The 53,589-nt window shown below is 60.0% G+C and carries 58 protein-coding genes and 1 tRNA gene (1 of these 59 cut by a window edge); 33 read left to right on the plus strand and 26 right to left on the minus strand.

The annotated features are described in order from the left end of the window. Positions 1-10 precede the first annotated feature (10 nt). The 7 genes from ACZ1HH_RS14740 (at position 11) to ACZ1HH_RS14770 (ending at position 7,394) form a co-directional block, all read left to right on the plus strand. The gene (locus ACZ1HH_RS14740; RefSeq protein WP_487320487.1) at positions 11-706 is read left to right on the plus strand and encodes a glutamine amidotransferase-related protein; all 696 of its coding nucleotides are present in this window, start codon (positions 11-13) and stop codon (positions 704-706) included. After that, entirely contained in the window at positions 703-1,494 is a 792-nt protein-coding gene (locus ACZ1HH_RS14745) for a creatininase family protein (protein ID WP_472635172.1), read from the plus strand. The genes ACZ1HH_RS14740 and ACZ1HH_RS14745 overlap by 4 nt, the downstream gene beginning before the upstream one ends. After that, positions 1,491-2,762 (plus strand): amidohydrolase family protein, encoded by a 1,272-nt coding sequence (locus ACZ1HH_RS14750; RefSeq protein WP_472635173.1) that lies wholly within the window; start codon positions 1,491-1,493, stop codon positions 2,760-2,762. Before ACZ1HH_RS14745 ends, ACZ1HH_RS14750 begins: the two co-directional genes overlap by 4 nt. Further along, the gene (locus ACZ1HH_RS14755) at positions 2,759-4,168 is read left to right on the plus strand and encodes an FAD-binding oxidoreductase (protein WP_472635174.1); all 1,410 of its coding nucleotides are present in this window, start codon (positions 2,759-2,761) and stop codon (positions 4,166-4,168) included. Before ACZ1HH_RS14750 ends, ACZ1HH_RS14755 begins: the two co-directional genes overlap by 4 nt. A gap of 11 nt (positions 4,169-4,179) precedes the next feature. Further along, a complete protein-coding gene (locus tag ACZ1HH_RS14760; protein WP_472635175.1) occupies positions 4,180-5,064 on the plus strand; it encodes a TauD/TfdA dioxygenase family protein in 885 nt (294 codons plus the stop codon). A gap of 95 nt (positions 5,065-5,159) precedes the next feature. Further along, positions 5,160-6,824: an ABC transporter substrate-binding protein gene (locus ACZ1HH_RS14765; RefSeq protein WP_011536669.1), complete on the plus strand. Its 1,665-nt coding sequence runs from the start codon at positions 5,160-5,162 to the stop codon at positions 6,822-6,824. 60 nt (positions 6,825-6,884) lie between these two features. Next, positions 6,885-7,394, plus strand: a complete 510-nt coding sequence (locus ACZ1HH_RS14770; RefSeq protein ID WP_011536668.1) for a DUF2165 domain-containing protein — start codon at positions 6,885-6,887, stop codon at positions 7,392-7,394. A gap of 61 nt (positions 7,395-7,455) precedes the next feature. Here ACZ1HH_RS14770 and ACZ1HH_RS14775 read toward each other — a convergent pair whose 3' ends face one another. From ACZ1HH_RS14775 to ACZ1HH_RS14795, 5 genes are all read right to left on the minus strand, one after another. Next, a complete protein-coding gene (locus tag ACZ1HH_RS14775; RefSeq protein WP_044026426.1) occupies positions 7,456-8,364 on the minus strand; it encodes a hypothetical protein in 909 nt (302 codons plus the stop codon). A 76-nt stretch (positions 8,365-8,440) separates the two neighbouring features. Then, the gene (locus ACZ1HH_RS14780; protein ID WP_011536666.1) at positions 8,441-9,259 is read right to left on the minus strand and encodes a hypothetical protein; all 819 of its coding nucleotides are present in this window, start codon (positions 9,257-9,259) and stop codon (positions 8,441-8,443) included. Positions 9,260-9,270: 11 nt separating this feature from the next. Further along, positions 9,271-9,738, minus strand: coding sequence for a hypothetical protein (locus ACZ1HH_RS14785; RefSeq protein WP_472635179.1), 468 nt, complete (start codon positions 9,736-9,738; stop codon positions 9,271-9,273). 30 nt (positions 9,739-9,768) lie between these two features. Next, positions 9,769-10,950, minus strand: a complete 1,182-nt coding sequence (locus ACZ1HH_RS14790; protein WP_472635180.1) for a TMEM43 family protein — start codon at positions 10,948-10,950, stop codon at positions 9,769-9,771. Between the two features lie 34 nt (positions 10,951-10,984). Then, positions 10,985-11,554, minus strand: coding sequence for a hypothetical protein (locus ACZ1HH_RS14795; protein WP_472635181.1), 570 nt, complete (start codon positions 11,552-11,554; stop codon positions 10,985-10,987). A gap of 650 nt (positions 11,555-12,204) precedes the next feature. On the opposite strand from ACZ1HH_RS14795, the gene ACZ1HH_RS14800 reads away from it, so the two are divergent. After that, a complete protein-coding gene (locus ACZ1HH_RS14800) occupies positions 12,205-13,131 on the plus strand; it encodes a carbohydrate kinase family protein (protein WP_472635182.1) in 927 nt (308 codons plus the stop codon). Positions 13,132-13,169: 38 nt separating this feature from the next. Here ACZ1HH_RS14800 and ACZ1HH_RS14805 read toward each other — a convergent pair whose 3' ends face one another. The 4 genes from ACZ1HH_RS14805 to ACZ1HH_RS14820 all read right to left on the minus strand — a co-directional run bounded on the left by ACZ1HH_RS14805 (position 13,170) and on the right by ACZ1HH_RS14820 (position 18,952). Next, on the minus strand, positions 13,170-16,301 hold the full coding sequence (locus ACZ1HH_RS14805) for a Hint domain-containing protein (RefSeq protein WP_472635183.1): 3,132 nt from the start codon (positions 16,299-16,301) through the stop codon (positions 13,170-13,172). Between the two features lie 476 nt (positions 16,302-16,777). Next, the gene (locus ACZ1HH_RS14810) at positions 16,778-17,524 is read right to left on the minus strand and encodes an amino acid ABC transporter ATP-binding protein (protein WP_472635184.1); all 747 of its coding nucleotides are present in this window, start codon (positions 17,522-17,524) and stop codon (positions 16,778-16,780) included. Further along, a complete protein-coding gene (locus ACZ1HH_RS14815) occupies positions 17,521-18,195 on the minus strand; it encodes an amino acid ABC transporter permease (protein WP_044026424.1) in 675 nt (224 codons plus the stop codon). Before ACZ1HH_RS14815 ends, ACZ1HH_RS14810 begins: the two co-directional genes overlap by 4 nt. A gap of 4 nt (positions 18,196-18,199) precedes the next feature. After that, positions 18,200-18,952 carry an amino acid ABC transporter substrate-binding protein gene (locus ACZ1HH_RS14820; RefSeq protein WP_011536658.1) on the minus strand — a complete coding sequence of 251 codons (753 nt, stop codon included), beginning with the start codon at positions 18,950-18,952 and terminating at the stop codon, positions 18,200-18,202. A gap of 261 nt (positions 18,953-19,213) precedes the next feature. Here ACZ1HH_RS14820 and ACZ1HH_RS14825 point away from each other — a divergent pair, with 261 nt between their 5' ends. From ACZ1HH_RS14825 to ACZ1HH_RS14840, 4 genes are read left to right on the plus strand one after another with little or no spacing between them, the layout of a single operon-like run. Then, positions 19,214-19,879: a GntR family transcriptional regulator gene (locus tag ACZ1HH_RS14825; RefSeq protein WP_472635185.1), complete on the plus strand. Its 666-nt coding sequence runs from the start codon at positions 19,214-19,216 to the stop codon at positions 19,877-19,879. A 54-nt stretch (positions 19,880-19,933) separates the two neighbouring features. Then, complete coding sequence (locus ACZ1HH_RS14830; protein WP_472635186.1) at positions 19,934-20,950, plus strand: ABC transporter substrate-binding protein; 1,017 nt, start codon at positions 19,934-19,936, stop codon at positions 20,948-20,950. A 54-nt stretch (positions 20,951-21,004) separates the two neighbouring features. Further along, positions 21,005-21,772: an ABC transporter ATP-binding protein gene (locus ACZ1HH_RS14835; protein WP_472635187.1), complete on the plus strand. Its 768-nt coding sequence runs from the start codon at positions 21,005-21,007 to the stop codon at positions 21,770-21,772. Further along, entirely contained in the window at positions 21,765-22,574 is an 810-nt protein-coding gene (locus tag ACZ1HH_RS14840; RefSeq protein WP_011536654.1) for an ABC transporter permease, read from the plus strand. Before ACZ1HH_RS14835 ends, ACZ1HH_RS14840 begins: the two co-directional genes overlap by 8 nt. Positions 22,575-22,589: 15 nt before the next feature. Here ACZ1HH_RS14840 and ACZ1HH_RS14845 read toward each other — a convergent pair whose 3' ends face one another. From ACZ1HH_RS14845 to ACZ1HH_RS14860, 4 genes are read right to left on the minus strand one after another with little or no spacing between them, the layout of a single operon-like run. Continuing rightward, entirely contained in the window at positions 22,590-23,477 is an 888-nt protein-coding gene (locus tag ACZ1HH_RS14845) for a substrate-binding domain-containing protein (protein ID WP_472635188.1), read from the minus strand. A gap of 55 nt (positions 23,478-23,532) precedes the next feature. Then, positions 23,533-24,354, minus strand: a complete 822-nt coding sequence (locus ACZ1HH_RS14850; RefSeq protein ID WP_487320488.1) for an ABC transporter substrate-binding protein — start codon at positions 24,352-24,354, stop codon at positions 23,533-23,535. Positions 24,355-24,377: 23 nt separating this feature from the next. Continuing rightward, the gene (locus tag ACZ1HH_RS14855; protein ID WP_472635189.1) at positions 24,378-25,136 is read right to left on the minus strand and encodes an ATP-binding cassette domain-containing protein; all 759 of its coding nucleotides are present in this window, start codon (positions 25,134-25,136) and stop codon (positions 24,378-24,380) included. After that, positions 25,129-25,836, minus strand: a complete 708-nt coding sequence (locus tag ACZ1HH_RS14860) for an ABC transporter permease (protein ID WP_044026594.1) — start codon at positions 25,834-25,836, stop codon at positions 25,129-25,131. Before ACZ1HH_RS14860 ends, ACZ1HH_RS14855 begins: the two co-directional genes overlap by 8 nt. A 492-nt stretch (positions 25,837-26,328) precedes the next feature. Here ACZ1HH_RS14860 and ACZ1HH_RS14865 point away from each other — a divergent pair, with 492 nt between their 5' ends. From ACZ1HH_RS14865 to ACZ1HH_RS14895, 7 genes are all read left to right on the plus strand, one after another. After that, on the plus strand, positions 26,329-27,159 hold the full coding sequence (locus tag ACZ1HH_RS14865) for a hypothetical protein (protein ID WP_011537369.1): 831 nt from the start codon (positions 26,329-26,331) through the stop codon (positions 27,157-27,159). Then, a complete protein-coding gene (locus ACZ1HH_RS14870; RefSeq protein ID WP_472635190.1) occupies positions 27,156-28,181 on the plus strand; it encodes an endonuclease/exonuclease/phosphatase family protein in 1,026 nt (341 codons plus the stop codon). Before ACZ1HH_RS14865 ends, ACZ1HH_RS14870 begins: the two co-directional genes overlap by 4 nt. 95 nt (positions 28,182-28,276) lie before the next feature. Further along, the gene (gene leuB, locus ACZ1HH_RS14875) at positions 28,277-29,380 is read left to right on the plus strand and encodes a 3-isopropylmalate dehydrogenase (RefSeq protein WP_416370093.1); all 1,104 of its coding nucleotides are present in this window, start codon (positions 28,277-28,279) and stop codon (positions 29,378-29,380) included. 173 nt (positions 29,381-29,553) lie between these two features. Continuing rightward, on the plus strand, positions 29,554-30,510 hold the full coding sequence (locus ACZ1HH_RS14880) for a DMT family transporter (RefSeq protein WP_416370094.1): 957 nt from the start codon (positions 29,554-29,556) through the stop codon (positions 30,508-30,510). 44 nt (positions 30,511-30,554) lie between these two features. After that, positions 30,555-30,631: transfer RNA gene (locus ACZ1HH_RS14885), tRNA-Pro, on the plus strand. Between the two features lie 180 nt (positions 30,632-30,811). After that, on the plus strand, positions 30,812-30,946 hold the full coding sequence (locus ACZ1HH_RS14890) for an aa3-type cytochrome c oxidase subunit IV (RefSeq protein ID WP_011537365.1): 135 nt from the start codon (positions 30,812-30,814) through the stop codon (positions 30,944-30,946). A gap of 29 nt (positions 30,947-30,975) precedes the next feature. Further along, positions 30,976-31,599, plus strand: a complete 624-nt coding sequence (locus tag ACZ1HH_RS14895; protein WP_472635191.1) for a hypothetical protein — start codon at positions 30,976-30,978, stop codon at positions 31,597-31,599. A 128-nt stretch (positions 31,600-31,727) separates the two neighbouring features. Here the strand turns inward: ACZ1HH_RS14895 and ACZ1HH_RS14900 are convergent, their stop codons facing one another. Together ACZ1HH_RS14900 and ACZ1HH_RS14905 are read right to left on the minus strand one after the other, a co-directional pair. Then, positions 31,728-32,072, minus strand: a complete 345-nt coding sequence (locus ACZ1HH_RS14900) for an AzlD domain-containing protein (protein ID WP_472635192.1) — start codon at positions 32,070-32,072, stop codon at positions 31,728-31,730. Continuing rightward, positions 32,069-32,797 carry an AzlC family ABC transporter permease gene (locus ACZ1HH_RS14905; protein ID WP_472635193.1) on the minus strand — a complete coding sequence of 243 codons (729 nt, stop codon included), beginning with the start codon at positions 32,795-32,797 and terminating at the stop codon, positions 32,069-32,071. Before ACZ1HH_RS14905 ends, ACZ1HH_RS14900 begins: the two co-directional genes overlap by 4 nt. A 55-nt stretch (positions 32,798-32,852) precedes the next feature. Here ACZ1HH_RS14905 and ACZ1HH_RS14910 point away from each other — a divergent pair, with 55 nt between their 5' ends. The 6 genes from ACZ1HH_RS14910 (at position 32,853) to ACZ1HH_RS14935 (ending at position 37,502) form a co-directional block, all read left to right on the plus strand. Further along, positions 32,853-33,734 carry a formate dehydrogenase accessory sulfurtransferase FdhD gene (locus ACZ1HH_RS14910; RefSeq protein WP_472635194.1) on the plus strand — a complete coding sequence of 294 codons (882 nt, stop codon included), beginning with the start codon at positions 32,853-32,855 and terminating at the stop codon, positions 33,732-33,734. 97 nt (positions 33,735-33,831) lie between these two features. Beyond that, complete coding sequence (locus ACZ1HH_RS14915; RefSeq protein WP_472635195.1) at positions 33,832-34,290, plus strand: hypothetical protein; 459 nt, start codon at positions 33,832-33,834, stop codon at positions 34,288-34,290. Next, positions 34,287-34,922, plus strand: coding sequence for a molybdenum cofactor guanylyltransferase MobA (gene mobA / locus ACZ1HH_RS14920; RefSeq protein WP_472635196.1), 636 nt, complete (start codon positions 34,287-34,289; stop codon positions 34,920-34,922). Before ACZ1HH_RS14915 ends, mobA begins: the two co-directional genes overlap by 4 nt. After that, positions 34,922-35,413: a molybdopterin-guanine dinucleotide biosynthesis protein B gene (mobB, locus tag ACZ1HH_RS14925; RefSeq protein ID WP_472635197.1), complete on the plus strand. Its 492-nt coding sequence runs from the start codon at positions 34,922-34,924 to the stop codon at positions 35,411-35,413. The genes mobA and mobB overlap by 1 nt, the downstream gene beginning before the upstream one ends. Positions 35,414-35,433: 20 nt before the next feature. Next, a complete protein-coding gene (locus ACZ1HH_RS14930) occupies positions 35,434-36,246 on the plus strand; it encodes a molybdopterin guanine dinucleotide synthesis (protein ID WP_472635198.1) in 813 nt (270 codons plus the stop codon). Next, a complete protein-coding gene (locus ACZ1HH_RS14935) occupies positions 36,243-37,502 on the plus strand; it encodes a molybdopterin-binding protein (protein WP_472635199.1) in 1,260 nt (419 codons plus the stop codon). Before ACZ1HH_RS14930 ends, ACZ1HH_RS14935 begins: the two co-directional genes overlap by 4 nt. A 230-nt stretch (positions 37,503-37,732) precedes the next feature. Here the strand turns inward: ACZ1HH_RS14935 and ACZ1HH_RS14940 are convergent, their stop codons facing one another. From ACZ1HH_RS14940 to ACZ1HH_RS14960, 5 genes are all read right to left on the minus strand, one after another. Continuing rightward, on the minus strand, positions 37,733-38,245 hold the full coding sequence (locus ACZ1HH_RS14940; RefSeq protein WP_472635619.1) for a GNAT family N-acetyltransferase: 513 nt from the start codon (positions 38,243-38,245) through the stop codon (positions 37,733-37,735). A gap of 24 nt (positions 38,246-38,269) precedes the next feature. Further along, positions 38,270-39,301 carry a hypothetical protein gene (locus tag ACZ1HH_RS14945; protein WP_487320489.1) on the minus strand — a complete coding sequence of 344 codons (1,032 nt, stop codon included), beginning with the start codon at positions 39,299-39,301 and terminating at the stop codon, positions 38,270-38,272. 36 nt (positions 39,302-39,337) lie between these two features. Then, complete coding sequence (gene greA / locus ACZ1HH_RS14950) at positions 39,338-39,808, minus strand: transcription elongation factor GreA (protein ID WP_011537353.1); 471 nt, start codon at positions 39,806-39,808, stop codon at positions 39,338-39,340. 178 nt (positions 39,809-39,986) lie between these two features. Further along, positions 39,987-40,142 carry a hypothetical protein gene (locus ACZ1HH_RS14955; protein WP_472635200.1) on the minus strand — a complete coding sequence of 52 codons (156 nt, stop codon included), beginning with the start codon at positions 40,140-40,142 and terminating at the stop codon, positions 39,987-39,989. Further along, positions 40,120-40,500, minus strand: a complete 381-nt coding sequence (locus ACZ1HH_RS14960; RefSeq protein WP_011537352.1) for a VOC family protein — start codon at positions 40,498-40,500, stop codon at positions 40,120-40,122. The genes ACZ1HH_RS14955 and ACZ1HH_RS14960 overlap by 23 nt, the downstream gene beginning before the upstream one ends. Before the next feature lie 145 nt (positions 40,501-40,645). On the opposite strand from ACZ1HH_RS14960, the gene soxR reads away from it, so the two are divergent. The 4 genes from soxR (at position 40,646) to ACZ1HH_RS14980 (ending at position 45,640) form a co-directional block, all read left to right on the plus strand. Beyond that, the gene (gene soxR, locus ACZ1HH_RS14965) at positions 40,646-41,101 is read left to right on the plus strand and encodes a redox-sensitive transcriptional activator SoxR (protein WP_416370103.1); all 456 of its coding nucleotides are present in this window, start codon (positions 40,646-40,648) and stop codon (positions 41,099-41,101) included. 235 nt (positions 41,102-41,336) lie between these two features. Further along, positions 41,337-42,986, plus strand: a complete 1,650-nt coding sequence (locus ACZ1HH_RS14970; protein ID WP_472635202.1) for an electron transfer flavoprotein-ubiquinone oxidoreductase — start codon at positions 41,337-41,339, stop codon at positions 42,984-42,986. Between the two features lie 124 nt (positions 42,987-43,110). Beyond that, the gene (locus tag ACZ1HH_RS14975) at positions 43,111-44,829 is read left to right on the plus strand and encodes a tetratricopeptide repeat protein (RefSeq protein ID WP_416370105.1); all 1,719 of its coding nucleotides are present in this window, start codon (positions 43,111-43,113) and stop codon (positions 44,827-44,829) included. After that, positions 44,816-45,640, plus strand: coding sequence for a 4-(cytidine 5'-diphospho)-2-C-methyl-D-erythritol kinase (locus tag ACZ1HH_RS14980; RefSeq protein ID WP_472635203.1), 825 nt, complete (start codon positions 44,816-44,818; stop codon positions 45,638-45,640). The genes ACZ1HH_RS14975 and ACZ1HH_RS14980 overlap by 14 nt, the downstream gene beginning before the upstream one ends. Positions 45,641-45,701: 61 nt before the next feature. On the opposite strand, the gene ACZ1HH_RS14985 is transcribed toward ACZ1HH_RS14980, so the two are convergent. Continuing rightward, complete coding sequence (locus ACZ1HH_RS14985; RefSeq protein ID WP_472635620.1) at positions 45,702-46,712, minus strand: polyprenyl synthetase family protein; 1,011 nt, start codon at positions 46,710-46,712, stop codon at positions 45,702-45,704. Between the two features lie 57 nt (positions 46,713-46,769). Here ACZ1HH_RS14985 and ACZ1HH_RS14990 point away from each other — a divergent pair, with 57 nt between their 5' ends. From ACZ1HH_RS14990 to ACZ1HH_RS15000, 3 genes are all read left to right on the plus strand, one after another. Then, positions 46,770-46,991, plus strand: coding sequence for a putative signal transducing protein (locus ACZ1HH_RS14990; RefSeq protein ID WP_472635204.1), 222 nt, complete (start codon positions 46,770-46,772; stop codon positions 46,989-46,991). Then, positions 46,963-47,772: a tRNA1(Val) (adenine(37)-N6)-methyltransferase gene (locus tag ACZ1HH_RS14995; RefSeq protein WP_472635205.1), complete on the plus strand. Its 810-nt coding sequence runs from the start codon at positions 46,963-46,965 to the stop codon at positions 47,770-47,772. The genes ACZ1HH_RS14990 and ACZ1HH_RS14995 overlap by 29 nt, the downstream gene beginning before the upstream one ends. Positions 47,773-48,004: 232 nt before the next feature. Beyond that, positions 48,005-48,172 carry a YdcH family protein gene (locus tag ACZ1HH_RS15000; RefSeq protein ID WP_011537344.1) on the plus strand — a complete coding sequence of 56 codons (168 nt, stop codon included), beginning with the start codon at positions 48,005-48,007 and terminating at the stop codon, positions 48,170-48,172. A 124-nt stretch (positions 48,173-48,296) separates the two neighbouring features. Here ACZ1HH_RS15000 and yddG read toward each other — a convergent pair whose 3' ends face one another. Both yddG and ACZ1HH_RS15010 read right to left on the minus strand, forming a co-directional pair. After that, on the minus strand, positions 48,297-49,208 hold the full coding sequence (gene yddG / locus ACZ1HH_RS15005) for an aromatic amino acid exporter YddG (RefSeq protein WP_487320490.1): 912 nt from the start codon (positions 49,206-49,208) through the stop codon (positions 48,297-48,299). 6 nt (positions 49,209-49,214) lie between these two features. Further along, positions 49,215-50,153, minus strand: a complete 939-nt coding sequence (locus ACZ1HH_RS15010; protein ID WP_011537342.1) for a transcriptional regulator GcvA — start codon at positions 50,151-50,153, stop codon at positions 49,215-49,217. 112 nt (positions 50,154-50,265) lie between these two features. Between ACZ1HH_RS15010 and ACZ1HH_RS15015 the strand changes: the two genes are divergently transcribed. Further along, the gene (locus ACZ1HH_RS15015) at positions 50,266-50,430 is read left to right on the plus strand and encodes a hypothetical protein (protein ID WP_472635206.1); all 165 of its coding nucleotides are present in this window, start codon (positions 50,266-50,268) and stop codon (positions 50,428-50,430) included. Positions 50,431-50,514: 84 nt separating this feature from the next. Here ACZ1HH_RS15015 and phbB read toward each other — a convergent pair whose 3' ends face one another. The 3 genes from phbB to ACZ1HH_RS15030 all read right to left on the minus strand — a co-directional run. Beyond that, entirely contained in the window at positions 50,515-51,237 is a 723-nt protein-coding gene (phbB, locus tag ACZ1HH_RS15020) for an acetoacetyl-CoA reductase (RefSeq protein ID WP_011537341.1), read from the minus strand. A gap of 221 nt (positions 51,238-51,458) precedes the next feature. Continuing rightward, a complete protein-coding gene (locus ACZ1HH_RS15025) occupies positions 51,459-52,634 on the minus strand; it encodes an acetyl-CoA C-acetyltransferase (protein ID WP_168610840.1) in 1,176 nt (391 codons plus the stop codon). Positions 52,635-53,162: 528 nt separating this feature from the next. Beyond that, a protein-coding gene (locus tag ACZ1HH_RS15030) for an EAL domain-containing protein (RefSeq protein WP_011537339.1) crosses the window boundary here: on the minus strand, positions 53,163-53,589 show its 3' portion. The gene runs 413 nt beyond the window's last position; the window shows 427 of its 840 coding nt (coding positions 414-840); its start codon lies beyond the right edge, outside the window; it ends in the stop codon at positions 53,163-53,165.

Here is a 53,589-nt window from a genome sequence, read left to right on the forward strand (position 1 = left end):
GGAGGAGAATATGGCACAGCGTGTGCTTTTGATACGTCATGGCGATGAGCCTGAAGATGATCGCGTTGCCACCTGGCTGGCGGCAAATGGCTATGAGGCCGTGACGCGCAAGCCCTTTGCCGGGGACAGCCTTGAGGATATCGGAGAGGTCGCCGCGTCAATCGTCTATGGCGGATTGTTCGACGTTTTTGAAACGGGGAAATATCCATTTCTGCGCGATGAAGACCGCTGGATCGCACAGTGCCTCGAACGGGATGTGCCGCTCCTTGGGATTTGTCAGGGATGCCAGCAGATCGCACGCCATCTTGGTGCTTGGGCTGGCGCACCGGAGCGGGAATTCTTTGAATTTGGCTATTATCCCATTCTGCCCACAGAGGCGGCGGGCGCCTTTCTCGATGCGCCCTTGACCGTTGCGCAGGCGCATTATCACACGTTTGATCTGCCGCATGGTGCGGTGCGGCTCGCCGGAAATGAGGCCTACCCGAACCAGGCGTTTCGCTATGGCGACAAGGTCTATGGGTTTCAGTTTCATGCCGAAGTGACCCCCGCAGGATTTCGCCGCTGGCAGTCCAGCAAGGTGAATGTCTACGGGCGTCCTGGCGTGCAGGATATTCAGACGCAAAACCGATTGATGGCGGCACATGACGCAGCCCAGGCGCAATGGTTCAACGGGTTTCTCGACAGATTTCTGGGGCAGGCGGCATGAGCATTCAGGGATATTGGGCGGAGCTGAAAACGACGGAATTTCAGACGCTGTCACAGGATTGCATCGCGGTGCTGCCGCTTGGGGCCACCGAGCAGCACGGGCCGCATTTGCCGCTCTCGGTCGATACGGATTTGGTGCATGAGACCGCCGCGCGGATGCTCGCACACCTCGACCCCGCGCAATCGGTGCTGGTCTTGCCAGCCCTCGCCATCACCAAAAGCAATGAACATAACCGGTTCTCCGGGACGCTGAGTCTTTCGCCCGAGACGCTTTTGGCGGTGCTGCGCGAGATCGGGGCCTCGGTAGCGCGCGCTGGGATTGAGCGTCTGGTGCTGTTCAACGGTCACAGAGGCAATACCGCGATATTACAGGTGGCCGCGCGGGAGCTTCGCATCAGCCATGATCTGATCGTGGTGGTGTGTTCCTGGTCCGGCTTTGCCGAGACAGACGGGCTTTTTGATCCGGCGGCCTATGCGGTTGATCTGCATGCCGGGGACAGCGAGACCTCGGCCATGTTGGCGAGCCATCCGGGTCTGGTGGATATGTCCAGAGCCAAGACCTTTGGCACCGCTATGGAAGTCTGGGCCGGAGAATTCCGTTTTATCGGACTGACCGGAGAGCCCGCCACCCCCGGCTGGATTGCTGACGACCTCAACCCCGATGGTGTCTGCGGGGATGCCGCCGCCGCCACGGCGGAAAAGGGTGAGGCGATGTTGGCGTCCGCGGGACGTAATTTTGCGCGCTTTCTGGCGGAGTTTGCCCGTTTTGATCACAGGAGAGCGCCATGAGCCATGCTCCTGGGGCGCAATCCCGCCTGTCTGCCTCCCGTTTGACCGAGGCCCGTCTGCCCGGCGTCGCCGTTCCCGCCGCTCTCGTTGCCGCCGCCGACCGCTTTGGGGGTCAGCCGCAGGGGGAGCACCTGGTGGGCGACCTTGTGCTGCGAAACGGGCGTGCTGAGCGGCTCGAGGCCGCGACAGTGCCGCCCCGGAGATTGGTGCTGCCAAAACTCACAGAGCCGCATGTGCATCTCGACAAGTGCCACACGATCTACCGAATGGACGGGGTCGGCGGCGGTCTGGAAGATGCGATTTCGGCGCAGGCCCTGGACCGGGAAACCTGGACTGCTGATGACATTCGCGCGCGGGCGGGGCGGGGACTGGGAGAGCTCCTGGCCGCGGGCTGTTCTGCTGTGCGTTCCCATGTGGATTGGGGCAGCGGGCGCGACCCAGCGCAGGCCCCACTGGCCTGGGATATCCTGAGGGAGCTGGCCCAAGACGCCTCGGATGCGGTGATCGTGCAGCGTGCGGCGCTGACAGGAGCCGACAGGATGGCCGACATCGGCTATGCGCGGGCTTGCGCTGCGCGCGTGGCCCAGAGCGGCGGCGTGCTTGGATCCTTTGTGCTGAACCAGCCGGGTCGCAAAGAGGGCATCGCCAATATCTTTCGCGTTGCAGAGGATATGGGGCTGGCTCTTGATTTTCACGTCGACGAAGGCCTCGCGCCGGGGCTCGACGGCTTGGAGATGATCGCCGACGCCGCTCTCGCCACCCGGTTCGGCGGACCGGTTCTCTGCGGTCATGCCTGCAGCCTGATGAACCGCTCCGATAAGGACGTGCGGCGAATTGCCGAAAAGCTCGCCCGCGCTGAAATCTCCGTGGTCGCGCTTCCGACCACCAATCTGTACTTGCAGGGGCGCAACAACGGCACGCCGGACCGCCGGGGGCTGACGCGGATTCACGAGCTTGCTGCAGCAGGCGTAAACGTGGTGCTCGGCGCGGACAATGTGCGCGATGCCTTCTGCCCGCTCGGCAGTCACGACCCGCTGGCGACGCTTTCGCTGGCGGTGCTTGCCGGGCATCTCGATCCGCCTTTTGGCGACCATCTACCCATGATCACCACCGGCGCACGCCGCGCGCTTGGCCTTGCCCCCGTGACCGTCGACGGGGCTGCAATCGGGGATCTGCAGCTGTTCGACGCGCTTTCGGTCACGGACATTTTGGGCAGCCGATCTGCGCCGCGTCCCCTGACCGACGATTTGCCAGGAGCCTCCGTATGACCGATACGCCGACTGACCACCCCTCCTTCGATTGGGCCAATTTTGCCGCCAGCCTTTCGCCGGTCGAGGTGATTGAAGAACCTGTCCTGATCAAGAAACGCTCGCGGGATTTCTTTTGGTACAGCCCGGTTCTGAACGCCCAGCTGAAAAAGTGCTTTGGCGATCTGGTGGCGGTGCCCCACACGAAGGATGAGATGCGCCATTGTCTGCAGCGCGCCTATGAGGCCGATGTGCCTGTGACATTGCGTGGCGGCGGCACCGGGAACTACGGGCAGGCGGTGCCACTGCAAGGAGGGTTGATCCTCGAAACCACCAAGATGAACCGCATTCTGGAGATTGGTGACGGCTATGTGCGCGCTGAAGCGGGGGCCTTGATGGCGGATGTCAATGCGGCGCTGATCGCGCAAGGCTGGGAAATGGCGATGTTCCCATCGACACAGGACATTGCCACCATTGGCGGGTTTGTGGCCGGCGGCTCTGCCGGGATCGGGTCGATCGCAAATGGCGCCCTGCGTGAAAAAGGAAACATCATGCAGCTCAAGGCGTTTTCGCTTGAGGCAGAGCCGCAAGAGCATGTCTTTGACGCTGAAGACGCCCTGCAGCTGCACCATGCCTGGGGATTAAACGGGGTCATCACCGAAGTGACGCTGCGCACTGTGCCGCATCGCCACTGGATTGGGTGCATGGCCACCTTCGACAGCTATGAAGCGTGCTATGCTGCTGGCTATGCGCTTGCTACCTCAACGCAGATTGGCCGCAAGCTGGCCAGTACGGTCGAAGCCCGCATTGTCGCCTATTTCCCGCGCCTCAAGGATCATTTGCGTGAAGGCAAACACCTGCTGGTGTCACTGGTTCCCGCCGAGGACATGGAGGCCCTGCGGGCACTGATAAAGGCGCAGGGCGGCCATCTGGATCTGGCGATGAGTGATGCCGAGCGGCAGGCGGCAAAGCTGCCGCATGTTTTTGAATTCGCCTACAACCACACCACGCTGCAGGTCCTGAAGGCCGATCGCTCGGCCACCTATCAGCAAATCGGGGTCCCGGATCCTGCGGATGCGCGAGCGGTTGCGGCCGTGGGTGCGGCCTTGGGCAATGATGTCTGGCAGCACCATGAGTTCGCGCGGGTGGATGGCAAGATTGTCGCCTTTGACCTGCCGATCATCTGGTTCACCGATGAGGCACGGCTGCGCGAGATCGACAAGACCTATGAGGCGCACGGCCACAGCGTCGCCGATGCGCATACCTATTTCGTCGAGGGGGGCGGGCTGAAGAATGCCGATTATCGCCACCTGGCGTGGAAGAAACGCATGGACCCCAAGGGACTGCTGAATCCTGGCAAGTCACGGGCCTGGGAGGAGGTAAAACACCTCCCCGCTGAGGAAATCGAAGCAAAGGCAAAGGGCTGAGGAGACCCAGAATGACGACTATTGAATCAAAACCGCTGACACCGTGCTTTGGGGTCGAAGTGAGCGGAATGACGCTTTCGGAGGTCAGCAAAGGGCATGATTTCGCTCGGCTGCGAGACCTGTTTGAAGAGCATTCCGCGCTCTTGTTTCGCGCGCAGGAGATCAGCAACGAGGAGCACATGGCGCTGGCGCAGCTCTTTGGCCCGATCGAGGATCGCAAGGCTGACGAGCGCAAACCGGGTGAGGCGTTTGAAGTGCCCGAAGTGTCGAACGTACAAAGGGACGGCACCACCTCCGGCGAAATGGATCTTCATACTCTGAACCTCAAATCCAACTTTCTTTGGCATTCGGACAGCACGTTTCTGCCCACGCCTGCGCTGACCAACATCCTGATCGGTCGCGTTGTCACCACAGAGGGCGGCGCAACCGAACTTGCCAGCACCCGAGCGGCCTGGGCGGCGATGCCAGAAGAGCTGAAATCGAGGATCCGCGGACGCGGCATCTGGCACAGATACAGCCATTCGCGTCGCAAGATCTCGCCGGAGCTGGCCAAACTGCCGATGTTCAACAAATGGCCCGACCAGCATTGGAGCGCGGTCTGGCCCAATCCGGTGAACGGGCGCGAAGGGCTCTATATCGCCAGCCATGCCTTCAAGGTTGACGGCTATGACGAAGCCGAAAGCCAGGAATTGCTCGATGAGTTGATGGCGTTCTGCACACAGCCAGAATTCACCTATGCGCATCAATGGAATGTCGGGGACGTGCTGATCTGGGACCAGCGCGCAGTGCTGCATCGTGGGACGCCTTGGCCCTACGAGCAGCCACGCACCCTGTCGAGCATCTGCGTTTCAGTGACCGAAGCAGACGGGATCGGCTCCATCCGCATGCCCGCCTGAATCACGCTAGGCCGGGCGGTTGCCCGGCCTGCACATAACTCGGCCGTACAAACAAAGCGGCAGCCAGCCTCACGGCGCAACAGAGAGGGAAACCTATGACTCATTTCACCAGAACAGGACAACCGTTGCCGGCCTCGCTGACACGTCAGGCACCCGAGATGGCTGCTGATCCCGTCAGCCGCCGAGAGTTCCTGGCGACGGCCTGCTCTTTTGGCGCCACCGCCGCCACGGCCTATGCGATGATGGGTCTGAACGCCCCGGCACAGGCTGCGGCCAATGCCCAGATGGGGGGCACCGTGCGCATCCAGCAGCAACTTGTGGCCATGCGTGACCCTCGAAAGTTTGACTTCAATTCGCTTGCCACCTTTACGCGCGGATGGCTGGAATACCTTGTCCAATACAACTCTGATGGCAGCTTCACCCCGATCCTGCTGGACAGCTGGGAAATCAGCGAGGACGCCACCGAATATTCGCTCAATGTGCGCAAAGGTGTCACCTGGAACAACGGCGAGCCTTTCACTGCCGATGATGTGGCCAACAATATTGCCCGGTTCTGTGATGGCACCGTCGAAGGCAACGCCATGGCGGGCAAAATGCAGGTGATGATTGATCCCGAAACCAATCAAATACTGCCGGGTGTGGTCGAAGTCACTGACAGCCACTCGCTGAAGCTAAAGCTGCCGAAACCGGACATTTCGCTGATCGCGAGCTTTGCCGACTATCCCGCTGCCGTTGTGCATCCGTCGTTTGAGGAATTCTCGATGCTGGATAACCCGATCGGAACCGGGCCCTACCTGCCCGAGTTCTACAGTGTCGGTGACAGTGCGGCGCTTGTGCGCAATCCCGATCACACATGGTGGAACGCGGGCAATGGCGGCTATATGGACCGGGTCGAGTTCATCGATTTCGGCGCGGACCCTGCGGCCTTTTTTGCGGGGGCGGACGCGGATGAATACGACGTCAATTACGACACCGAAGGCGACTATATGGACGCCTATGACTCGCTTGATGGCTGGACCAAGCATGAGGTGACAACCGCCGCCACGGTACTTGCGCGTTGCAACCAACTGGCCGAGGTGAATGGCAAAGCTGTCTATGCCGATGCCCGCGTCCGCCGTGCGCTTGCGATGGCCGTGGACAACGAAGTGGTGCTGGAAATCGCCTATGGCGGGCAGGGCCGTGCAGCGGAAAACCACCATGTGTCTCCCGTGCATCCCGATTATGCCGACATCGGTGCCCCTGTGCGCGATCCTGAGGTGGCAATGCAATTGCTGGAGGATGCCGGCATGTCGGACTTCGAGCACGAGCTGGTCTCGCTCGATGCGGCGTTCTGGAAGGCCACGGGCGACGCCATTGCCGCGCAGCTGCGTGACGCTGGAATCAAGGTCAAACGCACGGTGTTTCCGACCTCTACCTTCTGGAACAACTGGGCGAAATACCCGTTCTCGGTGACGAACTGGAACCACCGCCCCCTCGGCATTCAGACACTCGCCTTGGCCTATCGCAGTGGTCAGGGATGGAACGAGTCCGGTTTTGCCAATGCGGAGTTTGACGCGCTGGTCGAAGAGGCGCTGGCAACTGCCGATCCAGAGGCGCGCAGCAAAATCATGGCCAAGCTTGAACAGATCATGATCGATGAAGGTGTCATCATCCAACCCTATTGGCGTTCGCTCTACAACCATTCCAAGAGCAATCTGAAGGGCGCTGAAATCCACATCTCCAACGAGCTTTATCCGCAGTACATGTATTGGGAAGCTTGATTTTTCAATGGTTTGCCCGCCGCTGACCCCGGCGGGCGAACAGCAACGGAGAGCCGAGCATTGCTGGACACCATATTATTGGCCGCGCAGGCCTTCAGCCTGGCCTTTATGGCTGGGTGGCTGACGATTGGCGCGATGGAAAATTTGCTGCATCCTTTCTTGAACGAAACCTACACCGCGGAGGTCATGGATATGGCCCGCATGCGCGAGGACTATCCGGAGGCCTATCATTTTGTCGCCTATCGGCGGGTCACCAGCCCAGGGCTGCGTCGCGCGCTCTTTCGATGCATCGTTGTCTGGGAGTTTGCGGCGACGTTTGCGCTCTGGATCGGGGTAGGGGGGCTGGGTCTGGCCGCTGCGGGATCTCTGGCACCAGACGTGGCAGTTGCAATCGCGCTGGTGGCGACCATGATGTTTATCGCAACCTGGTGTGGGTTCTTGATCGCGGGAAATTGGTTCTGCTATTGGTTCGGACATGAAGGCGGGCAGAACACCCATTTCCAGATGACCCTGTGGGGCATGCTCAATGCCGTATTGCTTGTCGCTGGCGCGGCTAGTCTCGGGGTATGATCGTACGCCCAGCTTGGCGCACAATCATACCCATCAGGCGGTGGGTCGAACGGGATAGGTCTCAGCCCTCAAAGCCCGCGACATTGCTCTCTTTCACCCAAGCGCTGGAACAGGTGCCCCAATAGGCCAGATTTGGCGGCCACGCCTCGGGCGTCAATGCGCAGGCTGCCATGCGCGCCTCGAAATCGAGCGCCGCCACATAGCCGCCACGTCCGTCGCCCTTCTCGGGATCACTCCAGATGAGACCGGAATAGCCGTTCTCATAGGCGCATTCAAACGCGGCCCCCAGATCTGACGGGAACACGTAGCCGAGGATCGCGGCTTTGGCGTGCGGGGCCGCGTAAAGCGCAATCTGCCCGTTCTCGGTGCCTTCGTTGCTGAGGATGCCCGCAACCTCGCGACAATCTGCGCTTCCGTAGGGGGCTGCGCCCACAATCGGCTGATGTGGTTGATAGTAGCCCGCACTTTCGGCGCTCGGACCGGTGCGCAGCATATTCACCGAGATCCCGCGTAGCGACAGTAGCGTGTCTAATTCCGCTCGTAGCGCCGGTTGCATGCAGTGCAGGCTCCGGTCAGGTGCAGTGCCGCGGCCAAAGAAATCAAGCCAGATCTCGGCCTCAGATGTTTCGCGCGAGTCGATCGGTGTTTTCAGGCTCAAAACCGCGCGGCCCCCGTCATGCACAAAGCTGAACTCGTGTATGTCCCATGGAACCCCCCCGGTTCCTAGTGTCATGCCAAAGGGGATGTCTTGGGCGAGGCGTGTGATCGGGGCGTTTGAGACTGAAGGGCTGAGATGCAGGCTGAGGACGGGCGTGCCCATCTCGGGGTGCTGGCTTGCGCAGACTTTGATCTCTTCTGCCTCTTCAGTGAGGCAGAGCACCTGCGTTGCAAGGATGTCGTCGCAAAAGGCCTGTGCAATGCCCGCAGAGCAGAGCCATCCAAGCACGAATGTTGCGAGGCATGATTTCATGATGCGTTTCCTCTCAAATGTCGGTGGGCGCGCCGACTGGCGCACGGTCAATAATGGCAGGATTGTTCGTGTCATGTTATTGAACCCGCTCCAGCAGGGCTGCATCGACCCATCCCGTCGCGCAGGGACCGGCATAGGGCTGCCCGAGGCGCTCCGGGCGCAGGGTGCAGTCGCTCATTCCATTGGTTGGCAAGGCAACCGCGACGAAATCGCCGACGCGGTCCAAGAGGTCGACCGTCTCGCCCGGTTGTAGCATCCACCAGACCGGCGTTGCGGCCGAGGGGCGCGCGGCCGCATAAACGGGTACACCCTCACGGCCCCCCTTGGTGGAGAGGACGCGCGCGCGTCCCGCAGTTTCAACGCGGGGGATGATAGCATCCTTGGAAAAGAACGCCCCAATTGGGCCACGCATTTCTTGTGCGGGCCAGAGTGCGTCGGTATCGGCGTAAATCGTGGCCGGCGCACAGAGCGTTTGATCGACTTCCGCGCGCCAATGCGGTGACTGTAGCCACATGGAATACTCGCCCGTATCTGCGATGGTTTCGTTTGCATCATCCCAAGGCAGCTGCGCATGCAAGGTCACAGGCTCTGCAAGATCAGTGCTCCAGAACCCGATCTCCAGTTGGACCTGATCCTCTTCGGACCAGAGAAACCAGGTCGTGTTGGCATCTGCGATCAGAGGCGTGTCGTAATACATCTCGCCGGTCGACAAGGCATGCCGGGTCAGGCTGTAGCTTTGATCCTTGGCGCAGACGGTGATTTGCTCGCGCAGCTCGGCGGCCTCTGTTGCGCATTGAAAGACAACTGCGCCCTCGCAGACCGATTGCGCTGCGGCGGCGTAGCCCCAGCTGATCGCGACAAAGACGCAGGTCAGCCATTGTGAGGTTCGAGACATGTAACCAGCCTCTATTCTGCGGCTTCAATGATCTCGATGAGACCGGAGAGGTCACTTTGGACGGTGCCTGTGTCGCAGCTTAGATCCGCGATCAACGCCCCGTCGCGCAGAACATTGATCCCGCCGATCTGTGTCGCATCCGCCGCGCGTTCACTGCCCGACCAGACCTCATAGGAATAGCCGCCTCCGCCATCAAAGGTCACGGATTCACTCATGAAGGCGCCCAGTCCATTCCACGGAGCAGCCTCCAGTGTTGCCATGTCCTGAAGGATTTCTTTCTCGACCGTACCGTCGGATTTGAAGAAGCCATAGGCGACCTTTGATCCCTCTGCCCAGATAGCGTTGCACACTTCGACCCCGCGTGTGGCATCTTTGAAGGTGCAGGAGAATACTTCGGTGCCATCAAGCTCGCAAAACCGGCCAGCCTGCGCGGCGCCAGCTGTGATCAGTAGGGCAATTGAGAGGGTGAGGTGTTTCATAAGGTGTCCTGTCAAAAAGAGGTTTGAAAATCACGTGGTTCCGGGGGGATGAGGTGCATGTTTTGCGGATGAGCGCAGCCAGAGCGCGCCAACGAGACCAACAGCCAAGGCAACTGCGATCAGCGCCAGTGACAAGATCGGGCGATAATAGAACCAGGCCGTTGCCATCGTGAGACCACCAAGGCAGAACGCCGATGCAACGCTGATCAGCGAGGTGACCGACGACGAGACCCAGCCCAGAACGGGCAGAATGCTTGCAAGCACATCCACAACGCCAAAGAGCGCTTTGAAGCCTAGAAAGAGCAGAACCAGCAAGCCGATGCGCAGCATCCATGTCTTGGCCGTGTTGGCGCGCTGCGCGGTCTCAAACATCTCTTCGGCGGTTTTTATTCCTTCCGTGAGCAAGTGGATCTTGCGACCGTTCTGCGCGGTATATGGAACCAAAGCATTGCCATGTTGCAGGCCAATGACGCTGGCGCTGTCAATTCTGGCCGCTTGGTAGCGCAGGCGGATGTCCCCAAGTGCCGGGCGCGCGACGGTCTCACCAAACACCACTTGCCCGGCAACCAGCTTGGCCGGTTGAGAAAGCGGCAGAGCCTGTGCGATCTCAGCAGCCTGTGTTTCGGTCAATATCACCGGTGTCGCGCCGCCCAGATCAGAGATCTCTTCTGACACGCGGTAAGCGCCGACCGTTGCGTCTTGCTGGCGCAGGATTTTGGAACGGATCGGCATCGGAGGGTTCATGTGACCTTCGGACACTCGAAACGCGGCCCCGCTCGCGGGGGTTTCGGTCCAATCCATCCGATAGGTGTATGTGGTCGTTTTGTCCTGCCCTCCTCCGAGTTTGGTGTCGGTCCGGGTTTGCGTTTCTTCGATCCAGGCAAATTGCTCCACGATACGTTCGAGGCGCACCGTTTGCGCCGGGGCCTCCACTCCAAGCGCGGCGTCAACAAGCGCTTCTTTAAGCTTTACAGGGCCACTGATATGGACGAGACGAGCTTCGAACGTTGGGTCCAATGTTGCGCTGTCCAACGACACAACTTGCCCCGCGCCCTCGTCCAGCGCCCGCGCTGTGCGCACGGCATTGCCTTCGTTCCAGAACAGAAAATAGAGAGCAATGCCGATAAAGCTGATCCCGAGGCCGATGCCTTTGAACGCGTTCTTTAATCGGGCCGACAGGCTGACCTGCGTTGTTTCCGTAAACTGAGACATGATTCAAGCTTTTGAAAAGAATTGACAAATGGTCTTAGGCAGATTTTCGAAGCCCGAGTGTTTGCATCACTTCAGCGATGTCCGCCATGCTCAGCCCCCGGGCGATCGGTGCATTGGGTACGCCCAGCCAGTCATTGATTTCCTGCGCCGTTAGCAACGAGCGTTTGCTCGTGGTGTAGCCATGAGACAGCGGTACACGATGCCGGTGCGTTGCCGCGCGGGTGATAACACAGAGCCGATAGGTGTAGCTGGCATGCAGCCTGTTGTTGCTGCGTTCATTGCGCCTCAGGTCGACATCCGCTTGCAACACGGTGTCCAGGGGAATGGTGTCGACACGGGTGCCATGCAGCATGGTTTTGCGCAGGGTCAGGGTATTATGTGTGCGGTCGAAAACCACCTCGGTTTGGTGATAGACCAGCCACAAGGTCCCGCCCCCAACGACCACAACTGCGAGGGCTATCGCCCATCCCGCAATTGCACCCGAGATGGCAGCAGTCAGGGCGAGCCCAAGCGCGACCAGCAAGGCAAGCCCCAGAACACTGGAAATGACGCGGGTTGTCCCTTGCAGAACAAGGCAATCGGATTGGTTCAGGTCGATCTTCATCGGCGGGTGCTCAAATTTCTTGGACGTTTATGACGTTGGCTGATGGCTCCAGCGGTCTGGCTCCGGGACGGGAGCCTGAGCGGCGCGAACGAGGTGATGAACCGCGCGTTTCAGGCCCCCGACCGGGAGGCGACAGAGATCCATGAGCGAGGCCACCGGCTGCCCATAGCGAGCAGGTGGGTAGACGCCCGTTATGGGCGTTGCGCCCTCTTGGCGGGCGCCCGCGGCATGTAGACCTCATGGTGTTCCCCTCTGACACGTCACAGTCGGGGTGATAGGCCGTTGTCCATGGACGATACATATGGGGATTTCCCCATATTTTGCGATGCGCACCGGTCCCGATGGCGAGCTGGTCCAAGCACCGAATGCCGCGCGGGACGTGTCCATTTGCCCTGGGTATTCCAGCGCCCCCGTGGCGAGGTCGCACATATACACTTCGATTTTTGCGTGTGCGCCAGACAGCATATTACTATCTAAGGTATTGATATAGCAGTGATTTAAGTGGGGTTTGGTCGTGCAGATATGGTGTGTGAGATTTATTAATCAGAGAAGTTGAAAAATGTTAGCGCTTTCAGGTTCGGCGCGGTAGGATGCGCCGAATTGGCATGATCCACGGGGTGGGTCGCAGATAGGGATACGGGACGACCAGCATGATCCTTTGTTGTGGTGAAGCGCTCATTGACATGATTCCGGGAACGACCGAGACGGGGCAAGCGGCATTTGTGCCCCACACGGGTGGGGCCGTCTTCAACACGGCCATTGCGCTTGGCCGTCTTGGGCGGCGCGTGAGCCTCCTGAGCGGTGTTTCGCGGGATCTGATGGGGCGCAAGCTTGAGGCAGCGCTTCGCGAGAGCGGCGTAAGCGAGGACCACTTGATCCGCTCAGACCGCCCGACCACGCTCGCCTTTGTCGAGTTGCAGAACGGGCATGCGAAATACGCGTTCTACGACGAGAACACTGCGGGGCGCCTGATCACGGTAGCGGACCTGCCGAAGCTCGGCACTGAGGTCGAGGCCCTGTTTTTTGGCGGCATCAGCCTTGCGTGTGAGCCCTGCGCAGACACCTATGCCAGCATGCTCAAGCGATATGGGGCAGAGCATGCCGTGGTGCTCGACCCCAATATCCGCCCCGGCTTTGTCCCGGACGAGGCACGCTATCGTGCCCGCCTCAAGGAGATGCTGGCGCAGGCGGATATGGTGAAAGTCTCCGATGAGGATCTGGCCTGGATCATGCCAGAGCAGTCAGACCCGCAAGCGCAGGCAGCTGCGCTACAAGCCTGGGGCCCTGCGGTTGTACTTGTGACCCGCGGTGGTGACGGAGCCATGGGGCTGCTTCCAAACGGGGAAAGCGTCACCGTTGCAGCTGAGCGCGCGGAGGTGGTCGATACGGTTGGGGCTGGGGATACGTTTAACGCAGGCGTGATGGCGCGGCTTGACGAGTCGGGGGCCCTGAACAAGGAGGCCTTGCGCAAGCTGGATGCGTCGACCTTGGCGGAGGCCCTGCGTTGGGGCGCCAAGGTTGCGGCCGTCACGGTGTCGCGCGCGGGGGCAAACCCGCCCTGGCGCTCAGAGCTCTGATCTGGTGAGGCGGCCACCCAAGACAGGGTGGTGGCTATTCAGGCGCGGCGCGATTGACGCGGATGGAAAGGTTCCATCTGGGCAATATCTTTGCGCCGCAGATCCTGACGCGCCAAGGCGCCATAGCGCGATGACACGAGCTTGCGCCCGATCTTACCCCGGTTCGAAAGCGCAGGAATGAGCTCGGGGAACAGGTCAAAAATCTCGCATTTGTCGCGAGGGCTGAGACCGCGCAGGGCCTCGGGGCCGGGCCAGAAGGTCTCTGTTGCGCAGCCGTCTACAAAGATCACCTGATGCGCCTCGGTCATCAAATGGATATAGCATACCCCCGACGCGCGCTCCTCCGCATGGACATGACCAGGGTCGAGCTCAAGCAAAAGGCGTGCGCGCACAAAGGACTCGCTTCTGGACGCGCCATCGGAGGGCAGCAAGAAGCGATGCTGCGGCGAGACCAGCATGGCGCGATCATTTGCGATTATTCCGCCGGGGCGCAGCAGGACAGGTCGCAGATGCGGATGTCGCGCCAGATCCGAAGCCGAGAGCCTGCGGTGGCCGACCCAGATCACCGGCTGTAGCCCGTTGTCAGCTGTCTGGACCAGATCGCCTTCGCGGATCTCTTCCACCGGTACCTCGCCCCGTGCGGTGATTACGCGGCTGCCGGGCGTATAGCAGGGGATACCAGCGGCAAACAGCTGATCGTGGGTGGTCATCTGTGCCGGTGTGACGCCTTGCAAAACAAGCTGTTCGCCACCGGGGAACGTCAGAAGTGCATTGCCAAAGCCATCGTCGCTTGTGGTGACGTCGATGGTGCGTACCGCCCCGCCATCGCCGGACCCACCCGTCAGGCCAGAGACATCCAGCTGGTCGTTGTAAAAGCCATCAACATCGGTGTCATTGATGTCAAAGTCGGTGATCTGGTCGACCCCACCCGAGGCGGTCAGCGAGATCAGGTCATCCCCGGCGCCACCGGTAAACACGTCGTCCCCACTGCCGCCTGTGAGGCTGTCATTGCCTGATCCTGCATTAATCTGAACACCGGCGGTATCGTTTCGGGCATCAACGACGTCGTCCTGATCGGTGAGGATGAGCTCTTCGATCTCGGAAAACTGGATCGTGTCGGTGCCGTCGGTGATCGTTCCGGCTTCGGGGCCGGTGTAGGTCACCGTGACCGGGCCGGTCATATAAGACAGATCGACAACGTCCTGATCGTTCCCGGCCTCGCCACCGACGATGGTGTCGTTGCCAAAATTATCTTCGATCCGGAAGGTATCAGCATCTGCCTCGCCGTACATGAGGTCCGCACCGGTGCCACCGATCAGGAGGTCGTTGTCGTTGCCTCCATACATGGTGTCATTGCCGCTGCCGCCATCAAGCGTGTCATTGCCATCGGTCGCAACAATGCTGTCGTTTCCGGTGCCACCGGACAGGCTGTCATCACCAACCGAGTTGCGCAGCGTATCGTCGCCTTCGCCGCCAAAGAGCGTGTCATTGCCCGCACCGGTGGTCAGGCTGTCGTTGCCCGCGCCGCCGTAGATCAGATCGTCGCCATCGCCACCAAGGATCGTGTCGTCATCGTCGCCACCATCAATGGTGTCGTTGCCGATGCCGCCCTCCATGTAGTCCATGCCGCCGCCGCCGAACATGATGTCGCTGCCGGCTTCGCCAAACATGCTGTCATTTCCGAGGCCACCATCGAGGCTGTCGTTGTCGACCCCTGCGTAGAGCGTATCATTGCCGTCGCCCCCCTCAAGGGTGTCGTTGCCTTCGGTGGCTACAATGCTGTCGTCGCCGACGCCGCCAACAAGGCTGTCGTCCCCAGCCGAGTTGTGGAGCGTATCATTGCCCTCGCCACCGAGCAGCGTATCGTTGCCAAGGCCGGTCGAAAGGAAATCGTCGCCCTCGCCACCATCGATGAGGTCGTCGCCGTCGCCGCCGGAAATCGTGTCGCCACCAAGCCCGCCAATAAGCACATCCGAGCCGGTGCCGCCGATCATGACGTCATCGCCTTCGCCACCGTCGATGCTGTCGTCGCCCTCGCCACCGTCAAGCGAGTCATTGCCGCCCTGGCCCATGATGACATCCGACCCAAGCCCGCCCAGCAGCGTATCGTTGCCTTGCTCGATCGGGACGTAGACTCCATCTTCGATGAGGTCGCCCGAGAGTGTGAACCCGGAGATAGTGCTGCGCGCTTCCAGGGTGAAGGTAATAAAATCCCGGCCTTCGAATTCGGCAGAGAACCAGGCGTCCTGGTCATCCGGGTTGTTCGCCTCGGTCCCGGCCGCGCGCACGCTGCCATCCTGATTTGTTACGTTGAGCGAGGTAGCATCCGAGGTGCCAAAGGCGGTGTATTCATCCGTATCCAGCGAAACGGCCTCGACATCATAGTTGTAGTAGTTCTGATCGAGGTCGTTGAAAGTCGCGGTGGAGTTGATGTTGACCGGCTCGCCGGTCGTGGGATCAAAAAACTCGAGCCGGAACTCGGCGGTGTCCCCATAGCCGTTGCCGGTGATGGAGATTTCAGCCCCACGGTCGCCCGACAGGTCGATGGTCATGTTCGGGTCGCTTGCGTTCACCAGAACAAGGCGTCCCCAGACTGCGGTCCCATCCTCAAGAAAGGCCACATCACGGTAAACTGCGGTATCTCCGATCCCGGCAGATGTGCCATCGTAATAGGACTGGCTGACGAGATTGTTGATGTTGAGCACAAGCGGCGTTGCATCCGAACCGGTCTGGCCGTCCTCGTCGCCCATGAGCGTATCGTTGCCCTCGCCGCCCTCGACGCTATCGTGACCACGCCCGCCCATCACGACGTCATCATCCCTGGATCCGGTCAGGCTGTCGTCACCGTCGCCGCCCAGCACCAATTTGAACAGCCCGTTTGCGTTGCCATTGGCATTGGCTGCGGCGTTGTCCCTGCCAGTGAGTTTCAACAGGTTGTCAATAAGGCCCTCGTTGCCGGACCCATAGGTTTGGAAGAACTGAGAGTTGTCAATGTGCTCTGGGTCTTCTTCTTCCTCTTCCTCCTCTTCGAGATCCCACTCCTCTTCCCAAGGGGCAAAGTCATCAACATCGAATGTCTCGGGGAGCGCACGCCAATCGTGCTCATTCTCAACCTCAGAGTGGAGCAAGAATTCTTCGGCGTCAGCAGCCGGACGGTTGATGCGGGTCATATGCAAGGGCCTTCGCAAGGATCTGGTCAAAACGCGTGCCTGCGTAGTATTCGCCAGAAGACACAAAAGGCTGATTAAGACCTGTGCAGAAATTTTTCGTTAATCGCGCTGTGGGGATGGATGATAGAAATTTTTATAAAATTATATACATCAGCCGCGCACAAAAAGCCCGCTGGTGCATTGGGCACAAGGTTTTGAAAAGGTTGAACTTAGAGCCTCAGCAGGGCAATATCGGTCGCGCGCAGACCAATTTCAGCGTGCGCAGTGTCTCGGTGCACAATAATTAAAAACTGATGTTGAATTGCGCGTTTCTATTTCATTCCTGAAGAGACGCATAAAAATGTCTTTATTCAGTGGACCCTTGCGAAGGGAAAAATGCGTTTCGGGGCGGTCTTGCCAATTGGATCAGGCAAGACCGCGTTGAGGCCGTCGCCGAAGTTGGTTCGGGCGAGCGCTCTGCTTTGCCGAACCGTGGATCACTGCACGCGGCGCAAAAAGGCGCGGGTGCGCGGGTCTTGCGGGTCGCTCAGGATTTGATCCGGGGGGCCTTGCTCAATTACATCGCCGCCGCTCATGAAAATGATCCGATCCGCAATCTCGCGGGCGAATTGCATCTCATGGGTTACGATCAGCATGGTCTGGCCCTGCTCTGCCACGCGCCGCATCAGGTCCAGCACCTCGCCAACCCACTCCGGGTCCAGCGCCGAAGTCGGCTCGTCAAAGAGCATCAGATCCGCATCAAGCGCCATCGCGCGTCCAATCCCGACACGCTGCTGCTGCCCGCCCGAAAGCGCCGCAGGATAGGCATCAGCTTTGTCCAAAAGCCCCGTGTCCTGCAAAATGGTGCGGGCGCGTGCGTCGGCTGCGGACTTGGGCATGCCCTTTACGGTGATTAGTGCCTGCGTGATGTTTTGCAGCGCGGTTTTGTTGGCAAACAGCGCGTAGTTCTGGAACACGAAGGATGTCCGCCTGCGCAGCGCGAGGATTTCTGCGCGGCTGGCGTTGGCGGCGTCGACACTGAGGTCCCCGACCCGGATCACCCCTCGATCGGGCCGGTCCAGACAGTTCAAACATCTGAGCAGGGTGGATTTCCCGGTGCCCGAAGGGCCGATGATGACCACCCGCTCCCCCGGCTGGATCTCAAGCGAGATGTCACGCAGGACCGCGCTCTCGCCGAAGGATTTACTGAGCCCCGAAATACTGATGCCTTTGGTGTTGCTCATCTCGCATGCGCCTTGTTGAGGTAGGTTTCCAGGTGACGCTGGCCAAAGGACAGGGCCTCGACAAGGATCCAATAGATCGCGGCGGCCACCAAGAAGGCTTCAAAGTAGAGAAAGCTCCCTGCGGCTTCTTTCTGGGTTGCCCCCATCAGCTCTGTGACGCCTAGCGTAAAGGCGAGAGAGGTGCCTTTGATCATATCAATGAAGTAGTTGACCAGGGTCGGCGCTGCGACGCGGGCGGCTTGGGGAAGGATGATCTGTCGCATCATCTGCCCCTGCGTCATCCCAACCGCTTGGGCGGCCTCCCACTGACTCCGGTCAACACCAAGGATTGCGGCACGGATGCTCTCGGCCATATAGGCCGAGAAATGCAGCGTCAGCCCCATGATCGTCGCCGTAACGCCGTCAATGGAACCGAGGAACCCCAGCACCTGCGGCAAGCCGTAATAGAACAGGAACAACTGTACCAGGAGCGGCGTGCCGCGAAAGAAGCTGATAAAAAGGCGTACGAAGGCGTCCAGAACAGGGATCTGAAACACGCGCTCGACCGCCAGAATGGAGGCCAGCACGAGCGCGCAGGCCATACCGATCACTGCCATGAACAGCGTTAGCGGCACATAGCCCAAAAGGATCGGCACCAGATCCCACATGTATTCCAGATTTAGACCCTGCACTGGTTTACTCCGCGACGGTGATGTCGGTGCCGAACCACTTGTGGGAGATCTCCGACAGGGTTCCGTCCTCTTTCAGTGTCGTCAGCGCCGCATCAAATTTGTCGCGCAGAGCGATGCCTTCGGCGTTCGTTCGGAACGGCATGGCGTTGCGGATTTCGCTGAAGGGCGCGCCAGCCAAGGCGAGGGGCAGGGGGCTTTCTGCGATGAGTTGTGCCGAGGATACCCGGTCCATCACAAACGCATCGACGCGCCCCAGCGCGGTATCCTGCGCGATGTTGCTCTCGTAGGTGCGAATATCAATCTCAGACGCATTGGGCAGTTCGTTCAGCAGCTCCTCAAAGTTCGAGCCGAGGTTGACCGCTACGGATTTTCCGCTGAGATCAGAAGGTCCGGTGATGCTGTCCTCATTGCCTCGCTTCACCACCACCTGCGCGCCGTCAAAGACGTAGGGTTGCGAGAAGGCGAATTTTGCTTCGCGCTCGGGTGTGATGGTGATCTGGTTGGCGATGGTGTCGATGCGGCCCGACTCGAGCGCGCCGATCAGACCGGAAAAGGACATGGTGACAAAGTTCACCTCATCACCCGTTTCGGCGGCAATGGCATTGATGACGTCAACTTCGAAGCCCTGCAATTCGTCCAGTTTGACGAAGGTGAAGGGGAAATAACCGCCGGACATGCCGACGTTGATGGTCTCTGCCTGCGCTGTGCCAAAGGTCGCGGCGAGGGTGAGCGCGGTGATCGCAATCTGTTTCTTCATGGGTATGCTCCAGTAACTTGGGGCGCAGGTAACTCCGGGTTGGCGCGACTTCAATGGCGCGAACACACTCAAGTCCGCCCTGTCGGTTAAGACGTCTGAGAGAGAAAAATGTTCCTCGCGAAGACGGAAATGCAAAACAGGCGTAGCGGCATCTCTTCTGCCACAATCGTCACAGGGGTGATGCAAATTGGTGGCGGATGGGTTGACAGTTTTATGTCACAGAGTCCTAAATATCCAACATTTTCTATTTCCAGGGATGAAATGCTGTTTTCTCGCCGCTCTTCCGACAATGAAACGGTTGTTGCCATGCTCGCTTCGGCGATCCGGCGCGACATTTCTTTTGGCGTGCTGTGCCCGGATGAGAAACTGAAGATCGAAGCCCTGCGGCAGCGCTATGGTGGCTCTAACCACTCCATGCGCGAAACGCTTCGGATGCTGGTGGCAGAGGGGATGGTGGAGGCCACCAACCAACGCGGTTTCCGCGTCACCTCTGCAACCGAAGACGATCTCGCCGATATCCTGATGATGCGGCTTGAGGTGGAAAAATTGGCGCTGGAGCGCGCGATCGCGCATGGCGGCGTCGATTGGGAAGCACAGATCGTAGCGGCCCACCATCAGATGATGCGCGCAGAAAACCAGCTCAACCAGGCTCCGGATGACGCGACCGCTCTTGGCTGGGACGAAGCTTGTCGGGGCTACATCATGGCGTTGGTATCGGCGTGCGGCTCTCCGAGGCTGATCGAGATGACCGGGCGGTTTTATGACCAATCCCGCCGGTTCCGTTTGGCGCGGCTGCGGGAAGGGCGGATCGACTTTGACGCGCGCCGGGACCGGCAAGAGGCCTTGAAAGCGGCGGTGATGGAGCGTGACACCAAACGCGCGCTGCGGCTGCTTGAGGAAGACACACAGGCGGATTTGAGCGGCTGAGAGATCCAGCAGGAGGCCGCACCGTCAATCAAAGACCATTGGGAGGACAAGACCATGACATTCAACAGACGACAGACATTGGCGCTAATGGGCGCCGCCGCTGCATCAGGCCTCGCCGCTCCGGCGCTTGCTTCTGGCAAAAAACCGGTGGTGGGCGCGCTGAGCCTCACGAGCCATTCTGGCAGCTTTATCGCGCTGGAGCGGGGATATTTCAAAGAGGCGGGCCTCGATGTCGAGCTCAAGTTCTTTCAAGCCGCACAGCCCATGGCCGTTGCCATCGCCTCCGGTGACGTAGATTTCGGCGTTACCGCGATTTCCGGCGGCCTCTTGAGCCTTGCAGACAAAGGCGCGGTCAAGGTGATTGGCGGCGCGCTATCCGAGGAGCCGGGCATCGACGGGCAGAAGATCCTTGCCTCTGATGCAGCCTACCAGGCGGGCCTCACGTCGGTCGCGGCTCTGGATGGCAAACGCTATGGCATGACGACGGCGGGATCGTCTTTTCACTACATGGGCTCCAAGATCGCTGGCGCCGAAGGTGGGAAGCCGCAGTTTGTGCCGCTGCAAAAGGTCGGCGCGATCATTGGCGCGCTGAAGTCGGGTCAGATTGATGCCTGGTCCATTGTGCCCCATATCGCAAAGCCGCTCGCAGGCTCGGGCGCGGTGCATATCATCGGCAATGTCGCGGACTATCTGCCGAACTATCAGGTCACAACCGTCTTCACCTCTGCGCAGAACGCGAGCAAGGAACGTGGTCTGACAGAGAGCTTCCTCAAGGGCTTTGGCATGGGGGTGTCGGATTACAACGCCACCATGGTCGACAAGCAAAACGGTGAGGACGCCATCAACGAGATGGTCGATCTGATCCACAAATATGTCTACACCGACCGCCCGCGCGAAAAAGCAGCGCCGTCGATCATCAACGGGTCCATGCGTCTCAACAAGGATGCCGCGATCAATGTGGCCTCGGTGTCGGATCAGCTGGCCTGGATGCAGTCGGAGGGCCTCGTCGATGCCGGGATCACGCTCGAGACCTTCCTCGATACCAGCTACGTCGATGTGATCGGCGCCTAAACGAGAACTATCGGGAGCGACGGCATCGTCGCTCCCTGCACAGGGCATATTCTCATGGATATTCGACTGGACGGGATCAGCCATTTTTATGGCGAGACCGAAGTCCTGCGGGACATTTCACTGGACGTGGCCTCAGGGCAGATCGTCTGCCTCGTGGGCCCGTCGGGTTGTGGCAAGTCCACACTCCTGCGTTTTCTGGGCGGTCTTGAACGGCCCAGCTCCGGTCGGGTTTTGCAACTGGGTACACCGCCTGAAGGGTGTCTCAACCCGCTGACCTATGTGTTTCAGGATTTTGCCCTGCTGCCGTGGCGCAGCGTACGCGGGAATATTTCGCTGGTGCTCGAAGACCATGGCATTCGGGGCGCGCGGGCCGAAGAGATCATCGCAGATGTGCTCGCGCGGACCAAGCTCACGGATTTTGCAAATGCCCTTCCCAAGCAACTCTCGGGCGGCATGAAGCAACGGGTCGCCATTGCGCGCGCCCTTGCGGTGAAACCTGCCGTCATGCTGATGGACGAGCCGCTCTCGGCGCTTGATAGCCAGACGCGAGAACTCTTGATGGATGATCTCATTGCGCTTTGGGAACGCCAGCCGTTCACGGCCGTCTATGTCACCCACAACCTCGCCGAAGCTGTGCGACTGGGGCATAAAATTGTGGTTCTGTCCCGCCGCCCCGGACAAATCCGTGAGGTGGTCGAGATCAAAAAACCACTCTCGGAGCGCGGCTATGCGGATGTGGATCTGGAGCAGATCCAGAAGCATCTCTGGACCCTGATGCGAGACGAAGCCCGTGCGGCGGATGAGGAGCTTTTGGATGTCTGACACCTCTCTTTCTCGGCAACCGCTCGAGGTCCGGTTCCGGGGCGGCGGCTTTGCACCGCGCAATCGCCGTTGGGTCGGGCTGGCCGTTTTTGTGGTGCTGATCGCGCTGGTCGAATGGGGCACACGCAGCGGGTTTATTTCCGCGCTCACCCTGCCCAAACCTTCGGATGTCTTTGCGACCCTTGTCGAGCTCTGGCAGTCGGGCCTGTTCTTTCAACACATGATCCCCTCGTTGACGAGACTGGCGGTCGGCGCAGCCCTTGGCGCCAGCGTCGGCGTCGGTGTCGGAGTTCTGATCGGCTTGTTTTCCTACATTCGGGCCGGTTTGGTGCCGCTTATGGCGGCGATCTTTCCAATCCCGAAAATCGCCCTGCTGCCGCTCTTTGTGATCTGGTTCGGGATTGATGAGGGCTCAAAATACGCGCTGATCGCCTTTGGCACCTTCACCCCGACGGTGGTTGCCACCTACGGCGCGGTGGACAATGTGGACCGCTCGCTGATCCGCATGGGGCAGAGTTTCGGCCTGTCGTGGCTCTCGATCGTGCGCAAGATCGTGCTGCCTGGTGCGATGCCTGGCATTCTCTCCGGTCTGCGCATCAGCCTTGCGATTGCGATTATCCTCTTGGTTGCGGCCGAGATGCTGGGCGCGCAATACGGGATCGGGGCCTATATCCTCGAGGCGGGTTCGCTCTATGATCTGGAACGTCTGTTTGCGGGCGTCGTGATCCTGTCGCTTTTGGGGGTGCTGACATCGGGTACGATTGGCATGATTGAGCGGCGATTGTTGAACTGGCGGTCCTGATCCGACTGGGCGGGATCAAGCGTTCCAGCGCACGCGGCCGAGGGCGCTGACATCGTAGCCACCCATGCCGGCGGCGCGCTGCGCAAGGGCGTCAGTCTGGCAAAAGGTCAAAAAACATTGGAAAGCGGGCTCAAACCACGCTTTTCGATCCACCAGAAGCGCAAACTCCTCATCGATGAGTGGGGTGAACTTTAGCCCGTAGCTTTTGGCGACGGCCTCGAGACCAAAGGTGACATCCGCAAGACCACGGCGCACGCTCTCCACGGCCTCATCTTCGGAGCGCGCCACATCGACAAGATCCACTTTCTTAAGGTCAAGGCGCGCTTCAGCAGCGAGATCTCGAAACAGCTGATCCGTGCCGGAACCGGGTTGGCGCGGTGCAAATCTCAGGTTGGAAATCTCGTTCAGAGAGGCAAGGTCAAGGTCCGGATCGCGATAGACAAGACCACGTTTGCGGCTGGCAAAATGGATCAGCACCGCATTCTGCCGTGTGGCCATACGGGCCACGATCGGCACGTTCCATTGGCCGGATTTTTCGTCGCGCAAATGCAGGCCGGCTGCTATCCCTTCGCCTTGCAAGAACCGCTCGAGCCCATCCATGGATCCGTCGACATAGCTGGCCAATCCAGATTGCGACTGCCGGATGGCCCAATCTAGCAGCGGATCATGACTGCCGAGCAGAATCTGCGGGCGGTGTACCGGGGCTGGCTCGCCACCGGATTTGGCCCGCGCGATCCACTCCCGGATCTCATTGGCCGGAAACAGCAATTTCCCAGTCGCGCGCGAACAGGGGACCTCTCCGGAGGCGGCAAGATCATAAATCTTGCGCTCTTTCAGGCGCAGCAACTCCGCCAGTTCAGGGACAGTGAGATATTCGTGGTCTGGCAGGTCGAGATCAGTCATGTCGCAGTCAGCTTGGGGGGGCGGCCAAATCACAGGCCGCACCCCAGTGACTCTATCAGTTCTTTGGTGCGTTGGGGAAGAACAGTTGCTGATCGCTGACCTCATAGGCGGCGATGGCATCCTGTCCTTCTTCGGAAACCAGCCACGCGGCAAAGGTCTGAGCCGCCTCGACATTGACGGAGGGACATTGGGCCGGGTTGACCGGGATCACGCCATATTGGTTAAAGAGATCATCGTCCCCTTCGACCTTGATGGTGTAATCCTGTTTGTTGCCAAAGCTGATCCAGGTGGCGCGGTCTGTCATCACATATGCGCCCATACCAATGCCCGCGTTGAGGGTCGCGCCCATGCCGGAGCCGGTCTCGCGGTACCATTCGCCCGAAGCCGAAGTCGGGTCCACACCCGCATCCGCCCAGAGGGACACTTCTTTTTTGTGGGTACCGGAGTCATCGCCGCGAGAGGCAAAAAGCGCCCCTGCATCAGAGATCTTGGACAAGGCGGCTTGCACGTCGCTCAGGCCCGCCACACCGGCAGGATCAGCCTCGGGGCCGACGATCACAAAATCATTATACATCAGATCGGTACGGGCGGTGCCAAATCCGGCTTCGACGAACTTCTCCTCGGCAGCTTTGGCATGCACCAAGAGCACGTCCCCGTCGCAGTTCTGCGCATTCTTGATCGCTTGCCCGGTGCCAACGGCAACCACATTGACCTGAATGCCGGTCTTGTCCTCAAACAGCGGCAGCAAATGGTCATAAAGCCCGGAGTTGGCAGTCGATGTGGTGGATTGTACGATAATGGATTGATCTGCCGCAAATGTGCTGGTGGCGAAGGTCAACGCCGCAAAAGTTGCGCCAAGAGTGTGGCTCAGTTTCATGAGATTTCTCCAGAAGTTATTGGTCAGAAAACAAGTCTGCCGTTCAAATAGTCCCGCGCCGCAGAGGACCGGGGATCGGAAAAGAAAGAGCGGGCGGGGCTGTGTTCGGCCACACGTCCGCCCTGTAGGAACACCACATCATCGGCGAGACGTTTGGCCTGCCCGATGTCGTGGGTCACAAAGATGATCCGGATTCCTTTGGCGCTGGCATCAAGGATCAGGTCTTCGATCGCTTTGACCGACGCGGGGTCGAGGCTGGCTGTGGCTTCATCAAGGAACAAGACTTCCGGTTCGCAGGCGAGGGCTCGCGCCAACGCCAAGCGCTGCGCTTCGCCGCCCGAGAGTCGGCGCGCAGGGTCTCGGGCCTTGTGAAGCAGGCCCACATGCGCGAGCAACGCGTCCCGCGTCGTGCCGGATTTGCGGCGGGTCTTCAGGACAAAATCGACGTTTGCCGCCACCGACCGGCGCAGCAGCACAGGTTTTTGAAACACCATGGCCTGCCGTGCTGTCACTGCACTCGGAACTGTCCCGCCCCAGGTTATGTCTCCTGTCGAAGGTTCGATCAGGCCATGCAGCAATTTCAAAAGCATGCTTTTGCCAGCGCCATTGGGCCCCATGATAGCGGTGCAACCTTGCGGTGCGAGATCCAGATCCAGATCCTGCAGGATGGTCGTATCTCCGCATTGCAACCCAAGGCCACGCACGCGCAGCGGCATGAGGTTTGGATCTTCAAGGACGCGGCGAGCGTCAGATGTAAAGCTCAGGGTGTCGATGCTAGACATAGGCTTGTCTCCGGGCGCTCATGCGCAGACCTTGCACGGCAGCGTTTACACCCAGCGCGATCACCAGAAGAACCACTCCCAGCGCCAGTGCGAGGGCGAGATCACCCTTGGAGGTTTCAAGCGCGATGGCGGTGGTCATGACACGGGTCAGGTGGTCGATGTTCCCGCCGACGATGATCACCGCGCCGACCTCTGCAACGGCCCTTCCGAACCCGGCGAGACCAACCGTCAGCAGCGAATAGCGCGCATCCCAGAGGAGCGCGGCCACCGCTTGCGCGCGGCTGAGACAGAGCGAGCGAAACTGCTCTGCATATTCCGCGTGGAGGTCCTCAATCACCTGCCGCGACAGCGCAGCGACAATGGGCGCAATTAGGATCGTCTGTGCGATGATCATGGCGGTGGGCGTATAAAGGAGACCGAGAAACCCAAGCGGCCCCGAACGCGACAGATGCAGATAGACCAAGAGCCCCACCACAACAGGCGGCAGACCCATCAGCGCATTCATCAGCACCAGGCAGGCGCCCCGCCCCGGGAAGCGGCTGATCGCGACCAATGCGCCGATCGGCAACCCAATGAGGCACGCAAAGACGGTTGCGCTCAGGCTGACGCGCAAGGACAGGCCGACGATCTCAAACAGATCGGCGTCTCCGGACATCACCAGCGCCAATGCCAGCGATATGGCTTCTCCCATGCTTTGCAAAATTTCCGCCTTTTGCATTTCTTACAAACCAAACCCTAGGGAAGGTGCGCCATGTCTCGCAAGTGCGCTTCTGCATTTCCGAACAAATATGCGCATTTCTGGACAAAATTGCCTGCGTCCGAGTGCATAATTTCCAGAGCTGGGACAAATTGGCCCGCCATCCCAAGTGGCGCGTGGTGCGCTCAACCTTGATCGCCGTTTTAGGAAGGGCCGAAGCATGCCAAGACCGCAAAGGAGCAGACTGTTGCGGCGCCTCCGCCAAGAACGCGCTATAAGTGCATGATTTTTCGACGTTAGATTGATGCATGGCCGCATCACTTCGCGTGAGGTCGTTCAAATTTGATGAATTTTCTTAACCCTGCGCTTGAGAAAGCGCGAGACCCCGTGCAGAATTGGGGCAAAAATGAGGCAGAGCAGCCTGACGGAGTCGGGATGCTTCATACCGGGTCATTCCATAACAATCGGAAGACCCTTGGGTGAAGGGAATAGACAGTGCTTGCACGCATAACAAGCGCGGCAATTCGTGGGCTGTTGGTGGCACTCCTGATCGTGCTGCCATCATTGCTGTTGCCGGTGGCGGCAACGCAATCGCCCGAGATCGTCGCCTTTACTGCATTGCTTGCAGGCGGCCTGATCTTTGCGGAGTATTTCTCGAACTTTCCGAGTTTTCTCGAGTTCCGGGATGCGCCGCCGCTCAACCGTAGCCGGTTCTTTTTTGTCTCGCTTTGCATGATCCTGCTGAGCCTACTGGCCGGGCACCCGTTCCAGCCTACGGGCTTCTCCGCGCTGGTGCATAAATTTGCGTTTCTGGTCGGGGACGCGTTGGATTTTGCCTACTCGCCTGTGCATCTGGCCCGCCTGATGATGCCCGAACATGTGCCCCAATATACTGTGGATCTGGTGCGCGCGGCGGCGGGGCTCGCCTATCTTCTTTCGCTGATTTCGATCGCGTATTTTGCCTTTGTGATCCGATTGCGGAACTGGCCCCTTTCCTCAGGGGCCTTTAACGTCTGGGTCAATCTGCCACTCTTTGACCCGACCACGGGTGGCGACGTGGTGACGCGCCTTCAGCGCGACGCAAAACTGCATATCGTGGCAGGAGTTCTACTGCCCTTCTTGCTGCCAGCTCTGGTACAGATGACCGCAAGCGTATTTGATCCCGCGCTTCTGGGCAGTCCGCAACTCTTGATCTGGTGCGTTACAGGGTGGGCCATGGTGCCCGCCAGCCTGATCACCCGTGGAATGGCGCGGCTACGCGTCGCGGACCTGATCGAGCAAAAGCGCCGCAGCTTCAATCACGACAAGGACCTCCAAGTCGTATGAGCGCGCGGGCGGCCCTTGCGTTGCTGCTCTGTCACCTGTTCTGGACGTCTGCTTCTGACGCAGGACCGCAGTCCGGCACCCTGCGTGTGGCCACTTTCAACACGGAATTGAGCCGTAAGGGCCCCGGACTTTTGCTGCGTGATCTGGGGCGGGGGGACGACCAGATCCGCGCTGTGGTTGGGACCATCGTCGAAGCCGGTGCGGATATTCTTGCGCTGCAGGGGGTTGATTGGGATTACGACTTGGACAGCCTGCGGGCGCTCCAGCACCGTCTGAAAGGCGCAGGTCAAGATTACCCATACGCCTTTGCAGTGCGCCCCAATTCGGGTCTGGCATCGGGGCTTGATCTGGATGGTGATGGGCGGCTTGCGGAACCAGAGGACTCCTGGGGTTGGGGGCAATTCACGGGGCAGGGTGGGATTGCCTTGCTGTCAAAGCACCCAATTGCAGCGTCCAAGGCCGTCAATTTGACTGACATGCTATGGAAAGATCTGCCGGGTCATCGCATGCCTGTCACGCTAGACGGAACGCCCTATCCGGATGCGGAGACGGCAGCGCAACTGCGGCTCTCATCGACAAATCACTGGGCGGTGCCGGTGACGTTGGAGAATGGGCAATTTCTGTGGATCTTGAGCTTTCATGCAGCGCCGCCGGTCTTTGACGGCGCAGAGGATCGAAATGGGCGGCGCAACGCTGATGAGATCCTCATTTGGACATATCTTTTGGACGGGACCCTCAACGCACAGATTCCCGATCCCTTTGTCCTGATGGGGGATGCCAACAACGACCCGGAACGAGGTGAGGGCCACAACGATGCGATCACCCGGCTGCTCCACCATCCGCGCCTGCAGGATGTCACCCCCTCTGACGAGGCGGGGCAGCATAGCGTAATCTGGGACAGCACGGGGCCTATGCGGGTGGATTACGTCCTGCCATCGGCAGGGCTTTCGGTCGCAGGGTCCGGCATCCTGCGCAGCAATGGCAGCCGTCACGGCCTGATTTGGGTAGATATCCGACGCTGAAAGCACCTGATGCGCAGTATAATTGCGCTGCGATTATTGACCATAGGACAGCAGCCCGCTACGCCCGTGGTCAACACGTCAAAGGAGTTTTTGAGATGTCCAACCCATCGATTCTGATTTTGCCCGGTGACGGCATCGGCCCCGAAGTGATGGCCGAGGTCAGAAAGGTCATTTCCTGGTTCGGCGCCAAGCGCGATATTCAGTTCGATGTGAGCGAAGATCTGGTTGGCGGCTCTGCCTATGACGCCCATGGCACACCCCTGCATGACGATACCATGGCAAAGGCGCAAGAGGTGGACGCTGTGCTTCTCGGCGCGGTGGGTGGCCCGAAATACGACGCACTCGATTTCTCGGTAAAGCCCGAGCGCGGCCTTCTGCGCCTGCGCAAGGAAATGGATCTTTATTCCAACCTGCGTCCGGCCCAGTGCTTTGATGCGCTGGCGGATTTCTCCTCGCTCAAGAAGGACGTCGTGGCCGGGCTCGATATCATGATCGTGCGCGAACTGACCTCCGGGATCTACTTTGGCGAGCCGCGCGGCATCATCGAAGAAGGCAACGAGCGCGTTGGCATCAACACCCAGCGCTATACCGAATCCGAGATCGAGCGTGTTGCGCGTTCGGCGTTTGAACTGGCCATGCGTCGCGGCAAGAAACTCTGCTCGATGGAAAAAGCCAACGTGATGGAGAGCGGCATCCTGTGGCGCGAAGTTGTCACCGAGGTGAGCAAGGACTACCCCGAGGTGGAACTTTCGCACATGTACGCGGATGCCGGTGCCATGCAGCTCTGCCGCTGGCCCAAGCAATTTGACGTGATTGTCACCGACAATCTCTTTGGCGATCTGCTTTCCGATGCTGCGGCCATGCTGACGGGATCCTTGGGCATGCTCCCCTCCGCGTCGCTTGGCGCGCCGATGGCCAATGGTCGCCCCAAGGCGCTTTATGAGCCCGTGCACGGCTCGGCCCCTGACATCGCCGGTCAGGGCAAGGCCAACCCGATTGCCTGCATCCTCTCTTTTGCCATGGCGCTGCGCTACAGCTTTGACATGGGCACCGAGGCGGACCGCCTTGAAGCGGCTGTCGAGAAAGTGCTCGCCGATGGCGTGCGCACCGCGGACCTTCTGGGCGAAGAGGGCGTGACCCCGGTCAGCACCTCCGAGATGGGCGATGCCGTGGTCGAGGCGCTCGACGCAAGCCTCTAAGGGGCGCCCAAATTTCATTCTGACAGGCCGGGGCATCAGCCTCGGCCTGTTGTTTTTTGCGATGTGAGGTCCAGCAGGCGCATGCACCCTCTTGCCAGCTCCCCCCTCTGGGCGTTAGCGCTAGAAATGAGGGCGGATCTATTGCCCGCATGACAAAACATTGGTGAATCTCCATGAACATGAAGGCAGCTTTTATGGCCTTGCTGGCCTATGGCATTTTCTCCACCCATGATGTTGTGGTGAAATTCATCAGCGCAGAGGTCTCCGCTTTTCAGATTGTCTTTTTCTCCAGCCTTCTGTCGTTTCCGCTTCTGACCTTGATGATCGTGAAGGACGCAACGCCGGGGACATTCCGCCCCAATCAGCCAGGCTGGGTGGCGCTGAGGTCGCTGATGATGGCGCTGATCCCGGGCTGCGCCTTTTATGCGTTTTCGGTGCTTCCGCTGGCTCAAACTTATGCGTTGCTGTTTGCCACGCCCTTTCTCATCACGCTTTTGTCCATCCCGATGCTGGGCGAAAAAGTCGGGTTGCCGCGGATGGCGGCGGTCATCGTTGGGTTTGCCGGCGTTCTTGTGGTCTTGCGTCCCGGCGGAACCGAACTCGGCCTAGGTCACGCCGCTGCGCTTTTGGCGGCTTTTGGCAATGCGTTTCAGTCCGTTATCCTGCGCAAGCTGCGACACACGGAGCGCCGCGTGGTCCTGATGCTGTTTCCGATTCTAACCACGGTTGTGATCATGGGTCTGACCATGCCCTTCGTCTATGTCCCCCTGAGCGGCACGCAGATGGGAGGTTTGGCGATCATTTCGGTGTTCGGCTTCTGCGCCACCTTGCTGCTGGTCTTTTCCTACTCCATCGGCGAGTCGGCGGTGGTCGCGCCAATGCAATATTCCCAAATCATTTGGGCCATCGTGTTTGGCGCTCTTCTCTTTGATGAGACCGTGGACCTTCTGACGATCCTCGGCGCGGGGATCATCATCGCAAGCGGTGTTTTCATCGTCATGAGAGAAGCCCGTGGCGGGCGATCCTCGACGACACCGGTGCTTCAGTCGCGTAGCCGGCCGATGCTCAGCAGCGGCTTTGGCCTTTCCAATCTGGCCAAAGCCAAATTCGATGAGAAAGGCTCTGAATAGGGCTTGCAAATGCGCAGGGCTGGGTATAATCCACGCGCCACGGTCGGAGCGTAGCTCAGCCTGGTAGAGCACTGTCTTCGGGAGGCAGGGGCCGGAGGTTCGAATCCTCTCGCTCCGACCAATAAAACAAGGCGCCTTCAGGCGCTTTTGTTGTTTTTTCACGATCCTTGATGCCGGCTGCCTCTGTTACGCGGCCAAGAAACGCCTTGGGGTGGAAACTGATCTGCCGTGGGGTGGTGACAGCCGTTTTGAAATCCAGTATCACCGCTTTCAAGCACAAGACGCGAACAGGACGACAAAAATGGCTGAACACAAGCACGGCTCCATGGACATCACCGTTCAAGAGAAAACCTACGCAAGCTTCATGACTTTCGTGACCCGGTTTACCATCGGGCTGGTGATCTTTGCAGTTTTCCTGGCGATCTTCGCCACCTGAACCTGATCTAACCAGCGGAGCGATCCTGCATGCGGACCCCGATCCTGATCCTTGCGCTTTGCGCAGCTCTCGCGGGGTGCGCGGCACCTCAGCGCCCAGATGCGGATCCTGAAACGATCGCCAGCGTTGCCTATCGGGATGCGGGCAAGCCTTCGATGACGCTGATAACGGTGGTCAACAACCGCACCGGAGAGGGCGGTCACACCGCGCTGATGGTCAATGCTTCCGAGCGGGTGATCTTTGATCCGGCGGGATCCTTTTATGCCGACATCGTGCCAGAGCGGCAGGATGTGCTCTTTGGGATCTCTCCGCGCATCTTTCAGGCCTATCGCAGTGCGCATGCGCGCTCCACTTTCCACGTGGTGACGCAGGAAGTCCCTCTCACACCTGAGCAGGCGCAAATCGCCTATCATCTGGTGACCACAAATGGCCGTGTGGCGGGTGCATTTTGTGCCAATGCGACGTCGTCAATCCTGCAGCAGATCCCTGGCTTTGAGAGCATCGATGTCACTTTTTATCCGGTGAAATTGCAAGAGCAGATGGCCCAGTTTCCGGGTGTCGTGACGGATAAATACTACGAAGATGACAGCGAAGACCTGAAGGCAGGGCTTGCACAAGGCAATGCGGCGCTCAACGCGCCCGCTGGCGGATAAAGGTATCCACCACTATGAAATGGCATCAGGGCGCTGTGATTGCGGCGCCCTTTGTTGTTTTAGATTGGCGGTTCCCAAGTGTGCTTGCGGCTTTGAAGCAGAAGTGAATTCCTTTTATATCCAAATCCTTAGCCAAATACATACATGAGCGTCCACAGGCTGCATGCACCGGTCGCCATGGCGAGCAAGACGTTTTTGCTAAAGACCGCTACCACGAAAGTCAGCGCGGCTGCGGCAAAATGAATGAGGCTTGGCTCGCCCTGCGTCGGGGCTGGCCAGACTACCAAGGGTGCAACCAGCGCCGGAATAATGGCGACGGCCGTATACCGCAGGTGGCGCATGAGCCAGGCTGGCATCGTGCGATTGCCCACGAGGCCAATAAACGCAAAACGCAGCCCGTAAGAGCCAATCGCAAGCCCCGCGATCACCAGCCAGAGCGTACTGTGATCAAATGCCAATTCAGTTGCTGTCATTGCTTTGCCTCTGCTGCGGTGTTTTTGCGTTCGAACCAGACCTCGGCCTGCGCGCCCGCCATCATGCCAGCGATCCCCGCGACGATCAGTCCGAGGTTATAGGGCATAAGGGTCGCAGGCAGCGACACGGCGCAGGCCGTGAAGCAGGCAATCACATGCGCCGGCGTCCGCAGCATGGGCCCGATCATCGCCAGAAAGGCAATGGGCAAGACAAAGTCCAATCCCAGACTGTCCGGGATCGACGCGCCAACAAGGGCACCGGTGATGGTCGCCGCCATCCACGCTGGAGCCACCAAACCATTGGTGCCAAAGAAATAGGCCATGCGCTCCGGTGTGCCCCAATCGCCGCGGCGCTCAAACTCGATCATGGACAGCGCATAGGCCTGATCGACAGTCAAATATGCGGCGAAAGCACGCTGCCACAGGGGGGCATCACCAAGATAGGGCGTGAGCGAAGCCGAATACATCGCCACCCGCAAATTGACCGCCAGCGCAGAGATCAGCACGATGAGCGTAGGGGTGTGTTCCTGCATCAGTTGCAGCGCCGTGAACTGAGCCGAGCCCGCAAAGACGGCAAGCGAGAATGAGAGGGCCTCGACCACATTGAGACCCGCTTCGGCTGCAAGCACGCCAAACAGCAATCCAAAGGGCCCGGTAACCAGAACAAAGGGCGCGCTGTCGCGGATCCCTTTCCAGAATGCGGATTTCGCGGTGGAGATTGTCATGGCGGGGCCTTAGGTTACCTCGCATAGAACGAGGCGGGTGGAAGGATCTTGGCAAGTGTCAAAGCTTAACGTGTCAACTGAATACCGGATTGCGCCGGACCCCGGCAACCCGCATCTCACGCGCAAAGTCACGGGGATGGATCACCTCGGTCACGAAACCGAGATCTCGGTGGTAGAGGAGCGCCCTCTGACGATCTATCTGAACCGCCAGGAGATCGTCACCGCGATGACCATTGGCGATTATCCGGAGTATCTGGCGCTGGGATTCCTCAAGAATCAGGGCATGCTGAGCGCTGACGACGTGGTCACTCGGGTTGACTATGACGAAGAGGTCGAGACCGTGGTGGTGCGCACCGAAGTGGAGACCTCGCATGAAGAAAAGCTCCAGAAAAAGACCCGAACCTCCGGCTGCGCGGTCGGCACCGTGTTTGGGGATATGATGGCGGGGCTTGAGGGGGTGACCCTGCCTCAAACCCCGGTAAAGACATCCTGGCTCTATAAGCTCGCGCATGAGATCAACCGCACGCCCTCACTCTATTTGGAGGCAGGTGCGATCCATGGCACCGTGCTCTGTCAGGAGGACCGCCCGCTGGTCTATATGGAAGACGTGGGGCGTCACAATGCGGTGGACAAAATCGCAGGCTGGATGCTGTCCGAAGGGGCGGCGGCCTCGGACAAGATCCTTTATACCACCGGGCGGCTGACCTCAGAGATGGTGATCAAGACCGCGATGATGGGCATCCCGGTGCTGGCCTCGCGCTCGGGCTTCACGGCATGGGGCGTGGAAATCGCGCGGCAGGTGGGGCTGACTCTGATCGGCCGCATGCGCGGGCAGCGGTTTGTCTGTCTGGCGGGCGAAGAGCGACTGGTTCGCGATGTGGACCCTGCGGCGATGCCAGAGGAAGATAGGAAGCACCGCCGCAAGAGCGCGGATTGACACGGCGGAGGCAGCGCGCCTCGGGGCCATCGAGGCCCTACGGCGCGCGTCGCGGCGGTGCCGCTCTGGGCGCGAGGCAAGTGGAGGGAGTTGAGCCATGGAACGTGATTTTGGGATATGGGGCGTTTTTGGTTTTATGGCGTGGATAGTGGTCGGCTTCTCTGCGCTTGCGTTCTTCTGGAAAATGACTTCGACTTTGGGGCGGTATTTTAGCGCAATGGAGACGACCCCTTGGGAGCACCGCACCACCTTGGGGTGGCGAATTGAAAACCCCATTGTGTCGACACTGGGTGTTCGCCAAGACTATTCGCATCGCAGATTGTTTTGGCGGCTTACGCTTTGGGGGGCGCCACCACAGCTCGTCCACTCGCAAGAGGCATTGTCGGCCTTGCAGTCCTATCGGTGCTTGGCGCTTTCGGTCTATTTGATGCAGGCGCTCGCCGTGGTGCTGTTTGGGTTCTTTTTTACGTGGGCACTCTTATGGTTGAGTATAGGCGTCACAGTGGCGGCTCTCTTGGTGTTATGGCCTGCCCCTTGGACGGAGAATGTGACATGACCCAGCCACTCGGAGTGATCCTTGCCGGTGGTCTCGCCACCCGGATGGGGGGTGGGGACAAGGGGCTTTTGTCCCTTGGCGGTCAGAGCTTGATGGCGCGAGTCATCGACCGGTTGTCACCGCAAGTGCGTCAGATGGCGCTCAACGCCAATGGTGACGGGGCGCGGTTTGACGATTTTGGGCTGCCGGTCATCCCGGACAGTATCGACGGCTTTGCGGGTCCGTTGGCGGGGGTTCTTGCCGGCCTTGATTGGGCGGCAGAGCAGGGCGCAGATACCATTGTCTCGGTGGCGGCTGACACGCCGTTTTTCCCGACTGATCTGGTGGAGCAACTGGTTGCAGCCGCAGATGGACAGGACACTCCGCTGGTTCTGGCCACCACCCCCAAGAGTGGCGATGAAATGCTCAAATCGGGTGGCAAGGGGCGCGTGAACCGGCATCCGACTTTCGGGCTTTGGCCCGTGGCGCTGCGCGACGATCTGCGCGCGGCCCTGCAGAATGGGCTGCGCAAGGTGGTCTTGTGGACCGATCGGCACGACGGGCGCGAGGCGCTCTTTGACGCAGAGCCATTTGATCCGTTTTTCAACGTCAATACGCCCGAAGACCTTGCGCGGGCGGAGGCATTGCTGTGATGAAAATATACGGTGTCACCGGCTGGAAGAACAACGGCAAGACAGGTCTGATGGAGCGGCTGGTGGCCGAGTTCACCGCGCGGGGTCTCACGGTGTCGACCCTGAAGCACGCCCATCACAGCACGGATGTGGACCAGCCCGACACCGACAGTTACCGCCACCGCGCGGCTGGTGCGTCCGAGGTGGTTCTGGCCTCTCCGAACCGGGTGGCCATCATGCAAGAGTTGCGCGGCTCTGATGAGCCCTCTCTGACCGCGCTTCTGGCGAGAATGCGCCCGGTCGATCTGATCCTGGTAGAAGGCTACAAGCGCGAACCCCACCCCAAGATCGAAGCCCACCGCGCCGAGGCGGGGACTGCGCTGATTGCGCCCGACGACCCAACCATCCGCGCTATTGCCTCTGATACGCCGCTCGATCTGGATCGTCCGGTTCTTGATCTCGACGCCACACCTGAGATTGCTGATTTCATCGCAAAGGAGCTGGGGCTCTGACTGCGTTTGACAGTTTTGCAATGCTCGATTGGTCCGGCGGCAACGATACAGGGCCCACACCGCGCCGGGATGCGATCTGGGCCTGCGTGGTCCGCACCGGAGAAGCACAGGCGCCGGTCTATCTGCGCAACAGGCAACTGGCCTCGGACTGGCTCATGGACCTCGTCGATAGCGAACTCCGCGCAGGAAGGCGTCTGGCAATAGGGTTTGACTTTCCCTTTGGCTACCCGCAGGGTTTTTCAGCGGCACTCACGGGGGAGGCAGATCCACTTGCGATGTGGCAGTGGTTTGCAGACCGGATCGAGGATGCGCCAAAGCTCAACAACCGATTTGATCTCGCGGGCGAAATCAACCTGCGTCTTCAGCCCGGAGGGCAGGGCGAGGGGCCCTTTTGGGGCAATGGCCTGACGCGCGATATTGCGGGTCTGCCGCGCCGCAAAACACAGTATCACAACCCCTTTGCGGAGCGCAGACAGGTGGAATACCGCGCCAAGGGCAGCTTTACCTGCTGGCAGATGTCCGGTGCGGGCTCGGTCGGAGGGCAGGTCATGATGGGCTTGCCGGTCCTGCAGCGGTTGCGGCGCGAATTTGCCCCCCATGTCTCCGTCTGGCCCTTCGAGCCTCTGGAGACCCCGGTCGCGCTGTTGGAGATCTGGCCATCACTCACGGTTGGTGCCTGTCCAGACGGGTGGATCAAAGACGCATGGCAGGTACATTCTGTTGCTCTGGACCTTGCGGGGCTGCCTGTGGCAGACCTGAACCGTTATCTGACCGTGACTGCCCCCATCGCATTGGAAGAGGGCTGGATTTTCGCTGTGGAGCCTGATCGATGACCCTGACCCCGCCGCCCCTCAGCAATGACTGTTTTGCCTTGCCGCAAGGGGTGGATTGGACCCCGGTGGATCAGGCTCTGGCCCTGCTGGAAGAACGCCTGGGGCCGGTGACGTCAGCGGAGACCGTGTCACTCTCCGAGGCGCTTGGGCGGGTGCTGGCCGAGGATGCCGTGGCGCTCAGGTCCAACCCACCGCAACCCAACACGGCGGTAGATGGGTATGGATTTGCGGGTGGACGCCCGGAGGGAACGCAGGTGCTACCCCTTCAGGAGGGGCGCGCCGCAGCCGGGGTGCCCTATGGAGGAACTGTGCCTCAAGGGCACGCCATCCGAATTCTGACGGGTGCGGCACTCCCCGAAGGTGTTGATACCGTCGTGTTGGAAGAAGACGTTCGCACCGATGGTCAGTCGATCGCCTTCAACGGACCGCTCAAGCAGGGGGCAAATACGCGCAAAGCGGGCGAAGATGTGAACGCTGGCGAGGTGATATTGCGCAGGGGGCGCGTCCTGACGCCTGCGGATCTCGCGCTGACATCTGCAACGGGGCTTAACAGTCTGGTGGTGCGCCAGCGCCTGAGAGTCGCGGTGATTTCCACCGGCGATGAACTGGTCGAGCCGGGGCAGGCCGCGCGAGACGGGCAAATTTATGACGCCAACCGTCCGATGCTGTTGGCGCTGATGCAGCAGTTTGGATTTGCCACGGTCGACATGGGGCGCATCCAGGATGATCGCGCAGCGCTCGCAGCAGCGCTGGATCAGGCGGCTGCACAGGCGGATGTGATTCTGACCAGTGGCGGCGCGTCCGCGGGGGACGAGGATCATGTCTCGGCCCTTCTGCGCGAATCTGGCGCCATGCAGGAATGGCGCATTGCCCTGAAACCGGGACGTCCACTGGCGCTTGGGATGTGGCAGGGCACGCCCGTCTTTGGCCTGCCGGGCAACCCTGTTGCCGCCTTGGTCTGTACGCTTGTCTTTGCACGCCCCGCGATGGGCCTTCTGGCGGGGGCGGGCTGGTCTGAGCCGCAAGGATTTGAGGTGCCAGCCGCGTTCTCCAAGCGAAAGAAACCGGGGCGGCGGGAATACCTGCGCGCGCGCATGCGGTCGGGATGTGCGGAGGTGTTCAAATCCGAAGGCTCAGGCCGGATTTCGGGCCTCAGCTGGGCCGAGGGGCTGGTAGAGTTGCCTGATGGGGCGATGGATGTCGCGCCCGGAGATCCTGTGCGATTTATTCCCTTCGCCAGCTTTTGCATGGGGTAACAGCCGGGGTGGCCCTCCCGCCGAACGCGGCACCATCGCAGATGTCACCACTCCCGTTTGGGCCCGGCAGCGCGCCCTACGGGCGCGCTGTGGTCGTATTTGAACCACAACCAAGGTGATAAAACGCGGGCCTCTCCCAAAGGCTGCTGCGTCCGACGGGAACGGGTGAATTTATCATGCAGGAGTGACCGGCGGGAGAGTCTCCGAACTTCAGGCCTCGCCAGACGTCATCAGTGGTCTAGCACCCGTGCAAAAACGTCGTTTTGATAGGCCTGATCCTCAATGAGAAACTGTGTGATGCCGATCCGCTCAAAGCCCTGAGCAAGGTAGAAGCCGATGGCGGGCGCATTCTCAGAGTTGGTGGTGAGCCAGATCGAAGTCGCTCCCGCCTCACGAGCGGCCTGCATGCCTGCCAACAACAACGCGCGGCCAAGGCCTTTACCCTGATGACGAGGTTGCACGTATAACGTGGCGACCTCGGTCTGGTGGCCGCCCGCCAGCGGGTCCGGGCAGCGGTGCGACACCCGGATGTAGCCATCGATCCCATCCTCGTTCTGCGAGACGATGATGGTTTGATCCGGCGCGTGGATCAATGCCTCCATTCGGGCAGGCGTAAATTCCGAGAGCACATAGTCTGCAAAATGCGCTGTGATGCCCTGGCGCAGGTAGGTCCCGACCCAAACCTCTATCGAGAGGGCTGCCAGACTGGAGGCATCCTCTGGGCGGGCTGGGCGAAGCGCTATGTTCACGCGCACTACCCCAGCAGATCAGTCGAAGGTCCCGGCAACACGCCCCAACAGCATGAAAGCGCGGGCCGTGCGGGTGTCGCTCAGGGCGGAAATCTCCGCATCCGAAGCGTCTTGCTCAAAACGGGTGAAAATCTGATCGAACCGGCGCAAGAAGTGATGGGCGCTCTCGCGAAACAGCGGATCCTGTTTCATGCGCGCCGAGGAGAGCGCCAGCGACGAGCGATCCCGAACACCCCCAAGCGCCGCCACCGACCGGCCACGCGCACCATGGGCGAACTGACGCCAGACATCCGGGCGGGCGCGGTCAGGGCGCAGGTCATCCATATAGATGCCCTCTTGGCTCAGGAGCGTCAGCACATCCTGCGCGGCGCGGATCACCTGTGCTGCATGCCGATCCTTGAGCGCAAGGCGCAAAGAGACGAATCCCTCTTCATCTTCTGCCGAATCGGGAAAATTCAACGCGCGGATGAAGTGATCGTTGGAGAGCGGCGGCGAAATTTCCTCGGCGGAGGTGCCCAGTTCGAACGAGCCCTGCTCGGCCACGGCCTCCATCGCTTTGGATGGAATCGCAAGGCGTGTTGGCGTGGCGCGAGAGGACTGGAACGTGGCAAGCACGGTTTCCGTTTTGCGCGCGGTTTCGGCAATCTCGTCGAGCTTTTTGGCGACCGAAGGCTCTGACACCACCGCAGCGGCCTGCGTGTGGGCAAGATACATGTGCCGGAGGCTCGAAATCGCCGCATGCAGGCGCTCTGTTTCCTCGCGCATGATGCGGGCAGAGCGCAGAGCAATGGCCGCCACCAGCAGCATCAACACCGGCAGCATCACTGCCAGAATTCGCACGAGGGGGGCGTTCCATTCCGTCGACAGCGCCATGTCCGGCGCCAGGACGTAGACGGCCACCACGACCAGAGCCCACAAGACCCCAAGCACAAGAGCGATCGCTTCGGCGAGGCCGAGGGAAGGGCGCGAACCACTCTCAAGCTCAGGCAGTCTCAGATCAGACTGCCGCGGTGCCTTGGTCTGTTCGTTTGGACTGCGTTCACTGGTCATGCTTTGCCTGTCCGTCCCGCGCAGCGGCGTTTCTACTTAACCGTAAGTGATGTCCAAAATTTCGTAGGAGCGATCACCACCGGGCGTGCGCACTTCTACACTGTCGCCTTCTTCCTTGCCGATCAAGGCGCGTGCAATCGGAGATTTCACATTCAAAAGACCCGCTTCGATATTCGCCTCGTGTTCGCCAACGATCTGCCAGGTTTTCTCTTCATCGGTGTCTTCGTCGACCACGGTGACCTTGGCGCCGAATTTGATCGCACCGGAGAGCTTTGACGGATCGATAACATCGGCCAGAGACAAGACGCCCTCGAGCTCCTTGATGCGGCCTTCGATGAAGGACTGCTTCTCACGCGCAGAGTGATATTCTGCGTTTTCCGACAGATCGCCCAACTCGCGGGCTTCGGCGATGGCCTGAATGATCGCCGGGCGCTCCACGCTTTTGAGGTTCTTCAGTTCTGCTTCGAGGGCGTGAAAGCCCTGCGGCGTCATCGGGATCTTGTCCATGGTCTTGTCCGCTTTCGTGGTTCGTTCTTTTGTTGTCACATGCTCATGAACGCCGCCGCCCCGCCGCGAAGAGCAGCGGGGCGAGCCGTCGTGTTGGCAAATACCTGACCCAATCGCGGACGCAATTGCAAGGGGGGCGTCTCAGGTTGTGCAGGGTTTTGCTGTCGCGGACTTGGGTTTAACGCCCCTGCGAGGCACGTTCCGGCAGGGATGGTGGCAGGCGCGGCGCGCGCGCCCGGGGGCGCCAGTGGCGACCAAACAGACCATCGGTACCAAGCCCACGCGGGCCATAGGTCGCGAAAAACAGCGCATCAATCATATTGAACAAGCTCATATTCCACGCCCTCTTCGTCCTCAAAATAGAAGCGTCGGCCAGGTTCGTAATTTGCATGGCTTCTCGGGGTGTAACCTGCGTCTGAAACGGCTTGTTCCGCCGCGTCGAGGTCCGCAACCACCACCGCAAGATGGTTGAGCCCCCCCTTCGCGGAATACCGTGCGGGCGCCTCGCCGAGATCCTCAGGCGGGGCATAAAGCGCGAGATAGCTGTTATCCGAGCCCACATGCACGGAATAGCCCCCGCCAATGGCGGGACCCTGCCAGCGGATTCGCCAACCAAAGACTTTTTCCATCCAGGCGGCGGTCTTATGTGGATCGGTAACACAGATGTTTGCGTGTTCGAGCGTGGCTGACATCGCTGAGGCTCCTTCTTTTGTCTTGCCTCCTTCGGTGATAATTTCTAAACCTAACTTTAGCTCAAGGTGTTTTTTCAGAGCCGCGAGATTTTCCCGTAGTGCAGAAATCTCCTGTGCAACTCTCCCACCAGAAGAGGACCACCGCATGCCAGCATCACACGGATTGTCGATCGGGTACCTTGCGGAACGCACAGGCCTCGCGGTTTCGGCGATACGCTACTACGAAACACAAGGTCTCTTGGAGCCGTGGCGCAATGCGGGCGGACAGCGCCGCTTTCATCGCGCTGACATCCGGCGACTGAGCTTCATCCTGATTGCGCAGAAGTTTGGCTTCACCTTGCCCGAGATTCGTGAACAGCTGCAAAGCCTGCCCAATAAACGCACCCCCACCAAGGAAGACTGGTCACGCTTGTCGGAGGGGTTTCGCACCCACCTGGATGCGCGAATCGCGATGCTCGAGAAGCTGCGCGACGATCTCGACGGATGCATTGGCTGTGGTTGCCTGTCGCTGCCGACCTGCGCACTCTACAATGCTGACGACCGCGCCGCAAAAAATGGTCAGGGGCCCCGCTATCTGATGGGGGATCGGCCAAAAACTTGACACTCCTGTCGATAAACGCCGTTATTTGCGTCTTGGGTGACGAAAACCGGCGCGCGATACGGCATGTTTCGGGGTCTGTCAGAGAACCTACGTAGGGTATGGATTGACCTGTCCATGCTGCACCAGCTAAGCAACCGCGCAAGAATGTTGCGCCCGAATGACAGCGCACTCATGATGCGCCAACCAGCCAAGGACCAGATGCGCGGGTCCGCACGATAGCCAAGGAGCACCTCGAATGGCCGAGATTGAACGCGAAGCAATGGAATACGACGTTGTGATCGTCGGGGCCGGTCCCGCCGGTCTTTCGGCCGCGATCCGCCTGAAGCAACTGGATGCCGACCTTCAGGTTGTGGTTCTGGAGAAGGGCTCCGAAGTAGGAGCGCATATCCTGTCGGGCGCGGTGCTTGACCCCTGCGGCCTTGATGCCCTGATGCCTGACTGGAAAGACAAGGGCGCGCCGCTCAACGTGCCGGTCAAGGACGACAATTTCTACATGCTGGGCGAAGCGGGCGAAATCCGTATTCCAAACGCACCAATGCCGCCACTCATGAACAACCACGGCAACTACATCGTCTCCATGGGCAATGTCTGCCGCTGGATGGCGGAACAGGCCGAGGAACTGGGTGTTGAGATCTTTCCCGGCATGGCCTGCTCCGAACTGGTTTATGGCGACAACGGCGAGGTCAAAGGCGTGGTCGCGGGCGTCTTTGGTCTTGAGGAAGACGGCTCTTACGGCCCCAACACAGAGCCGGGCATGGAATTGCACGGCAAATACGTCTTCCTCTCCGAGGGCGTGCGCGGCTCGCTGTCGAAAGAAGTCATCGCCAAATACGGTCTCTCTGACGGCAAGGAGCCGCAGAAATACGGCGTCGGTATGAAAGAAATCTGGGAGATTGATCCCGCAAAGCACAAGGAAGGCTCTGTCACCCACACCATGGGCTGGCCGCTGAATTCCAACGCGGGCGGTGGCTCTTTCATCTATCACCTTGATAACAATCAGGTCTATGTCGGCTTTGTAGTTCACCTGAACTACAAGAACCCGCATCTCTATCCGTACATGGAGTTCCAGCGCTTCAAGCATCACCCGATGGTGGCGGAGCTTTTGAAAGGCGGCAAACGCGTCGCTTATGGCGCACGCGCAATCACCGAAGGCGGCTATCAGTCGATGCCGAAACTGACCTTCCCGGGCGGCGCGCTTCTGGGCTGTTCCGCGGGCATGGTCAACGTGCCGCGCATCAAGGGCAACCATAACGCGATGCTCTCGGGCAAAGCGGCCGCCGAAGCTGCCTTTGAGGCGATCAAGGCAGGCCGTCAGTCCGATGAGCTGACCGGCTACGAGGCAGACGTGCGCGACGGCCCCATCGGCAAGGATTTGAAGATGGTCCGCAACGTCAAACCGATGTGGTCCAAATGGGGTCTCACAGCGTCGCTCGCGCTGGGTGGTCTGGACATGTGGACCAACAACCTCTTTGGGCTGTCGCTGTTTGGCACGCTGGGGCATGGCAAGAATGACGCGGAGGCAACCGAGCCCGCGGAGAACCACAAATCCATCGACTATCCCAAGCCCGATGGCGTGCTGTCTTTTGACCGCCTGACCAACGTGTCCTTTGCGGCGACCAACCACGAAGAAAGCCAGCCCTGCCATCTGCGTCTGGGGAACAAGGACACGCCGATTTCGGTCAATCTGCCGAAATATGACGAACCTGCGCAGCGCTACTGCCCGGCAGGTGTTTATGAGGTCGTGGAAAAAGACGGTAAGCCAGAGTTTGTCGTGAACTTCCAGAACTGTGTCCATTGCAAGACCTGCGACATCAAGGACCCAAGCCAGAATATCACTTGGACCACGCCGCAGGGCGGTGACGGACCGAATTATCCCAACATGTAACAGCGGATTTGCAATCAGTGATCACTTTGATGGGGCGGCCTGCGGGTCGCCCCATTGCGCATCTCGGGACTGGCGTCTACGCTCCTGTTCAGATGTGTTGTGATCCTGCTGGGGAGGCCCATTCGTGCCCGTATCCTATCTCCGTTCTTTGACCTGCGCAGCCGCGCTTTTGCTGACCACCGGGCCGATGGCGGTGGCGGATGGGCTGGCGGGCGCGTATCTCGCTGGACGGGCCGCGACCTATGAAAGCGACTTTGCCGCCTCCGCCAAATATTACACGCGTGCATTGGTGCGCGATCCGCAGAACATCACCCTGATGGAGAACCTCGTTTATGCGCAGCTTGCGCTTGGAGAGGTCGAATCCGCGTTGCCGGTGGCAGAGCGGATGTGGCAGGCAGGTGTGAGCAGTCAGGTCGCCAATATCGTCATGGCAGGCAATCTTGCACTGCAGGAAAACTATGACGCCCTGCTTGCACGCGATTCCGAACAGTTTGAAATCAGCCCGCTGGTCGACGGGCTGCTGGATGCTTGGGCCTATATGGGCAAAGGCGCGGTCTCGCAGGCACTCGACCAGTTCGACACCGTGGCACAACAGGACGGGCTGCGCTTTTTTGCTTTGTACCACAAGGCCTTGGCGCTTGCATCGGTCGGAGATTACGAGGGCGCAGACCAACTGTTTGCCGCCAATGAGGGCCAGCTAGGCAGGTCCTCGCGCCGGGCTGCAATCGCGCGGATACAGGTCCTGTCACAACTCGGGCGCAACGATCAGGCGCTTGAGGTGCTGGTCGACAGCTTTGGCGAAGGCTTCGACCCTGCGCTTACGGAGTTTGCAGATCAACTCGCCATGGGAGAGACCTTACGGTTCTCGATTACGCCGACCGCACGCGATGGCATGGCAGAGGTGTTCTACAGCCTTGGTCAGGCGCTTTCGGGCGAGGCAGCGAGTGACTATGTGCTGATGTATGCACGCATGGCCGCAAAACTCAGCCCCGGCCATGTGGATGCCGTGCTTCTGAGCGCGGGGCTTCTGGATCAAATGGGCCGTTACGAACTGTCGATCGCCACCTACAAGCAGGTGCCGCGTGATCACCCTGATTTCCATGCTGCCGAGCTTGGTCGTGCCGAGGCGCTGCGGCGATCGGCCAATCCGCAGGCCGCCGCCGAAGTGCTGGAACAACTGGCGCGCGATTTCCCGCAGCATGTCGCGGTCTATATCGATCTGGGCGACCTTATGCGGCAGCAGGAAAACTATGCCGAAGCCGCAAAGGCCTATACCCGCGCGCTCGAACTGAGCCCCGATGAGACAACGAACCGCTGGTTCCTTTATTATGCGCGCGGCATCTGTAACGAACGTCTGAAGAACTGGGAGGCGGCCGAGGCGGATTTTCGCGCCGCGCTTGAGATCGACCCGGACCAGCCGCAGGTTCTGAACTACCTAGGCTACTCCCTTGTGGAGCGGCAGGAAAAATTGGACGAGGCACTTTCCATGATCGAGCGCGCCGTCGCTGCGCGCCCCGAGAGTGGCTATATCATCGACAGCCTTGGATGGGTTCTTTACCGGATGGGCCGCTATGACGAAGCCGTCGGTCATATGGAACGCGCAGTCGAGTTGATGCCCGTGGATCCGGTGGTGAACGATCACCTCGGGGATGTCTATTGGGCGGTTGGGCGCAAGCTGGAGGCCGAGTTCCAGTGGCGGCGCGCGCTTTCCTTTGTGGACCCTGAGGATAAGGACGCCGAGGCCAACCCGGATCGCATTCGCCGCAAGCTCGACGTTGGGCTTGATGTGGTCCTGGCCGAAGAAGGGGCAGAACCGCTTCAGGTTGCGAATGACGATCACTGAGGTTTTTGCGCCGGCCAAGGTCAACCTGTCGCTGCATGTGACGGGGCGCCGCGCGGATGGGTATCACCTGCTGGATAGTCTGGTTGCATTTGCAAGCATAGGCGACCGATTGCAGCTGTCCCAGGCTGAGGCGCTGTCGCTTACTGTTTCGGGGCTTTTTGCGGATGGGGTCCCGGAGGACTCGCGTAATCTGGTCTGGCGCGCCGCCGAAGGCGCGGATTGGCGCGGGCATATCGGACTTGAGAAATCTCTGCCTCATGGGGCGGGAATCGGCGGCGGATCTTCTGATGCGGGTGCTGTTTTGAACGCATTTCGCTCGCAGGGACACACTGTGCCAGAAGCCTTGGCCTTGTCGCTTGGGGCGGATGTTCCGGTCTGCATGCATGCCTCAGCCGCGCGGATGCGGGGGATCGGCGAAAAGATCACTCCGATCCCGCTGCCCAAACTGCCCGCGCTACTGGTGAATCCCGGCGTTGAAGTGCCCACGGGCGCGGTGTTTTCCGGGCTTGCGTCGCGTGAGAATGACCCTATGCCCGCGGAGGTCCCGCTTTTTGATGGTGTCGCGGATTGTGCGGGATGGCTCGGAGCGCAGCGCAACGATCTGGAACCCGCAGCGATCGCGGCGGCCCCCCAGATCGAGCGCGTTCTGAGTGACCTGCGTGCCTCTCGCGCTGCGCTTCTGGCCCGAATGTCGGGGTCCGGATCGACATGCTTTGCGATCTACCCGACTTTGAAGGCGGCGCATTTTGCAGCCTATGAGATCGGCGCAGAGCACCCAGAGTGGTGGTGTGTGGCAACCGAACTCAGCTGATTGCGCGCCTGATCCAAAGTCTGCTCCAAGGCGCCCGTGGGCGCAAACTGGCGCACAGGGGTCAGTTCAGACGGGATACAACGTAATCGGCGAGGTCAATCAGCAGTGTGCGGATCGGATGTTCGGGCAGGTCCGCCAGTGCAGATTTCGCCTTGTCCGCCCAGCCGATCGCATCGGCGCGGGTTGCCTCCAGTGTGGCGTATTTCGCCATCAGCGACAGAGCATGCTCAAGATCGCCCTCTTCCTGGCGGCCTTTGGCGATTGTGCGGTGCCAAAAGGCGCGCTCTTCGTCGCCGGCCTGCGCAATCGCCTTGATGACCGGCAGGGTCAGCTTGCGCTCGCGGAAATCGTCACCGACGTTTTTACCAGTCTTGGCTGTATCGCCTTGATAGTCCAGCAAATCATCCGCGATCTGGAAGGCGATACCTAGCGCGTCGCCATAATCAAACAGTGCCTTGACCTGCGCCTCGCTGGCCCCGGCAATCACGCCACCGACCTCTGTCGCTGCCGAAAACAGCGCCGCGGTCTTGCCACGCACAACCTGTAGGTAGATTTCTTCCGTGGTGCCCAGATCCGTTGCCGCGGTCATCTGAAGGACTTCGCCCTCGGCAATCGTGGCCGAGGCATTGGCGAGAATATCCAGCACGCGGAGTGACCCGGTATCGACCATGAGCTGGAAGCTGCGAGCAAAGAGATAGTCGCCCACCAGAACCGAACTCTTGTTGTCCCACAAAAGATTCGCCGTGGGCCGACCCCGGCGCTGCGCGCTCTCGTCGACCACATCGTCATGCAGGAGTGTCGCCGTATGGATGAACTCCACCGTAGCGGCGAGCTTCAGATGATGTTCTCCCGCATAGCCACACATCCGCGCCGCAGCCAAGGTCAGCATCGGGCGCAGACGTTTGCCGCCCGCCTCGACCAGATGGGCCGTGACCTCGGGAATCCGTGGCGCATGCTGAGACGCCATACGCTCGCGAATGAGAAGGTTTACCGCCTCCAGTTCCGGAGCCAGTGTCTCGGCCAGCAATTCATGAGGCTTTCCCTGCGGAGTCTTTGTCATCACCTGGTTCATCACATTCCCGACTGATAGGCTCGACAAGACCCCGGTCTTGCCCTTAGATCCATGGATATGAAGGAACTTTTGCGCAGCACTGACCCTACGGTTCTGGCCTTTGCCACCGCCCTTCTTAACGGAGAGGGTATAGACTGCTTTGAAATGGACGTAAATATGAGCGTGCTTGAAGGCGGCATCGGGATTTTCCCGCGCCGGCTTCTGGTGCACGCTGATGATCTCGAGGATGCTCAGGTGGTCATGCGCGACAATGATTTGCCGGTGTCGGACCGTGGCTGAGCCTCAGAGCTTTGCACAAGATGAGCTGAGCCAGGACGCGTTTTTGGGCGGCCAGATCAAGCTCTTGCAACCCAAGAGCGGGTATCGTGCGGGCGTTGATCCGGTGCTGTTGGCGGCCGCTGTCAACGCGAGATCCGGCGATTCTGTGCTGGAGCTGGGTTGTGGGGCAGGGCAGGCGTTCTTGTGTCTGGCGGCGCGGGTTTCGGGCCTCTCGATTGTCGGGGTGGAATTGCAACCTGCCTACGCCGAGCTTGCGCGCCGAAATGCCGCAGTCAACGCCGTTCCGGCAGAGGTCGTCGCAGCCGATCTGAGCAATCTGCCAGCCACATTGCGCCAACGGCGGTTTTCGCATGTGATCGCCAATCCGCCCTATTATCGCGCGGGCGCGCACAGCCAGGCCAAGGACCCAGGTCGCCGTACCGCGCTCGGCGAAGGCACGCCGCTTGAGCTCTGGTTCGATGTCGCCGCGCGCAGGCTTACCCCAAAGGGCTATTTGCACATGATCCAGCGGGTCGAACGTCTGCCGGACATGATTGCCGCAGCGCAAGGACGGCTTGGCTCACTCGAAGTGCTGCCGCTTTCACCACGTGTTGGGCGCGCAACCGAACTCGTAATTTTGAGGGCTCGCAAAGGCGGGCGCGCAGAGTTTCGACTGCACGCCCCTTTGGTCATGCATGAAGGCGTCGCCCATCACCGGGATGGCGAGGATTATAGTCCAGCGGTGCGCGCGGTTCTGCGCGAAGGTAGCGCGTTGCCCTGGCCCGACGTCGGACGCAACTGAGCGTTTTGGGCCACAAGGGCTCTGCGACGATTTGCGTTCCCTTTATGCTTTGGCGCCTGGGGATCAGAGGCGAGTTGCCGGTTTATCGGCCACAATCGGCGGGAAATGGCCAAAAGTTGCAAATTGTAGGAAAGAAACGTTCCGAATTGTGCGTATGCAGCGTGACAGCTTGAAAGAAGCATGCTCCAATCCCCATGTTGATGACATCAAGCTTTGTAGAAGGAGGAACGACATGAGCCTCAGCTCGCATCTGAACCAATTGAAGAAGAAGCACGAGCATCTGAGTTTTGAAGTCGAACAAGCGGAAAGATCTCCAGCTATTGACCGCATGCATGTGAAGTCCCTCAAGAAAGAGAAGCTGCGCCTGAAAGACGAGATTGAGCGTCTGTCGCCAGTCTGATCAAAGCAGCGTCGGCCCCTGCGCCGACGCGCCCTAGAGCGCACTGCAGTCTGCAGTGAGATCACGCGCAGAACCACAAGCCAAGGCTCCGCCAGATGCGGGGCCTTTCTTGTTCCAGCTGAGATTATCCGGCAGGCGGTGTCACGGTTTGCCCCTCGACGAGGGTGTGCGCAGGGGCCTTGGCAGAGGCACGCGCTGCCAGTACGGCGCCTGCCGTGATCAACACAGTCGCGAGTGCCAGTCCCCAGGTGGGGGCGGCGATTCCGGCGAGCACCAGAATCAACGTCGACAACAAGGGCGCCGCATAGGAGCTGGTTCCAAGCATCTGGATGTCCCCCTGCTTGACCCCGATGTCCCAAACGTAAAAGGCCAGCCCCACAGGACCTAAGCCCAACAACAGCGCCGAGGCCCACCCCAGCGAGTTCGCAGGCCAGATGGTGTCCTCAAGCAGAACATGCAATGCGCCAGAAGCAACGGCGCTCAAAAGGCAGAACACAGCCACCGATGACGTCGGCGCATCCCCAATGAGGCGAGATCCGACGGAGTAGCTGGACCAAAAGAGGGCGCAGAGCAGTGCAAGACCATAGCCCGGGAGATACTGCGCCTGAAAGCCGACACCGCCGCCGGTGATAATGCAGGCCGCTCCGGCAAACCCCAAAATTGCTCCTATGAAATGCCCCGCGCGCAACCGCTCTCCGGGTAGGAGGCCCGACAAGAGGACGATCAGCAAAGGCCAGAGATAGGCGATCAGGCCAGCCTCGGCCGCAGGCGCCGCGCGCAGGGCAGAAAAGTAGAGTGCGTGATAGCCAAAGACACCGATCGATCCGAAGGCATAGACCCTAAGCCGGACACGTCTGAGCTCTGCCCAGCTGCCCGTCATCTGCACCCAGATCAGGCCGATGATGCCGCCGATGGTGAAACAGATGGTGTTGAGAAGCAGGGGGGGCGTTGGGCTGGAACCGACCGTCAAGAGCGCCAGAAGCGCCCACAGAAGAACGGCAACAAATCCGACTGCAGTAGCGCGAGGACGAGTCATATCTGGCTAAAGATCCTTAACGGGGATAATCGTGAAGTCGTCCCACATATGCGCCGTTTTCTCAATCTCCGAAAAGAACCATTCGCGAAAAGCCCTGATCTGCGGGCGATCCTGCGAACTGGGCAAGCAGAGGAAATGAAACTTGGCATCTGTTTCGATCGCGACCTTGAAGGGCGCGACCAGGCGCCCCTCCTGTACATCCTTGATGATCATCGGGCGTCGCCCGAGCGCCACGCCGAGCCCGGCGCAGGCAGCGTCGATGGCGTGATCAGCGTGAGAAAAATGCGTGCCGTGACCGGGTGTGAACTCCAGCCCCATGGCGCGGAACCATGTTGGCCAATCACAAGATGGGCTGAGAAAACCGATGCTGTCATCATAGATGAGAGGCGCATCGCGCAGGCTCTGGGGGGTTGGGTACTTTGCGCATAGCTCCGGCGTCATCACAGGCGTCAGCCATTCAGGGCGCGCGGCTTGCGCCACAAGATAATCGTCAACGCTATAGCCAAATCGAATGGCCACATCGACGTGATCGCGCCGCAGGTCCACCATCTTGAGGCCTGCAGACAAGCGCAGGTCAATGTCCGGGTGGCTACGAGCAAACTCATAGAGCCGTGGCGCCAACCACTTTGCCGTCAGCGCTGGCCCTGCGGTCACGGTGAGCGACGTGGTATCGAGAACCCGCCGCGCTTGCCGCCACGCCGCGCTCAGGGCCTGAAACCCCTCATCCACGCCAGGCGCAAGCGCCGCACCTGCCTCTGTGAGCTCGACGGCGCGGTTGAGACGGCGAAAGAGCGGCGCGCCCAGATGCTCCTCCAGCGATTTGATCTGAAAAGACAGGGCCGCAGGCGTCACGCTGAGCTCGTCGGCGGCTTTTGCAAAAGACATATGTCTCGCGGCAGCGTCAAACGCGCGCAGAGCTGTGAGAGGGGGGAGTCGGTCTGACATTTGACACTCAAGAATAACTTAACTGAGCGTCGCAAAACTCTCGTTTGTCGTCAATGCTTCAAATGCGCATATTGAACCCACAACAGAGACGCTAAACCGAAAGGTGCTCAGGATGATTGAATATGCTGCAACAGCCGAAGTGAAACAGGGCATGGCCCGGGCCCACGAAGCGCGTGCGCAGGTCCTGCGTGATGCGCTCACATGGATGTTTTTCCGCCGTCGCGAGTCATCGCACGGCATCCGGATTTCCCGCTGGGCCTCAGCGCGCGCGAGCTGAAACCAGGCACTTACGGGATATGACAAGGGCCGGTTCGTGAAGAACCGGCCCTTTTTCATGCGCACTTCAATGTCGCGAGAGGTATTACACGAAGAACTGGCCGCCATTTGCGGAGATGGTCGAACCATTGATAAAGGACGCATCATCCGACGCCAGAAAGGCCACGCAGCGTGCGATTTCCTCGGGCTCACCAAGGCGACCGGTGGGGATCTGACCGATGATGGCGTCGCGCACTTTTTCAGGTACAGCCATGACCATTTCTGTCGCGATATAGCCCGGGCAAACCGCGTTCGCCGTGATCCCCTTGGCGGCGCCTTCTTGCGCAAGGGATTTGATAATGCCGAGGTCACCTGCCTTGGTGGCGGCATAGTTGACCTGTGCGAACTGGCCTTTTTGACCATTGATCGAGGAGATCACGATCACGCGGCCAAAGCCCCGTTCGCGCATCCCGGGCCAGACCGGGTGCACGGTGTTGAACACGCCAGTGAGGTTGGTGTCGATCACCTGTTGCCATTGTTCAGGTTGCATTTTGTGAAATGGCGCATCGCGGGTGATCCCCGCGTTGGCAACGACAATGTCGATCGGGCCAAGGTCGGCTTCGACTTGTGCGATCCCGGCCTTGCTGTCCTCATAGTCGGCCACGTTCCACTTGTAGGTCTTGATCCCGGTTTCTTCGGTAAACTGTGCTGCTGCGGCATCATTGCCGGCATAGGTCGCGGCGACCTGGCAGCCCTGCGCCTGAAGAGTCTTTGAAATAGCGGCGCCAATACCGCGTGATCCGCCGGTAACAAGGGCAATACGAGCCATGTGAGGAGTCCTCCAACTTCTTTACTTCACTTCGCAATCTTATTGCACACTGCGCAGTCGAGGGGCAATAAAATTTCGCAGCCAATTTGCACATGCAGAAAGCCGCCGTGCATCAGGCTGCGCCTACACTATGCTTTAGATTGTAACGGGGAAACGAAAAACAAAGGGGCGCCCGCGGACGCCCCAAAAAACTGCCTATTTTGCAAGCATCCTTGCACGTTTTACGGGCGCTCTACGCACATGGCGACGCCCATGCCCCCACCGATGCAGAGTGTCGCGAGGCCTTTCTTGGCGCCACGGCGTTTCATTTCAAACAGCAGGGTGTTCAGAACGCGGCACCCAGACGCGCCAATCGGGTGGCCGATTGCAATCGCGCCGCCGTTGACGTTCACGATTTCAGGGTTCCAGCCCATGTCCTTGTTCACTGCACAGGCCTGCGCGGCAAAGGCCTCGTTGGCTTCGACCAGATCCAGATCGTCCACGCTCCAACCCGCCTTGTCGAGTGCCTTGCGGGAGGCAAAGACCGGGCCGACACCCATGATCGACGGATCGAGGCCGGCGGTTGCGTAGGACGCGATGCGGGCAAGCGGCTCGATTCCGCGTTTTTCGGCTTCATCCGCGCTCATCAAGAGGGTCGCGGCCGCGCCATCATTCAGACCGGACGCGTTCGCCGCGGTGACCGAGCCATCGCGCGTGAAGGCGGGGCGCAGTTTCTGCATCGCCTCAATGGTTGCGCCGTGACGGATGTATTCATCCGCGTCCACGGTGATGTCGCCCTTGCGATGCTTCACCACAAAAGGCGCGATCTCATCGGCAAACTTGCCCGCTTTCTGGGCGGCTTCGGCTTTATTTTGAGAGGCAACCGCAAACTCGTCCTGCATGTCGCGCGAGATCTGCCATTGCTCTGCCACGTTCTCGGCGGTCTGACCCATGTGATAGCCGTTGAACGCGTCCCACAGCCCGTCGCGGATCATCGTGTCGATGTAGCTCATGTCACCCATCTTGTGACCGGCACGCAGGTTGGCAGCATGGGGGCTGAGAGTCATGTTTTCCTGACCACCTGCGGCAACGATGGAGGCGTCGCCCAGTTGGATGTGCTGCGCGCCAAGCGCAACAGCGCGCAGACCGGAGCCACAGACCTGGTTGATGCCCCAGGCGGCGGATTCTTTGGGCAGACCTGCATTGATATGGGCCTGCCGGGCGGGGTTCTGGCCCTGTGCCGCGGTCAGCACCTGGCCCAGGATGGTTTCCGAGACCTCGGATTTATCGATGCCTGCACGGGCCACAACCGCCTCGAGCACAGCGGCGCCCAGATCATGGGCCGGTGTGGTGGCGAAGGCGCCGCCAAAGCTGCCGACAGCGGTACGGGCTGCGGATGCAATTACTACGTTGGTCATTCGGTCAATCCTCTGCAATTTCTGCGGAAACGCCGACGCGGTGGGGCCTTTTTGCGTTACCCTGATCGCGCAACGTCTCCTCCCTTCCCTTCAGGCATAGCCCAACCGTGCACGTGCAGCAATGGTTTCGACTGTTCCACAGGGGTTAGGCGTCAGCGCGGCTAGAGAATTGATCGGATGTGAAAGGGCAGGACCGCAGGGGTGGGGGCGCACGGGGGCGCAGCCCTGGGAACAGGTTAGAGGTGAGGCTTACAATGGAAAGGTGCGCGCTTGAGACCAGAGGATAGTCCCGAACAAACGCTAACCCTCCACGATCGATAATGAGGCAGATGTAGGTCCAGTCAGGAACAAACGCGGTCGCGCCCTTTTGACGCGCGTGACCGTAAACGTTTCGGGAGCGGCCCGGACGGACCCAACGGGCTGCTTCATGCGCGGCTTTGGTTCAGGTTCACACCAATCACAGTTATGGCATCAGGGATGTCCAACTGCCGTTTAGATGCGGAACCTGTGCCGTGTCTATGGCAGCGCTCAGGCGCGGGCGCGCGAATCGTTTTCGTTCTGCCAGGGCGGTGAAATGGTTGGCGCGCCGTAGAGGAACCCCTGCAGGCAATCGACCCCGGCCTCGATAAGGAAGTCGGCATCCTCCTGCCGTTCAACCGACTCCGCCACGATGAACATGTCGAACTGCTTGGCAATGGCGATCAGCGCCTTGATGACCGCCTGATTGTCGTGACTGGCGTGAACCCCACGCACATATTGGCCATCGATCTTCACCGCATCAAAAAAGAAGTCACGGAAGTGGCCGATGGCAGTGGTGCCAGCCCCGAAGTTGTCGAGCGCAAAGGCAATGCCGTGCTGCTGCATCTGGTCCATAAAGTCGATCACGAGTTCGGGTGTCGCCATGGCAGAGGCTTCGGAAATTTCCAGCACCAGTCGCTCGCCCAGGAACTGATCG

Source organism: Epibacterium sp. HA2-3 (assembly GCF_055693725.2).

What these genes read in the sequence shown, in the direction of transcription:
- ACZ1HH_RS14740 (WP_487320487.1), top strand. Translation starts at nt 11, where the DNA reads ATGGCACAGCGTGTGCTTTTGATACGTCATGGCGATGAGCCTGAAGAT.
- ACZ1HH_RS14745 (WP_472635172.1), top strand. Translation starts at nt 703, where the DNA reads ATGAGCATTCAGGGATATTGGGCGGAGCTGAAAACGACGGAATTTCAG.
- ACZ1HH_RS14750 (WP_472635173.1), top strand. Translation starts at nt 1,491, where the DNA reads ATGAGCCATGCTCCTGGGGCGCAATCCCGCCTGTCTGCCTCCCGTTTG.
- ACZ1HH_RS14755 (WP_472635174.1), top strand. Translation starts at nt 2,759, where the DNA reads ATGACCGATACGCCGACTGACCACCCCTCCTTCGATTGGGCCAATTTT.
- ACZ1HH_RS14760 (WP_472635175.1), top strand. Translation starts at nt 4,180, where the DNA reads ATGACGACTATTGAATCAAAACCGCTGACACCGTGCTTTGGGGTCGAA.
- ACZ1HH_RS14765 (WP_011536669.1), top strand. Translation starts at nt 5,160, where the DNA reads ATGACTCATTTCACCAGAACAGGACAACCGTTGCCGGCCTCGCTGACA.
- ACZ1HH_RS14775 (WP_044026426.1), bottom strand. Translation starts at nt 8,364, where the DNA reads ATGAAATCATGCCTCGCAACATTCGTGCTTGGATGGCTCTGCTCTGCG.
- ACZ1HH_RS14780 (WP_011536666.1), bottom strand. Translation starts at nt 9,259, where the DNA reads ATGTCTCGAACCTCACAATGGCTGACCTGCGTCTTTGTCGCGATCAGC.
- ACZ1HH_RS14785 (WP_472635179.1), bottom strand. Translation starts at nt 9,738, where the DNA reads ATGAAACACCTCACCCTCTCAATTGCCCTACTGATCACAGCTGGCGCC.
- ACZ1HH_RS14790 (WP_472635180.1), bottom strand. Translation starts at nt 10,950, where the DNA reads ATGTCTCAGTTTACGGAAACAACGCAGGTCAGCCTGTCGGCCCGATTA.
- ACZ1HH_RS14795 (WP_472635181.1), bottom strand. Translation starts at nt 11,554, where the DNA reads ATGAAGATCGACCTGAACCAATCCGATTGCCTTGTTCTGCAAGGGACA.
- ACZ1HH_RS14800 (WP_472635182.1), top strand. Translation starts at nt 12,205, where the DNA reads ATGATCCTTTGTTGTGGTGAAGCGCTCATTGACATGATTCCGGGAACG.
- ACZ1HH_RS14805 (WP_472635183.1), bottom strand. Translation starts at nt 16,301, where the DNA reads ATGACCCGCATCAACCGTCCGGCTGCTGACGCCGAAGAATTCTTGCTC.
- ACZ1HH_RS14810 (WP_472635184.1), bottom strand. Translation starts at nt 17,524, where the DNA reads ATGAGCAACACCAAAGGCATCAGTATTTCGGGGCTCAGTAAATCCTTC.
- ACZ1HH_RS14820 (WP_011536658.1), bottom strand. Translation starts at nt 18,952, where the DNA reads ATGAAGAAACAGATTGCGATCACCGCGCTCACCCTCGCCGCGACCTTT.
- ACZ1HH_RS14825 (WP_472635185.1), top strand. Translation starts at nt 19,214, where the DNA reads ATGCTGTTTTCTCGCCGCTCTTCCGACAATGAAACGGTTGTTGCCATG.
- ACZ1HH_RS14830 (WP_472635186.1), top strand. Translation starts at nt 19,934, where the DNA reads ATGACATTCAACAGACGACAGACATTGGCGCTAATGGGCGCCGCCGCT.
- ACZ1HH_RS14835 (WP_472635187.1), top strand. Translation starts at nt 21,005, where the DNA reads ATGGATATTCGACTGGACGGGATCAGCCATTTTTATGGCGAGACCGAA.
- ACZ1HH_RS14840 (WP_011536654.1), top strand. Translation starts at nt 21,765, where the DNA reads ATGTCTGACACCTCTCTTTCTCGGCAACCGCTCGAGGTCCGGTTCCGG.
- ACZ1HH_RS14845 (WP_472635188.1), bottom strand. Translation starts at nt 23,477, where the DNA reads ATGACTGATCTCGACCTGCCAGACCACGAATATCTCACTGTCCCTGAA.
- ACZ1HH_RS14850 (WP_487320488.1), bottom strand. Translation starts at nt 24,354, where the DNA reads ATGAAACTGAGCCACACTCTTGGCGCAACTTTTGCGGCGTTGACCTTC.
- ACZ1HH_RS14855 (WP_472635189.1), bottom strand. Translation starts at nt 25,136, where the DNA reads ATGTCTAGCATCGACACCCTGAGCTTTACATCTGACGCTCGCCGCGTC.
- ACZ1HH_RS14870 (WP_472635190.1), top strand. Translation starts at nt 27,156, where the DNA reads ATGAGCGCGCGGGCGGCCCTTGCGTTGCTGCTCTGTCACCTGTTCTGG.
- leuB (WP_416370093.1), top strand. Translation starts at nt 28,277, where the DNA reads ATGTCCAACCCATCGATTCTGATTTTGCCCGGTGACGGCATCGGCCCC.
- ACZ1HH_RS14880 (WP_416370094.1), top strand. Translation starts at nt 29,554, where the DNA reads ATGAACATGAAGGCAGCTTTTATGGCCTTGCTGGCCTATGGCATTTTC.
- ACZ1HH_RS14890 (WP_011537365.1), top strand. Translation starts at nt 30,812, where the DNA reads ATGGCTGAACACAAGCACGGCTCCATGGACATCACCGTTCAAGAGAAA.
- ACZ1HH_RS14895 (WP_472635191.1), top strand. Translation starts at nt 30,976, where the DNA reads ATGCGGACCCCGATCCTGATCCTTGCGCTTTGCGCAGCTCTCGCGGGG.
- ACZ1HH_RS14900 (WP_472635192.1), bottom strand. Translation starts at nt 32,072, where the DNA reads ATGACAGCAACTGAATTGGCATTTGATCACAGTACGCTCTGGCTGGTG.
- ACZ1HH_RS14905 (WP_472635193.1), bottom strand. Translation starts at nt 32,797, where the DNA reads ATGACAATCTCCACCGCGAAATCCGCATTCTGGAAAGGGATCCGCGAC.
- ACZ1HH_RS14915 (WP_472635195.1), top strand. Translation starts at nt 33,832, where the DNA reads ATGGAACGTGATTTTGGGATATGGGGCGTTTTTGGTTTTATGGCGTGG.
- mobA (WP_472635196.1), top strand. Translation starts at nt 34,287, where the DNA reads ATGACCCAGCCACTCGGAGTGATCCTTGCCGGTGGTCTCGCCACCCGG.
- mobB (WP_472635197.1), top strand. Translation starts at nt 34,922, where the DNA reads ATGAAAATATACGGTGTCACCGGCTGGAAGAACAACGGCAAGACAGGT.
- ACZ1HH_RS14930 (WP_472635198.1), top strand. Translation starts at nt 35,434, where the DNA reads ATGCTCGATTGGTCCGGCGGCAACGATACAGGGCCCACACCGCGCCGG.
- ACZ1HH_RS14935 (WP_472635199.1), top strand. Translation starts at nt 36,243, where the DNA reads ATGACCCTGACCCCGCCGCCCCTCAGCAATGACTGTTTTGCCTTGCCG.
- ACZ1HH_RS14945 (WP_487320489.1), bottom strand. Translation starts at nt 39,301, where the DNA reads ATGACCAGTGAACGCAGTCCAAACGAACAGACCAAGGCACCGCGGCAG.
- greA (WP_011537353.1), bottom strand. Translation starts at nt 39,808, where the DNA reads ATGGACAAGATCCCGATGACGCCGCAGGGCTTTCACGCCCTCGAAGCA.
- ACZ1HH_RS14955 (WP_472635200.1), bottom strand. Translation starts at nt 40,142, where the DNA reads ATGAGCTTGTTCAATATGATTGATGCGCTGTTTTTCGCGACCTATGGC.
- ACZ1HH_RS14960 (WP_011537352.1), bottom strand. Translation starts at nt 40,500, where the DNA reads ATGTCAGCCACGCTCGAACACGCAAACATCTGTGTTACCGATCCACAT.
- soxR (WP_416370103.1), top strand. Translation starts at nt 40,646, where the DNA reads ATGCCAGCATCACACGGATTGTCGATCGGGTACCTTGCGGAACGCACA.
- ACZ1HH_RS14970 (WP_472635202.1), top strand. Translation starts at nt 41,337, where the DNA reads ATGGCCGAGATTGAACGCGAAGCAATGGAATACGACGTTGTGATCGTC.
- ACZ1HH_RS14980 (WP_472635203.1), top strand. Translation starts at nt 44,816, where the DNA reads ATGACGATCACTGAGGTTTTTGCGCCGGCCAAGGTCAACCTGTCGCTG.
- ACZ1HH_RS14985 (WP_472635620.1), bottom strand. Translation starts at nt 46,712, where the DNA reads ATGAACCAGGTGATGACAAAGACTCCGCAGGGAAAGCCTCATGAATTG.
- ACZ1HH_RS14990 (WP_472635204.1), top strand. Translation starts at nt 46,770, where the DNA reads ATGAAGGAACTTTTGCGCAGCACTGACCCTACGGTTCTGGCCTTTGCC.
- ACZ1HH_RS14995 (WP_472635205.1), top strand. Translation starts at nt 46,963, where the DNA reads ATGATTTGCCGGTGTCGGACCGTGGCTGAGCCTCAGAGCTTTGCACAA.
- ACZ1HH_RS15000 (WP_011537344.1), top strand. Translation starts at nt 48,005, where the DNA reads ATGAGCCTCAGCTCGCATCTGAACCAATTGAAGAAGAAGCACGAGCAT.
- yddG (WP_487320490.1), bottom strand. Translation starts at nt 49,208, where the DNA reads ATGACTCGTCCTCGCGCTACTGCAGTCGGATTTGTTGCCGTTCTTCTG.
- ACZ1HH_RS15010 (WP_011537342.1), bottom strand. Translation starts at nt 50,153, where the DNA reads ATGTCAGACCGACTCCCCCCTCTCACAGCTCTGCGCGCGTTTGACGCT.
- ACZ1HH_RS15015 (WP_472635206.1), top strand. Translation starts at nt 50,266, where the DNA reads ATGATTGAATATGCTGCAACAGCCGAAGTGAAACAGGGCATGGCCCGG.
- phbB (WP_011537341.1), bottom strand. Translation starts at nt 51,237, where the DNA reads ATGGCTCGTATTGCCCTTGTTACCGGCGGATCACGCGGTATTGGCGCC.
- ACZ1HH_RS15025 (WP_168610840.1), bottom strand. Translation starts at nt 52,634, where the DNA reads ATGACCAACGTAGTAATTGCATCCGCAGCCCGTACCGCTGTCGGCAGC.